Below are 57671 nucleotides of genomic sequence, written 5' to 3' on the forward strand. Positions count from 1 at the left end.
AGATTTCCCAATTAGTAAGACCCCTTGAAGACGACGAGGTTGATAGGTTCGGGGTGGAAGCACAGCAATGTGTGGAGCTGACGAATACTAATCGGTCGAGGGCTTATCCTACAACGTTTCCGAAGGAAACGTACTTCGGAAGCATAAACAATTAATACCCCACAAAGTGAAGCAAATGCTTTGGAGTTAAATCCGAGTACTTTGCGGGGACCCCGGTGTGAAACCGGAAAACTTAAGGAACTCAAACTTTCGCATCCAGTTTTCAAGGCGCAAATATACTTTTATGCCGGTGTAGCTCAGTTGGTAGAGCAACTGACTTGTAATCAGTAGGTCGTGGGTTCGACTCCTATCGCCGGCACCATTTACGAATGTTAATCCGATCATTTATGATCGGATTTTTTTGTTGTATCTTATATTTAGAATTTAGTTATGCCCTACAGGAGGTACATATGCCGAAGTTTAAAGTTACTAAGACGTCGAAGAGAGAAACTGACTTTATATTGTATGGAAATTCATTAGAGGGGCAAATCAAAAAAGGTATGGAGATTTATGTCCCCCTAAATAATTTTTTGCAATTGACCGGTGTTATCACGGAAATAAAACATGACAATCAGCAAGTCGTAATAGCAGTTGAATGTTCTGATATAAAAGAGGCAGATTTTTGGGAAACGTTGAATTTGAAAGACGAAGTACTATTAATTAAATAGTTGATGAAAGTATATTCGTTCATAAAAACAGCGGACGCTTGGCTAAGCGTGCCGCTGTTTTTATGTTACACTTCGATATTGGCTGCGATGCTATCCTCACGGCCATACTCACGGATTAGCGCTGCTACAGCTTGGTGATGCGGGTTAGGGCCATATGCCTCCAATGCGGCTTTATCTTCGAATCTGACGCGAAGGACCAGCTGGTAACCTTTGTTGTTATCCGAGAAATTAATGCCGGCATTTACTTCAATAACACCAGTCAGATGTTCTTTCAGCGCCTTGAAGCGATCTACGATCTCCTGGAGCTGTTCATTGGTTGTTTGCTCGCCGAATTTTACTAAAATAGTACGATCAATCATGTTGTAACCTCTCTTCTTCAAAATCTCTAACCTAATGCAATATAGCATGAAATGGGAACGTATTTCTAGTTTTTCATGAATAAAGTTCCTTAGGCGGCAGCCGCAGTCTTTGATTTGAGCTGGGAAGCATACGCCTTCAGGCGATCTCGCGATACCACCATCTTTTTCACGGCCGTGCGATTTGGCTTAAGTGCAACTGTCGGTCCCTCTATCTGATCAGGAATGTAATAGACAGAACCAATTTGCGGGAGGATCTCTGAAATTACTTCGAGCATATAACGATATACCTCTTGATCATCGGGCGTGGGGGATGGGTTAAGATGCAGTTGTTTATTCAAATACTCCGTTATCGCTCTTAGATCATTTGCAAGAGGTACCATCAGGTTTGTTCCTTCTTTCTGATCAACTAGGTAAGAATAGGCGCTGACACTGATTAGTTTCTCATTAATTTGATTTAATCGTTCTACACTTATTTCTTCAGGAGGATATTTAGCAATCTCATCATAATTAGACCATATTTGATAAATGGCGCTGCCAAGCATACCTTGCAAGCCTGATTTCATCTTCTTGGCCTTTTGATGCTCCTGATTCCAAAATATGAAGCCTCCGATTAGAATAATAAAAGCAATAAGCAAGGTTAGTTTACTCGAATTTATAATGGTGAACACTCCTTTTTCTTCCAATTCGGGTTACACAAAGAGTATATCATTATAGATTGTCCAAACCTAATAGATTGAAGTTTTACGTGCATGGTTCATAGACATATGTTAATCTTGTTTTTACTGGAAAAATGTTGAAGATGAAGTTGATCACTTCCCAAAGGAGCGGATGGGTATGAAATGGAGAGGGCTGCAGAGTATCTTGTTTATTGCAGCATTTGTAGTTTCTTTAATCCCGTTGCTTTACCTAATAGAAGAAGATAAGAATAATGCTTATCTTAGCGGATTAATGTTCCTAGCCATTGTTTTTTGCTTTCTGGGAGTAGGCAGTACGGTTACCTATTATATGATTAAACTTAGGGAACTGAAAAGGAGATGATCAACCTGGCTAATCATGTTTGCATCATTACGGGAGTATCCAGCGGACTTGGCGCGGAACTCGCTAAAAGGCTTTTAGAAAAAGGGAACACGGTTATTGGCCTATCCCGAACGGATAATGAGGAAATCGGTCGAAATACACTAGACGGAAAATACTTCTTTTACCCCGTTGATCTCACTCTAGTAGAGAGCCTTACAACTGTACTACAAGATCTTATTTCGGCTATCGATCAACATGATTTGAAATCAATAACTCTAATAAATAATGCGGCTTCAGTCACTCCGTTAAGAGACATACAATTTTGCACGGATGAGGAAATTCTGAAAAATATACAGCTTAACATTACAGCTCCGATGCTGCTTACGTCGGCTTTTATTCGGCTAACCTCAGATTGGCAAGTTGTAAGAAAGATCGTAAATATTTCATCCGGCTCCGGAAAGTACCCTGCACCAAACATGAGTCTCTATTGCTCAGCAAAAGCCGCGATAAATATGTTCTCCCGATGTATAGGTATGGAACAAAAGCAGGGTCAGCAGGTTAATGAAGTTCAGGTATACGCGGTTGATCCGGGAATGATGGATACACCGATGCAGCAGACAGCTCGTGAGTCGGATATGGCGTTAGCCGGTTATTTTGCCGCACAGAAGGCTGAAGGAAATTTAATAGACCCAGCTCGCGTTGCGAGACAAATCATTAGTCTAATAAGCACTTCTGTCTCCGTTAATGGTGGTCTATTTCAAGCATGTGAATTGGAGGAGTGATCAGATTGAGCAGCAAGAATAAGGTGAGGGACAGCTGGAACGAGTGGTCAGATACCTGGTATTTAAAATATAGAACAGAAAAGGCGATATCAAAAGTCATATCGGCTCCGGCATCCGCTTTTCATCCTACAACATACGGCATGATTAGAGAAGCCTTCCCAGATTTAACAGGAAAACGTGTGTTGGTTCCTTCGAGTGGAGATAATCATGCGGTGTTTGCGTTTCATCTACTGGGTGCAACAGTCACTTCCTGCGATATTTCGGATAAACAAATAGAAAACGCTTCCATCATTGCCAAGCATCATGGCTGGGATATCGAATTTATTTGTGAGGATACGATGACTTTATCCCAACTTCCAAGCGATGAGTATGATTTGGTCTACACGTCGAATGGGGTTCACGTTTGGATTTATGATTTAAAATCCATGTACAATAATGTCAGTAGAGTTCTGAAGAGCAGCGGAATCTATATCATGTACGATATTCATCCTTTCATGCGGCCCTTTGGAATCAAGGCAAAGGAAGCACTTACGATAAATAAGCCTTATCACCTAACGGGTCCTTTTGGAGAAGTGCCTACATTTAAATGGCGAATACAGGATATTTTGAATGCTGTAGTTAGCTCTAGTCTACATATCAAGCAAATTGAAGAGATGTATGCGGAGAATGGCTGTTTCTGGGTGGATGATTCAGAGAACGAAGGCGATAACTTAACCGCTGAAGAGGTGGAGAGCTATTCCAATTGGCGTGAAAATCCTTCAGCTGCACTTCCTCAATGGCTCTCGGTCAAAGCTGTTAAATATACAAAAGAATAGAGTTGATCAGTCATGCTAAAACCATTGTTTGGTGTATGGCCAACGGACAAACGGATTGCAGGAATTCATAGCATACCTGTTACCTCAGATGGTTCCATCGTTATGGTGTGGGACAAATACGAGCAAAACCTGACAACGGTCGGAGGCAGAGTTGAGGGAGACGAGGACCTCATTGCTGCGCTTGACCGCGAGACGGTAGAAGAAGCAGGCTTGTTATTAGAAGACGAGAGAATTCCTGTAGCAGCATGGTATTGGGAGAGCACCCATACGTATACGGTATTTGTAGTCGCCAAAGTGAAGCAATACGTTGAAATCCCGGATGGTTTTGAAACAACAGGAAGAGTAACGATGAACATAGAAACAGCCAAACAAATGATAATTAAAATGGAAGGCGAAGGGATGCGTACGGATTTGCTTAAGATCGTAGAGTTGAAGTTTTCGAATTTCTTCAATTGACCGCAACTTCTAGAAGCTAGGTTATACGTTTCCGCTCAGAAACCGCATGATTTGTTGTTTATGGTGGGTGTCATGTTCTGTAAATTCCTTAATGATATAAATTAGAGAATAATGAGCTCCAGTTCTAGGACAATCAGATACACCATTAACAGTTAATCGCCTATTTAACCTTTCAATGGTCATTTCATGAAGCAATTTTACTAATAGATGTCTTGTAGCTACTGTTTCATCGATAAGTTTCGATTTAGAGACACCTGATTGTATATAATCGGAAGCCCGTTTGTTGAAGGTATCATAATCAGGGAAACTTACTTCATTGCCGATTTGAACAGCGGGAAGTATTTCGGATATAAGGTATCTATCCCAATTAAAAAGATGCGCAATGATCTCGCTGATTGACCATTTGTTATCCGCAATTGGTGCAAACCATAACTTTTCATTCGTATTTTCCAATGAGCGGATCCAACTAGAGAAATAGTTAAATGAATGAAGAATCTCATTCTGCGTCATCTCCATACCTCCACTAATATTTTAGAAAAGCATATCACAATCCAGACAAAATGCAAACACTTGTTCTCGTTTTATTTCTGTGTTATGATTTGGATAATAAAGGTAAAGATTGATCCTGTATCGAATTACCAGATTGAATATCTATTATTGGAGGAGATCTGAGGATGAGTTTAAAAGTTGGACCGTATGATCTGCAGCAATCTGATATTTCAGGAGCGAAGTGGCTGGAGGTTCGCGCGGAAGAGCTGGTAATCGATAATGTCAGCCTGGCCAGAACTTCGATAAATAACGTAAATATGAATGCCATGAAGTTGAACGATGTTAATATGAGCGAAATTCAAATTACGGATGCAAACATGACGGGGGTAAGCATTAGGCTTGCGAATATGAGTCACGCCAGCATTGATCATGTCTATCTGATCGGCACCCAATTTACGAATGTCGTTCTGCCGAAGGAAGGCGAGCCGCAATACAAACCCGACGGTCAGTATGAACCAACAACTTTCAAGAACTGCAACCTTTCGACCACCCTTTTTAACAATTGTGATTTATCCAATGTTAATATCGACAATTGCAATATTGCCGGTCTCCGAATCAACGGAATTCTGATATCGGATCTGCTTAGGGATCAGTAAATCTATCATCCTGAACGGGAGGTCGGAACTCATGAGCGAGCAAGTCCTTGAAGATGAGCAGCGCAAATCCAGAGTTAAACTGGGCAAGACCATTCAGGTTCGATTAGTATCGGATCTGGCAAAGTCACAAGCTTATTACCGCGACTGTTTAGGGTTTTCCATTGACGATTGGGGACATGCGGAGCGTGACGAGGTTTGTTTTATCCTTCAACAGGCCGTTTCCGAAGAGGACGTTAAACCAAATGCCGTCTCTGCCAAGCGTAACAGCTATCCAACGGAATGGGACGGCCCAGATTATGGATGGGATACTTACATTCATATTGGCTGGGAAGAATTCGATGAATATGTGGAAGAGGTACGCGACAGAGGCGGGATTATCTGGATTGAACCTTTTACTGGCGAACATGGCGGCTGGGAATTTAAGAATGTCCATATTCATGATCTTGATCGTTACAATATTGTTCTTGGCGCAATGCGAAGAAAGGCGTAGCCTTATAATTCCATGATAAGAAAACAGGATGCTTGTGAATCCTATCTCGAATAAAATCAATGGTATCTTTATCCCAGTAAGCAATGTTCAAAATGCCCGCGACTGGTATTGCGATATTCTAGGTCTTCCTGCAGATGGCGAGATTTATTTCGGACATATTTATGTCTTGCCGTTGGAAGGGCCAAGCATTGTGTTGGACAGCAAAATTTACTCGACTGAAAACTTGTATACGGCACCGGCATTTCAATTTCATACGGCAGACATTGAACAGGCCTATGCTTTTATGCAGGAGAAGAAGGTTGAGCTGATTATGGAAATCCAGAATGGTCACTGGTTTAATTCTAATACCAAAAAAGGGGGTATACGATAATGAACTTTGGACAGCTGGTACCGATTCTTCGTATATTTGACGAGGCGAAAGCTAGGGAATTTTATTTGGACTTTCTAGGCTTCGACGTAGATTGGGAGCATCGCTTTGAATCCGATATGCCTATATATATGCAGATCTCAAAGGGGGGAATCAGACTACATCTTAGTGAACATCATGGAGACTGCAGCCCGGGCTCGGCTATTCGTATCGAAATGACCGGGATAAGGGAATTACATAAGGATTTATTGGATAAGAAATATAAATACGCAAGGCCCGGACTGGAAGAAACGCCGTGGAACACGCTGGAGTGCAGAATCGGCGACCCATTCGGGAACCGGATTGTCTTCAGTGAACCAACATTAGACAAGTAGGAGGAGCTGAACATAAGAATACTTCTAGGCATTGTACTGCTAATCGTATTCCTGCTGGTCACTTTCTTTGGACTTGGACCCGTGTTATTTGCGGATGGGAGCATGACGGAGAGAATGATTACATTAGGGATTGTCATCCTTATTTATGCTGTGATTGCGGTCGCTGCCTACTTCGTATTCCGGAAGAAGCGATAACTTGCTTAATCCGCCGTACAAGCTTACTCCAAAACCTGTCATATTTCTCCTTATTTCCCGCATACGAATAGTGAGTTGATGTAACGTGCTGGGAAAGGGGACCAGATGCGAATGGACTGGATCAATGACCAGATTATCCGATTGGCGCAATCTTCACTGCCTCCGGGGGCGGAACTCGTCATGATGGAGGATCCACCTAACGAATATGCGATTTATACCCAGGATTTAAGCGGGGATGGCGTACCGGAGCTAACGGTTGTGTATCGCTGGCAAGATGAGCTTTATGTCCATATTTTGCAATACCGCCATGTTGGTTGGACGATCGCGGCAGCCGCGAAAGGCGAAGGTTACGGTGTTGCGGAGCTGACCGCTTTTCCCGTAACGAGCCGGATGGTTAATAATCTTATTATTAATTGGCGGACTGCGGAAGAACAAACGAAACGAGCTGTCTACGAATGGAGTCCTGTAGGCTTCCGAAATATTGTACCCGATGATCGGTCTTTGGAGACTAGAGCGATATCTCTCTATCCGGGATCCGAAAAAACAACAAGCGGAACCAGATGGGGCTATATTAACGGAATTGGCACGATGGTAATACCCCCTCGCTTTGACCGTGCAGAGGATTTTCAGACGAATGGGCTTGCTATTGTAAGCGCGGATAATGGCAATGGCTTAATTAACACAACAGGAGCATATTTTGTCAGACCCGTTTATAGCTTTATTGCTCCTTTTTCGGAAGGAAGAGCGGTTGTTATTGACGACCAGGGCAAATACAAGCTGCTTAATGATTCAGGAGCTATTGTGACAAGCAATGGTTATTCCTATATGGCAGATATGCATGATGGAAGAGCGATGGTAAACAACCAGCTTGAAGGCGGCAAAACCGTCTACGGCTATATTGACCGGTCAGGTAAAGAGGTTATACCGCTTCGTTATGATGATGCTACCGATTTTTCCGATAGACATGCGGTCGTAAAAATAAAAGACAATGTTTATGCCTTAATTCGGCATGACGGTTCAAAGGAAGCGGAGTATCATTTTCCTTTTGTAGGAGTTCTGGGGGATGGATTATTGCCATTCCAACAGACGGCGAATGGGAAATATGGCTATATCAACGAAAAAGGCACGGTAAAAATTCAGCCGACCTATTCGATGGCGTTTCCGTTCCAGAATGGCCGGGCAATCGTTAATAATGCGGAGGATTTTGGCGCGGAATACGGCGTAATTGATACAAAAGGAAATCTTGTCATACAGACGATCTATAACGATATCATGGCGATTGGCCAGCAGCGATATGCAGTTGGGAAAGCGATTAATCCGGATCAATCGTTCCTTGGCTCGATGTATGCGATTTTCGATTCCGATGGCAAACGACTGACCGACTTTGTCTATACCGACGTGCAGCCCTATCGAAAAGGACTCGCTTCCGCCAGCAACGGGAACACGACCTTCTTCATTAACACCAGCGGTAATCCGGCCCCAGGGTATCCGCAGTTCCAGGGGAGCGGTACCTTGAAACTCGAGGATGATCTGATTCAAGTCAATATTGATCAGAGGATTAAATATGCCAACCGGAACGGACGAATCGTGTGGGAGCCTAACACGGTTATTCCGCTTCGCCTGCCTTATCTGGTCAGGGAGCATAAGTATAAGCCGAATAAGGATTATGTCGTCTATTATCCGGCTGTGGAAGGGATCGCCGATCATGCCGCGCAAGAGCGGTTGAACGAAACGCTTAAGGTCATGTCCCAGGTTAAGCCGATCCCTGGCGATGAACTGCTTGGCTATACGTACAGCGGGGATTTCGAAGTGACGTTGTTCAAGAAAAATCTGCTGGAGATTGAAATGACGGGGTATAATTACCCGGCCGGGGCAGCACATGGCATGCCAACGAAGGTCTATGCCCATATCGATGTGTCGAATGGCGATATGTATACGCTGAAGGACTTGTTCAAGCCGGGCAGTGACTATGTGAAAGTGCTGAGCGATATCGTAGGGGAACAGATCAAAACGGACCCTCAGTATGATTATGTTTTTCCGGATACGTATAAAGGCATCAAACCGAATCAACCGTTTTTCGTAACGCAGGATGCGCTGCATTTGTATTTTGAGCCTTATGAGATTGCGCCTTATGCTGCAGGTTTTCCCGAGTTCAGAATTCCTTACTCTCAGATTATGAACATCATTGATGTGAGAGGCGATTTCTGGCGTTCGTTTCATCCATGATGGCCGTTCACGAGTGCAAGGGCTACCCACAGTAAATGGTACATGTTAACGAATAGGTAGAGCAGGAACAGGATGACTGCCGAATAACGGATCCATAAGCGGGCACTTAGCTGAGGATAAATTAGCAAGAAAAGTACGGGAAACATCAGCTTAACGCCGTAATAAGCAATGAAGTGCCAATTATACAGCCAAGATACAAATGGATTCAACTCGGTTATAAGCTTTAATCTGATTCCGATATCGGTAAATACGGCATCGGTCAGACTGAAGAAAAGCAGCCATAGCAGCAGGCCTCTTATCGGCAAACGAAGGATGACAGACATTCCAGCACATCACATCCCATTAGTGGAAGAGTGTTATAGAATTATGATACATTTTGTATCTAAAATAAGCAAGCTGGCGCATGAAAGACTCCTTTTCCTGAAGGTGCTTTTATGCGCTGTTTTCGTTTTGGCGATTGCCCGGTTGTGCTGATATAATATAGTGGTAAAGCAAATGTGCCCGACTATATTCAGATGGAGCTGAAAGTCATGCAGAGCTCGTCATTATCTTCTTTTCATCCATCCCTTGCGGAATGGTTTGGGGCGTCGTTCGGCGAGCCGACCGACGTGCAAAAACAAGCTTGGAAAGCGATTACAGCAGGCGACAATACGCTGATTGCCGCTCCGACAGGCTCGGGCAAAACATTAGCGGCCGTTCTTCCATGTCTCGATGGGATTGCCCGAATGAAGCAGCAGCAGCGTCAGGCAGGCGTGAGGCTGCTCTATATTACGCCTCTTAAGGCGCTTAATAACGATATCCATGATCATTTGGTTGCTTTTATCGATCAGATTGATAAGCTTGCCGCTTCATCGGATACCAGCTGGCCGGGACTCCGAAGCGGCGTTCGGACAGGGGATACGACCAGCTCTGTTCGATCCGCTATGTATCGGAAACCGCCGGATATTCTGGTCACTACGCCGGAATCCATGTACATTCTTCTGACTTCCGAGAAAGGGAGGGAGATGCTGAAGACGGTTTCCTACGCGATTATTGATGAGATTCACGATCTTGCAGCGGATAAAAGAGGCTCGCACCTTTCCGTATCGCTTGAACGGTTGGAAGAGTTATGCGGAAGACGAATTCAACGAATCGGGGTATCGGCTACGCAGAAGCCGCTTGTGCGCGTGGCAAGATTTCTTGGCGGCTGGCAGGAACCGTCAGACAGTAGGCTGGATGAGAGACAAGCGACGGACAGTGAAGGATTCGTTCATCCGCTGGGATTAGTGCCGCGTCCGGTAACGATTGTAGAAAGCCATATGAGCAAAAAGCTTGAAATATCGTTAACGATGCCTGATCAATCGCAGCCCATGCAGACCCGCGATGCGGTATGGCTCCCGATTCTGGACAGGCTGTTTGCGCTGATGTCCGATTGCCGTTCGGTCATTATTTTCGTGAACAGCCGAAGGTTATGCGAGCGTCTATGCCTACGGCTGAATGATCATGCCGGCTACGAGATGGCGAGAGCCCATCACGGCAGTATTGCCAAGGAGCGGCGGCTTGAAGTAGAGAGGATGCTGAAGGCAGGCGAGCTGCGCTGCATTGTGGCTACCTCCTCGCTTGAGCTTGGCATTGACGTGGGGCATATCGAGCTGGTTATCCAGCTCGATTCCCCGATTGAAGCCGCATCCGGCATTCAGCGGATCGGCCGTGCGGGCCACGCCGTCGGCAGCGCCAGCCGCGGCGCGATGGTTGCCCGGCAGCGGGGCGTGCTGCCGGAGATGGCCGTGCTCGGCAAGTTAATTGCCGAGCGCGATATTGAGCCGATCCGGATCCCGCGGGATCGGCTGGATGTCCTGTCGCAGCAGACGATATCCATCGTTGCTGCGCAGGACATGGCGGTGGGCGATCTGCACAGGCTGATCGCCCGAAGCGACAGCTACCGAAGCTTTCCCGCTGGCAAGCTTCGGGGCATGCTGCAGGTACTGGCCGGGTTTTACCCGTTTATGCGGCCGCTCCTGGATTGGAACCGGGACACGGATCAACTCGTGAAACGGCGGAATACGATGATTGGCGCCTTGACCGGCGCGGGAACGATTCCGTCGAGCTCGGCGTATCCGGTACATCATGTGGACAGCCGGGTTCATCTTGGCGAGCTTGACGAAGAATTTGTTCAGGAGAGCCGCGTAGGGGACGTATTTCAGCTTGGAATGAACGGCTGGATGATACGTAGAATCGACAAGGACCGCGTCTATGTTTCCGAGGCGGGCAACCGCTTTAGCGAAATACCGTTTTGGCGTGCTGAAGGACTTGGGCGGACTTATTCGCTTGGCAAGAAAGTCGGGGCTTTTATCGCGGAGATTGAAGAGCGTCTTCAACGGGAAGACGAAAATCAGCTGATCAGCTGGCTGTCCGGGCAATATCAGATGGATGATTATACGGCACAGCAGCTACTGTCGCTAATCGGTTCCCAATTATCCAACTGTGAGCTTCCGACAGATAAACGCATCGTCCTTGAAACCTACCGGGATCTGATGAATCAGACGCATGTTATTATGCATAATCCGTTTGGCAGACGGCTTAATCGGACCTGGCTTCTGGCGATTGAGCGACAGTTCGAGCTGCTTCTGCCTTACCGGCTCTATGGCAATGCCAAAGACAACGGCATCGAATTCGTGCTGCCGGAATGGGATTCCTCCTGGCTGCAGACCATCTGGGGGGTTACGCCGGCTAACGTAGAGCCGCTGCTTACCGAAGCGATTACAGGCTCGCCTCTGCTCGCGATTGCCTTCCGTCATATTGCCGAAACCTCGCTGCTGTTATCCCGCAGCTTCGGCAGGACGCCGCTGTGGCAGAAGCGGCTGAGGAGCGAGGAGTTGCTTCGCTCCGCCTTGCCGTATGCCGAGCATTTTCCTTATTTGACGGAAGCGATGAAGGCATGCCTACACGAGTATTTATCTTTGGATGATCTTCGCGCCTTGTTAACTGACATTCAGAATGGAGAGATTGAGGTTGTGGTCAAGGAGACGGAATATCCGTCCCCGATGGCTACCCAATTCCTGGCCGATTACGTAAATATGCGGATTTACGAAGGTGACGGGCTGGATCCGGCCATTCAAATGCAGCTGATGAATGTAAGCAAGGAGATGGCAGGGCGTTTGTTCGGCGAGCAGGCTATCCGCAGCGCAATTCCCGAACAGGTACTGGAAGCGGAACGGCAAAGGCTGTCCGAGCCGGAGCTGGAGCTCCGCGAGTCTAGCGATATTATCCGTCTGTTGAAGCATCGAGGCGATATGGCTTCGGACGAGATCATTCAGCTGTCGGACACAAGGGCTCTGGAATGGGCGGAACAGCTCCAGCATACCGGGGAACTAGCCGTCTACAAGCCATCGCAAGATACGCCGGAAGAGGAGTACAGGTGGATTTGCCGCGATGAAATAGAAATCTACGAAGCTTTTCCGGAGTCGGATGAAGCTGCTTCCTTTATTATCCGCCGGTATGCCGACAACAGGATCGCTTTCACAGAGCTTGAGTTATGCGAGCGTTATCCGAAGCTGCCGCTTGTTGAAGCGAAGAGATTGATCGATAAACTGCGTGAGGAAGGCAGCCTCGATCAAGCGCCTTTTGCCGCTTCGCCGGAGGAGCGGATCTGGTCGAGCCGGCGCGCGGCGGAGCGCATGATCCGGCTGTCGATCGGGGAAGCCCGCAAGCAGGTGCAGCCGGCCTCTCCAATCCGCTGGTGCGCGCAGATTGCGCTTCGCCAACATGCGCTCCAAGGCGCGCAGCTTCGCGGCAGCGAAGGTCTCAAGCTTGTCATCGAGCGTCTGCAAGGCATTTTTCTGCCGCTATCGCATTGGGAGTCGGCTATCTTCCCGTCCCGCGTAACGGATTACCGGAAGGATGAGCTTGATCTGCTGTGCGCAACGGGAGAAGTAATCTGGATTGGCAAAAAGCAACCGGAGGAAAAGGAAGGGAAAGTAGCCTTCTTCCTTGCAAGCAGCCGTTCGATCTATGAGCCTTATCTGGCCGAGAGCAGAGAGAAAGCCGTTTCGCATCCGGAGCTGCTTGAGCTGTTGAAGCGGAGCGGGGCTAGCTTCCTTACCCGGCTGGCTAGAGACACCGGGAAGCTTCCGACGGAGGTTTTAACGGCTCTATTGGACCTCGCTTGGGAAGGTCATGCTTCCAATGACCAGTTTGCCCCCCTACGGTTATTAACGCTGAAGAAGGGCAAGGATTGGGCAAAAACCGGGTCGGGACTTGGCAGATGGTACTGGACAGGCAGTCTGGCTGAGTCTTCCGAGGATGCAGGGGAATCCGGCCATACATCTCCGGACACGGACCCTCCCGAGATGTATTGGATCCGCCATTTGCTGGATACGTACGGGATTGTTACCAAGGAGCTGGCTGCCTCGGTAACGCCTTACAGCTGGGATCGTCTTCAGCCGGTACTTCGAAAGCTCGAGGAATGGGGCACGTTGACGCGCGGTTTGTTTATCGACGGAGCGATAACGATGCAGTTTACGACGCCGGAGATCGCCGAGCTTATTCGAAAGCCGTTTCCTTCAGGAAACTCGGCAAAAGAATCGCTTACGCTGCTGTCGGCGGTGGATCCTGCTAATCCGTTTGGCCTGCTGATGGAGTGGCCGGGGGGTTACGATTGCTCCTTTGCCAGGAAACCCGGGCATTTCCTCGTTCTACGGGGAGATCAATGGCTGTACTGGATGGAAAACAACGGCAAACGGATCCATACGATGGAACAGCAGGAATCAGCTAATCAACCGTCGGCAGAGGAACTGAAGTGGATGTTTATGACGCTGCTGCGCCGCCAGCATCTCTCGAAGATTGTGGTGGAACGCTGGAACGGCGAAACGGTAGCGCTGACGGATGAAGGGAAGCTGCTGAAGGAGATTGGGGCGGAGAGCGATCAGAAATCGCTCGTATTATGGCAAAGCCAACTGAAATAGATGTGCTTTCGAATACAGGAAAGGGGATCTTCGCGTGCAGCACATGACGAAATATATTAGAAAATACGGCCTGTTGTTCACCTTCTGCGTCCTGCTCGTCAGCGTTGAGGCCTTGGCTGATCTGCTTCAGCCGACCATGATGTCGCATATCGTGGACGAAGGCGTTGCGACCAAAGAGATGGATAAGGTCCTCCATTTCGGTGGATACATGCTATTGATTACGCTAGGAGGCGCTATTGCGGCATCCGGCCGCAATATTGTCTCCAGCATGGTGTCCCAGCGCTTTGGGGCAGAGCTTCGCCAGGATTTGTTCGAGAAAATTCAAGGTTTAAGCTTCGAAAGCGTAGACCGTTTCGACCGTGCATCGCTGGTTACGCGGCTTACCAATGACGTGACGCAGGTCCAGAACTTCGTCAACGGCATGATGAGGATTTTTGTCAAGGCTCCGATGCTTTGCATCGGAGGGTTTATTATGGCCTTCCGATTAAATCCGTACTTATCCATCGTTCTTATGATTGTTATTCCAATCGTTGGTTTAATGATTGTGCTCAACATGAAGGTTGGTCTGCCGTTGTTCCTGAAGGTGCAAAATGCATTGGACCGGTTAAACGGCATTATGCGCGAATATCTGTCAGGCGTCAGAGTGGTCAAGGCCTTCAACCGGTTCGATCTCGAGGTCGATAAATTTAACGGCATTAACAAGCAATATGAGGCTCGGTCAACTTCCGCGCAGCGGGTAATGTCTGTGTTTGGCCCCGCTGTTACGCTTACGATGAACATCGGAATTGTGGCTGTTATATGGCTTGGCGGAATCCGGGTTAATAACGGACATACGCAGGTGGGCCATATTATCGCGTTCGTTAACTACATGACGCAGATTCTCTTCTCGCTGACGACGATGACAATGATCTTCAATATGTTCGTTCGCGCGAAGGCTTCAACAGGCCGTATAGTGCAGGTGCTTGCAGAGACTAATCCGATGACGGACTTGGCCCGGCAATCTGCCGTGAAAGAGCTGAAAGGCAAGGGTGCGATCGAATTTGACAATGTAAGCTTCTCTTATGAGGGTCCCGAAGGCGAGCCCGTTCTTAAATCGATCAGCTTCAGCTGCCAGCCCGGGGAGACCGTAGCCATAATCGGCTCAACCGGCTCGGGAAAAAGCACGCTGGTGAACTTGATCCCTCGTTTCTACGACGTCACGCAAGGGGAAGTCCGAATTAACGGCATCAATATTCGCGAGGTCGATACTCATGAGTTGAGAGAGAAGATTGCTATCGTTCCGCAGAAATCGGTGCTCTTCACCGGACCGGTAGTAGACAATATCCGGATCGGGAAAGAGGATGCGTCTATGGAGGAGGTCGTGGATGCGGCCAAAATGGCTTCGGCTCATTCGTTTGTTTCGGAACTGCCTGAGCAGTACCATACGATGATTGGCCAAGGCGGCGTGAATTTCTCCGGCGGACAGAAGCAGCGAATCTCGATTGCGAGGGCACTTATCCGGAAGCCGGATATTCTTATTCTCGACGATTGCACAAGCGCGCTCGACAGCGCGACGGAGGCATCTATCAAGCGCGCGATTGGCGAATACGCGAAGGATGTTACCTGTCTGCTCATTGCCCAGCGGATTTCCTCCGTAAAGGATGCGAGCACCATCATCGTAATGGACGACGGGGAAATCGTAGGCATGGGCAACCATGATCGCTTGATGCGGGATTGCAAGGTTTATCAGGAGATCTATCGCTCGCAGATCGGCAAGGAGGTGGACAACCATGCCTCAGCCTGACGGAACTAACTCAAGCAATGGCACGGCGCGTTCGGAGGTTAATGTGCCGATGGGAGGCCGTCCGGGCGGCCCCGGATTTGGCGGTCGCGGCGGACCCAAGCAAAAGCCCAAAAACTTCCGTGCGACTTTAATGCGCCTATGGGGTTATTTGAGCGGCGAACGCAAGCAGCTCGCCTTGGTATTCGGCTTTATCCTGATCGATTCCGCTATCATGCTTCTGGGACCTTATTTAATCGGGGTTGCCGTTAACGCGATGGTAGGAGGGGGAGGCGCGGTTGACTTCAGTCTGCTGCATCTTGTATTGTTTGCGCTTGTCGCTTCTTATTTGGCGGATGCCTCGCTGAGCTTCCTCCAGGGCTGGATGATGGCAGGAATCTCCCAGCGGATCGTCAGCCGGCTTCGGCGCACCTTATTCGAGAAGCTGCAGCGATTGCCGCTTGTTTATTTCGATACCCGCAGGCATGGCGAACTGATGAGCCGTCTGTCCAATGATATCGACAACGTCAGCACGTCCGTGTCGCAGACCTCGGCGCAGCTAATGACAGGCTCGATCGCATTGATCGGATCGCTGATCATGATGCTTGTGCTGAGTCCTCTTTTAACGCTGGCAAGCCTGATTACGGTACCGCTTGTGTTCCTGCTTGCCCGAACCATTACGAAACGAACCAGCGCTTTATTCAAAAACCAGCAAGCGCAGCTGGGACGATTAAACGGTCAAGTCGAAGAGACGATCACGGGTTTCCAGGTTGTCAAAGCCTTTAACTATGAAGCAACCTCGATTGCCGATTTCCGCAGAGACAATGACGAGTTGTGCAAAGTAAGCACCAAAGCGCAAATCTGGTCCGGTTTTATGATGCCGCTGCTCAGCGTAATTAACAATATCGGCTTTGCGGCAGTAGCGATCGTCGGCGGGGTTATGGCCGTGCACGGCATGATCACGGTGGGAATTATCGCAAGCTTCCTGAGTTATTCCCGGCAATTCGTCCGGCCAATGATGGACTTGGCGAATACGTATAACGTTCTTCAATCGGGGATTGCAGGAGCGGAGCGGGTATTCGAAGTGCTTGACCAGAAGGAAGAAGTAGAGGATGCTCCCAATGCTGTCGAGCTTGCTTCTCCCAAAGGCGAGGTTGTGTTTGAAAATGTACAGTTCGGCTACCGCAGCGACGTGCAAATACTGAAAGGCGTCAGCTTCAAGGCGGAAGCCGGCAGCAGCACGGCCTTAGTCGGACCAACCGGAGCGGGGAAAACAACCGTCATCAATTTGCTCAGCCGCTTTTACGACGTAACGGGAGGGCGGATCCTCATTGACGGGAGGGATATCCGGGACTATACGAGAGACAGCCTTCGACGGACCTTCGGCATCGTGCTCCAGGATACGTATCTATTTTCCGGCACGGTGAAGGAAAACCTGAAGTACGGCAAGCCGTTGGCAACCGACGAGGAAGTTCGGAGAGCGGCACGCATGGCGGGAGCCGACGGATTCATCAGGCGCCTGGCGCAGCAGTACAATACTCCGCTCACGGAGAATGGGGGCAACCTGAGCCAAGGGCAACGTCAGCTGCTTGCCATTGCAAGAGCTATTCTTGCGGAGCCTTCCATTCTTATTCTGGATGAGGCGACCAGCAGCATTGATACCCGGACCGAGCTCCGAATTCAAGAAGCAATGCTTCAGATGATGGAGGGACGCACCAGCTTTATCATCGCCCACCGGCTGTCTACGATTCAGAATGCCGATACGATTCTCGTCATCGACAAGGGAACGATTGCCGAGCAAGGCTCCCACGGCGAATTGATGAAGAAGGAAGGTCTTTATTACGGCATGCACCGGAATTTAACGGTATAGAGAAAGGACTGGACGGATTCTATCTGAATTCCGTTCAGTCCTTTTCTCTATTCCCGTCATTCTCTCATGACTATTCTATCATTTGTGCTCCCTAGCAAAAATTTGATATACTAGGGCCGTTGCTATACCGCTTCCACTTGTTGGTAGAATAAGGGTAGAGCATGGGAGGTTTATGGTGATTAATCAATGGGGAATCAAATCTGCCGCCGCCGTATTGGCTCTTGCCTTGTTAACGAGCGGTGTCTCCGAAGGAAAAGCCGAATCGGCTGCTGCCGTGACGGCAACGGCGACGTCCGCCGTTCCTGCCAAGACAACGATTCTATTAGACGATGTAGAACTGCCTTTCGATAGTCCGCCGATTATCGTACAAGGCGTTACTTTTGTTCCGTTCCGCACCATTGGCGAAGCGCTTGGGCTTCAGAAGGTCGTCTGGGACGAGAAGACGCAGACGGTTACGGCGGAAGGAAGCAAGCAAGGCAAAGCGGTTAAGCTGTCCATGAAGATCGGCAGCGGCATAGCCGTTGTAAACGGGACGAACGTAAAGTTGCCGGCCGCGCCGATGATGCGAAATAATCGCGTACTTATCCCGTTAAGCTTTTTCAGCACTCAATTCGGCGCTCAAGTCGGCTGGAGTCAGTCGGCCAATACCGTAACAATCAAATCGCCGCAAAAAGCGATGCATCTGCGTACTTTCTACGCGTTATCTTCATTCGCAGAGCGGGATCTGGTGAATTCGGCGAACTCCGTTGCTTATGGCTGGAGCCGAATCGACCGTGACGGCAATTTTACGCTCGAAGGCTCCGAATACCGGGTCCCAGAGCCCAGCGGCGACATTACGCCGCAATCGTTAATAAGCGATGTCGCGGACAAGTCGATCAAGCCCTACCTGATGGTCTATTCCCTCGATGGGCAAAACGAGCTCACGACAATGATGAGCAGCGAGACGCTTCGCGCCAAGTCGATCAGCGGCATTACAAAAGCCCTGTCGGATTACGGCTTTGGCGGCGTGGTTCTAGACTTTGAAGGGCTTGGCTTCCAAATGGACAAGGTTGAGCAGCAGAAGCTTCTAAATAACTACGTGAAGCAGTTGAAGGATGCGCTTCCGCAGGATGCTGCATTATCGCTTGTTGTGCATGCGCCAAACAGCGCATATCAAGGCTATGATTACAAGACGCTGGCAAGCCTTGCGGACGACCTTGTTCTTATGGCTTACAAATACAATCCTTCAGGAACGGCATCTCAAGTACCTAATCCCAATAATAAGGTGAACGAAGCAATCCAAATGGCTTTAAAAGCAGGCGTGCCCAAGTCCAAGCTTCTGCTTGGCATCGATCTGAGTGCGGAAACGCCGCAATCCATTGACGACAAGCTTGGTCTAGCCAAGCGTTACCAGTTGAAGGGTGCAGCTCTTTGGCGCTTGGGCTTATATAGTAAATATTCGCCTGATATGATTCCAGCCATTAATAAATCGGTTATAAAAGAATAGTCTTAAGGCCAACAGCGGCAGAATGGGGTGCCTATCCCGATCTGCCGCTGATTTTTTATGGAAGAGCCCGAACCCTATCCTATCCCTTTCATATTACTAGAGTAGCAGAGCGGAAAGGGGGGATCGCCATGGGAGTGATGTTCCCGATTGAAATTCCTGACATTCTGGAAGCCGCAAAAAAGAAAGGCAAGCTTGTTGTGCTTAAAACGGTTTCCGGTGAAGAAATTGTAGGACGCGTAGTAACGGTAAAAAAAGGAGTCGTTGTCCTTAAAGCGTTTAACGCGAAGATTTATGTGGCATTGAACAAAATCATTGCCGTAATTGTCCGCTAAGGGCAACAAAAAAACCGCGAAATCCGCGGTTTTTTAGGTTAGCAAGCTGGATACGGCAATATATCGTTAATATCGTTAAAGCTGTAATGGAAGGTAGCGAACTGCGTGGCGTACATATATTGCATGATGTAAACCTGGCCGCCTTGCACGTTGCAAATGACCCCGGATACGCCTTGACCGTTGCGGAGAGAGATTCCGACAGGACGGCCAATAAGCATCATTGCTTTTTGCTGAATGGACATTTGACCTTGCATAAACATAATCCAATCAACCTCCTGATTGACTTTAATGGTATAATGGTGGGTAGACGATTAGCAACGCGAGAGAATGGAGCTTGGAAGCATGAAGAGATTCAAGAAATTTTATATCGAAATTACGAGCATTTGTAACCTGGCGTGCTCCTTCTGTCCACCAACCGAACGCGCAAAAGGTTTTATTAGCATAGAAGATTTCACGGAGCGGCTTGATCAGATCAAACCGTTTACGGACTATATTTATTTTCATTTGAAGGGCGAGCCGCTGCTCCATCCCAAGATTGACCAGCTGCTGGATATCAGCCACGAGAAGGGCTTTAAGGTTAATATCACGACGAACGGTACGCTGCTTCAGAAAAATAAAGATAAACTGCTGTCCAAGCCTGCGCTCCGGCAGATGAACTTCTCGCTTCACAGCTTTGACGGGCATGCCGGCTCCAAGGATAAGGAAGGGTATATCAGCGGTGTATTATCTTTCGTTCGCGAGGCCATGGAACAGACGAACATGATTACTTCGTTCCGCTTGTGGAATTTGACGCAGGATAATATGACGAATGCGGAGAGACAGCGGAACCGCGAGATCTTGTCGATGATTGAGAACGAATTCGAATTGGATTATCTTATCGAAGAAAGGGTTATGCCCGGAAGCGGAGTCAAAATCGCAGATCGCGTTTATTTGAATCAAGACTATGAATTCGAATGGCCGGACCTGAAAGCGAAGGAGGACGACGGCAAAGGCTTCTGCTACGGAATGCGGAATCAAGCAGGCATCCTTATTGACGGTACCGTAGTGCCATGCTGCCTCGACGGCGAGGGTGTTATCAATCTTGGCAATATGAATGAGCAGCGGTTCTCGGACATTATCGAAGGCGAGCGCGCGACAAATCTCGTTGACGGCTTCTCGAGACGGGAAGCGGTTGAGGAGCTATGCCGCAAATGCGGCTACCGCCAGCGCTTCGGCAAATAAGGAAATAAGACATACGGACAGCCGTGAACGTTATACGTTTACGGCTGTTTTTCGTTAATTTTAGTAGACCGCGAATGAGATCATGGTGCGTAAGCAGCCTTCTGTCATCTCCTTCATCATCCTATGAAGGTAGATGCCTAAAGGTGCTTAGTGCCACAATTCTTTGAAATATCGCCGCGCACGCTGCGCGGAATAAATACCCGGCGCTCCCGAGCACAAATAAGCGATTGCGCATCCGATCAGCATATAGAGCCAGCCGTAGCCATGTAGGCCAAACAGCTCAAGGCCAAGAATAAAGCTGGCAAGAGGAGTATTGGTTGCCCCGCTGAAAATCGAGATTAAGCCGATTCCGGCAAGCAGGGGAACGGATACGGCAAGCAGCTTTGCAAGCGCGCTGCCAAGCGTTGAGCCAATCACAAATAACGGCGTAACCTCGCCGCCCTGGAACCCGGCTCCAAGAGTAATGGAAGTAAAGATCGTTTTCCACAAGAAGGCAAGCGGAGCTGCGGCTTCTTCGAAAGAATGCTGCAACAACGGTAGACCAAGGCCTAAATAACTCCGCGAGCCAACGAGATAGACCAACGCGATGATAATTAGACCGCCAACAAAGCTTTTGATCATGGGATTAGGCAGAAGCTTCGTAAACCAGGCCTTAAGCTTATGGGTTAACGTGACGAACAAGAGGGCAGCGAGCCCGAATAACACGGCAGCCGCGGCAATTTTGACTAGAAGCGTAACGCTTAGAGGAGGGATTGTTCCCATCGAATAATGAAGATGGTGTACGCCCCAGGCTAACGTCGTGTAATGGCCCACATAGCTGGCGAGTAAAACCGGCAGAATGGATTCGAACGGAATGGCGCCAAGCGCGGCTACCTCAAGGGCAAATATAGCACCGGCAGCGGGGGTGCCAAAGACCGAGCCAAATCCGCTGCTGATTCCGCATAGCAGAATGACTTTGCGCTCGGCGCCGATAAGCTTGAAGCGTTCGCTGATCATTTCCGCCAAGCTGCCGCCCATTTGAACCGCTGTGCCTTCCCGACCCGCAGAACCGCTGAACAGATGGGTAATAATCGTACCAAAAAGGACAAGCGGCGCCATGCGCAGAGGAACAGCGGTCTCTCCGCCATAGATCCGGTCAAGCAGCAGATTATTGCCTTTTGCCGCATCCTTTCCGTATTGCATATAAAGCCAACTGACCAGCGCTCCGCCTAGAGGGAGCAGCCATAGCAGCCACTTATGCGACATGGATGTTAACGTTGCCCATTCCAGGCTACTCAAGAATAGAGCGGATGCCGATCCGGTACAAATCCCGACGGCAGCCGCGATGGCCAGACGGACTAGGGATGTTTTCATAACATTTGCCATAAACCCAATAAGCTCCTAACTGAAAAAAATCGCTCTAACAATTATTTAATTACTATCGTACATTTTGAAAATTACGTCAATAACCGGCGGAAGTGGTACACTAGAAGCAGATAAGTAAATGCGAAAAGGAGTCAGCGCTGCAAATGTTGTTTACGACCTTGAATGAGCTCGACAATACCCTGTGGCCGCCTGCGAGGAAGCTGTACGAACAGTCCTTTCCGAAGGAAGGGCGAAAGCCCGATGCGATCATTAACGGGATGTTCCGGAAAATGCCGTGTTTTCTCCATACGCTTTCCGATGAGGGCCGTGTCGAAGCAATGGCGCTATCCGGTCTCACAGGAGAAGGGAAAATACTGCTTATCGATTATATCGCCGTTTCCGGTCAGCATAGGGGCGAGGGAATCGGTTCTCAACTGATCGAAGCCATTACGGAATGGGCGCAAAAGGTAAAGCAGCTTGACGGACTATTAATTGAAGTGGAATCGGAGCATACGCCAACAAACGAGCGGCGCATCCGGTTCTGGGAGCGGAACGGATTCACGATTACCGATTACGAGCATCCTTATATTTGGGTGCCGGAGCCTTACCGGGCGATGTACAAACAACTCAGTCAGGAAAATGCCTGGCTTGGAGACGGGAGCGGGAAAAAGCTGTTCCGTTACATAACGGCCTTTCACGAAAAGGCATATTCTAAGAAATGAGCAGGAGGAGATTACGCATGGAAAATCCGTTAAATAAAACATTAAACCGGAGATATATTTTACGGTTTCTGGAAGAGCTTCTTCAGATTCCAAGCCCAAGCGGCTATTGCATGAACATTATGAACCGACTCGAGGAGGAAGCGGCGAAGCTTGGTTATACCATGGAGCGTACGCCTAAGGGGAACGGAATGATCACGATTGCGGGCAGCGGCGATTCGGCCGATGCGATTGCCTATACCGCCCATGTCGATACGCTTGGCGCTATGGTCCGTTCCGTTAAACCAAACGGCATGCTGCGCATTACTCCCATCGGCGGCTACAACATGGAGACGATTGAAGGAGAATATTGCCTGATTCATACCAGGGACGGAAGGCAGTACGAGGGAACGGTCTTGTCTACCAAAACTTCCGTTCATGTCTATTCGGATGCGAGGGAATGGAAGCGGGACGAAGCCAACATGGAGATCCGAATCGACGAAAATACGTCCAGCAAGGCGGAAACGGAGTCTCTCGGCATTGCGGTAGGCGATATCGTGTCATGGGATCCGAGAGTGCGGATTACGCCGCAAGGCTGGGTGAAATCCCGGCATCTGGACGACAAAGCAAGCGTTGCGGCGTTGTTTGGTCTTCTGGAATGGATGAAGCGGGCCGATAAAAAGCCGGAGCGGACGCTCAAGCTTATTTTCTCCACTTACGAAGAGGTGGGGCACGGCAATTCCTATATGCCGGTCGACGTTACGGAACTTATTGCGGTTGATATGGGGGCGATTGGCGATGATTTGTCCACGACGGAGCGGGATGTATCGATCTGCGCCAAGGATTCTTCCGGACCGTACGATTACGAGATGACTTCGAAGCTAGTCGAGCTTGCGAAGCAGCATCAGCTGCCTTATGCCGTCGATATTTATCCGCATTATGGCTCCGATGCTTCTTCGGCGCTGCGGGGAGGAAGCAATATTCGCGCTGCATTAATCGGACCCGGCGTGCATGCGTCGCATGCGATGGAACGGACTCACTCCGATGCGATCGTAAATACCGCAGCTCTGTTGCTTGCGTATCTGGGATTATCCGTTTCCTAACGGATGATTTATTACTTCTTCGCGCTGCTGACAGCCGCGGTCATCTTGCTGGTGAACAATCCCCGCAGCGAGATGAACCGCTGGGCGGCTTTTTTCCTCGGCGCGGCCGCAATAGGCGGCTTAACGGATGTATTGATCCGGTTCGGATATAACGAATGGGCAAGCATCGAGCAGCTGCTGAACCATACGTTATCGCCTTACGGCATTCTTGTGTTTAGCATCGTTTATTCCGAGCTGGTAACGGTTAAAAGAGTGAGGCTCTATTTGAAGCTGGCTCTGCTTGTTTTTCCTGCGTGGATGATGCTGACGACGCCGCTAATGCCCGAAATCCGGCTGAATTACCGGTTCTTGCTAGGTTGGGCAGCCTTTTATTACATCGCTGCCTGCCTATTGCTTATCGTCTCCTTATTGAGGGAGACGAACCGCCGCAAGAGACGGAACCGTTTTATCGCAACTGTTATTATCGTGCCGACTATTCTGGCGGTGCTGCTCTTCATTAACATAGCGGCAGTTGTTGCTCCGGATTTGGAAGCATTCCGTTACGTGTCCTTGTTCATTATTTATTCGTTATCCGTAGCTTTGATTTGCACGTTTATTTACGGCGTGCTAGGCGTAAGGCTGCGCTTTGAGAAGGATCCGCTCGAAGGTACGATGAAGGCAGTCAGTTCAGGGGCAGTACAGCTTAACCATTCTATTAAAAACGAAATCGGTAAAATTGCCATCAGCTCGGATAACCTGAAACGGGAACTGGCAGACCGGTCGCCGGATTCGTTATCTCATCTTGCTATCATAACGTCAGCTTCGGAGCATATGCTGGGCATGGTGAACCGGATTCACAGCCAGATGCGGGATATCGTGCTTGTTGAGAAGCCTTTCAAGCTGGACGAGATGGTGCAAAGCTGTTTAGCTAAACATAAAGGGCTTCTGGAGCAGAAGGAAATCCATGTACAGGAAGATTATGACTGCCGGCCAACTGCGATTGGCGATCCTGTTCATATATCGGAGGCAATCGGCAACGTATTGATAAATGCGGCTGAAGCCGTGGAAACCGGCGGAACATTAGCGATACGCTTGGAACGAGAAAAAAAGTCCGTGCGGTTAACAATTAAAGACGATGGGAAAGGGATTCCGGCTGATCAACTGGAGCGGGTATTTGAACCTTTCTTCAGCACGAAAAACCGCTCGAGCAACTTTGGTCTAGGTCTGTCTTACGTCTACAATGTGATGAAAAAGAGCGGTGGCTCTGTTGACGTATTAAGCAGGGAGAGTGAAGGCACTACCGTTATTTTTCATTTCGCCGCTAAAAACATCCGCTTCGGATAACAGGAGGATCCTCTCATGGCAACGATTAAAATCTTTCTCGTCGAAGATGATCCCGACTGGATCCGGGCAATGACCGCTTATTTGAACAGCGAGCCCGATCTGGAGGTTGCGGGTTTCGCCACTTCTTCGCGAGAAGCGATTGAGCAGGCACGGCAGCTCGACTTCGATGTTGTCCTGCTGGATATCCAGCTGACGGACTACGAGGAAGAAGGCATTCATACCGCTATCGAGCTGAATGATATACATCCGGCGAAGATCATTATGCTGACGTCGATGAAGGATGAATCCATGATCATGCAGGCTTTTACGGCAGGTGCGGTTAATTACGTGGAGAAGACCAACTACAAGGAGCTCCCCCATGTGATAAGGAACGCGCATCAGCACCCACGGGCAATGGATGCTTTGCTCAAGGATTACGCCAGGTTGAAGCGGGAGGAGCAGCTCAAGCAGCTGACTGCCGCGGAGCGCGAGGTGTTTGAACTGATCGAGCAGGGTTATACGCAGCCGCAGATGGAGAAGAAGCTGTACAAGACGGAGAGCACCCTGAAGAATCAGGTGAACAAAATGCTGAAAAAACTGGGAGTAACAAGCCGTAAAGAAGCCGTGGAAAAGGTGCGGCGCAAAGGCTTGCTTCCCCCCAAATAAAGCTATATCGCAAGGACGCTGCTTTTAAAAACAGCGTCCTTTTTTTCTGCGAATAGCAGGGTTCTAAAAAAGTTAGAACTGCCGGCTTCCGGCCTCCCGTCCTAGAATGTAGGGGAAGGGAGCTGAATTGCCAATGAAACGAAAACCGATTTATGTGGAATTGAACATTCATACCGATATGGAAAAGCTGTGGACCTATACCCAGACCGCCGCGCTGCATGAGCAGTGGGATTTGCGGTTTTCAAGCATCACGTATCTGCCCCGCAACGCGGAGAGGAATACGCAGGCTTTTCTCTATGAGACGCGTATTGGATTTGGCCTTCGGATCAGCGGAACGGGTCGGACGAAATCATCTGCGCGCGAAGGGACTGGGACCAGGCTGTCTACGCTTGCCTTCGGTTCGGAGCAGCCGATCTCCTTAATCCGGCATGGAGCGGGATATTGGCAGTACCGCCCGAATGCGGACTCGATTACCTTCCTTACGAAATACGATTATGTCACCCGGTTCGGCCGGCTGGGCCAATGGTTTGACCGCCTTTTGTTCAGGCCTATATTCGGCTGGGCTACCGCTCTCAGCTTTGATGTTTTGCGGTTGTGGCTGGAGAAGCGGATCCCGCCGGCAGTTAGCCTGCAGCGTACGCTGATTCATTACTTGTGTACGGGATTATTAAGCCTCTTATGGCTGTATGAGGGTCTTGTACCGAAGTGGTTGTGCCCGGAAGCGGGGGAGCTAAGCATCATGCAAAGCATGAATATGTTTCCAGGATTTGAACTGCAGGCTCTGAAGTGGCTTGGAGCCGCGGAAATTCTGTTAGGATTGATGTTTCTGCCGTATCACCGGAAGAAATGGATTTACTATATTCAGTTAGCCGGATTATTGGTTCTTGCCGGAGGAGCCTTGGTCTGTGCACCTTCACTTCTCGCTCAGCCGTTTAATCCATTTGTGTTAAGCGCGGCTATGACAGGGCTATGCCTGACAGGCATGTGGACTGCCAGGGACTTGCCTGACGCCGCCAATTGCATCCGCAAGAAAGGGGAAATGAAGAAATGACGAGATCCATCTACGAACAAGCATTGGGAGAGGAGTTCAAGAAACTCCATCCTCGCATCCAAGAGCGATTCGGGTTCAGCAGCAAGGATCAAACCGCTTCAATCGGCCAAGGGGTCATGGACCGGATATGGTTCAACAAGTGGGCGGCTTTGCCGCTTGCCTTAGGAGCATCGCGGCATATTATGTTCCCTCAGGGTGGAAGCGGCATCCCGTTTACGATCGAAAATTATGCTTACCGGGACGGATTTGGACGCGAGACGGTGACCTGGATCCGCAAATTTCAGTTCAAACGGGCCATCCGGCATTTTGACGCAACGATGATTTATAGCGCCGAGAGAAAGGGAATCGTGGACTACCTGGGTAATAAGCAGCATTTGGCGGTGGATCTGGATATTACGGCTGCAAGCAATGGAGGAATAAGGATTCGTTCGGGGGATCAGAGGTTCTACGAAGGACTCATTCAGTTTACCTGGCCGGCGCAGCTTACGGGAACAGCCGATGTAACCGAGTGGTATGACGATGACCGGGAAAAGTTCCGGATTAGCGTGATCGTCAGCAGCCCCGTTTTGGGCACGGTTTTCCATTATGAAGGGAGCTTTGACGCAGAATTGATCCCCATTAGACACATCCCGGCCGATGCGAAGCCGCTAAGGGAAGAAGCTCGTGAGTGATGCCAAATATTAGCTTCGCATGAAACGACAAATTTTTCTAAACAAAGGAAGGAAAAAAAGACTATATGTCGAATGAATAAGGATTAAAGCTTCATGTATTCATGAGAAATAGAGGTTGAAGCATGCATAATTCGGTATTTTTCAAGAGCGTCATTAACTCAAACTCCATATTTGATTCAATGGGGCTTCTTGGCCATTTTTTAAAAGATACGATCGGCTGCGAGCAAATTTGTTTATTTCTAATGGAGGATTCACAGCGTCAGGAGCCGGCAGCGTATTCTTACAACATGCTGCAGGTGGATACTAACCAGCTTCAACAGCTTGCTGTACAGGCTGATTTTTTCGAGCGTATTCCAGATGGAAGACCACTGCGACTAGATGATACGACAGACGGAATCTCCCTTTCGGAGACGTCTTTCCACACGATATATCCCTTCCATATTAAACGTAACGCAACGTATGGCACACTCCTGCTCTGTTTTCAATCTCAGCGATCATTAACACCCGAAGAGCTTCAAATTTGCCGAATTAATAAACTGCATATGGACCAGCTCATCGACAAGATCTACTTCCGCAAGCAATTTCTGAAGGAACAGTCTTTCGAGAGCCTGTTTAATACGCTGCGGATGAAGGACAGCTTCACGGTGGACCATTGCTATAACGTCGCCTTTTATTCCTCATTGCTTGGGGAAAAGCTGGGCCTTTGCCCGGCTGAACTCGAGCTGTTGAAGCTGGCCGCACTTCTGCACGATATCGGCAAGCTGGCTATTCCGGATCATATTCTGATGAAGCCCGGCAGACTTACCGATGACGAGTTCGACGTTATACGCCAGCATCCGGCTATCGGTTACCAGCTTCTGAAGGATCTGCCGGAAGTAAAGGACATTCTGCCAATCGTAAGATGGCATCATGAGCGTATTGACGGAAGAGGCTACCCGGATGGTCTAAAGGGGGACGAAATCCCGCTGCTTGTCCGGATCGTGAGCCTGGCGGATGCTTTCGATGCGATGACTTCTACCCGGGTCTACCGAAGCTCCCTTCATGTGGAGGAAGTCAGAAAGCAGTTAATTACGAACGTTAATACGCAGTTTGACGAACAGCTCGTCACGCTGTTCCTTGAGATCATCGATGAGCAAATGACGATGAGAACCTTATCTACAGGTGAATGAAATCGGAAAGAGAGTTGGAGTATGTCATTGCGTGAAAAGATACTCATCGTAGACGATGAACCGCATAATGTACAAATTCTTCGTATATTTTTGAACTCCTTAAATTACAGCATACATACGGCAGAGTGCGGCTCTGAGGCATTACGGTTGTACGATGAGATTCGTCCGGATCTCATACTACTGGACGTGATGATGCCCGACATGTCCGGCTTTGACGTCTGCAAGCAATGGATGAGCCGAGAAGAATTTGATACACCCGTTATCTTTTTGTCTGCCAATGTGCAGAAGAAAGATATCTTGCAAGGCCTGCAGCTTGGCGCCTTTGACTATTTGACCAAGCCTTACGACCTTGATTTGCTTGAAATGAAGGTCAGCTATGCCCTGGGACAAAAGCAGAAGCTGGAGCGTTTGATGAGCGACAAAGAAAAACTGTCCGAAAGAGCGAATACAGACGCTTTAACCGGATTGTACAACCGGATGTATCTGAACGAGGTGCTCCTGGAATCATCGGTTAGCTTGGCAGATTACGGCGCGATGCTGATGATCGACATGGACAACTTCAAATATATTAACGATACGTTTGGCCATCTAGTAGGGGATCAAGTTCTGCAAGCAATTGCTTCCATTATTCAGAAGGCTATCTCGCCGGAGAATGATCTTGCCTTCCGCTTTGGCGGGGATGAATTCCTTGTATTGCTGCAGCAGGAACAGGGAGCAATGGAGACTGCGCAGGAAATTATCCGGACGGTAAACGAGCTTGCAATCGGATCACTGGTGGAACAAAGAGCGAAAGCTTCAGTCAGCATAGGAATTACAAAGAGCTCTGACCATTATTCCTTTGAACAAATCATTGGCTTTGCCGACCGGGCTTTGCTGCGGTCCAAACAAAGCGGCAAAAATCAGATCACGATCTATTAAACGGATGGATAGGTGAAAATTTATGATGGAATTAAAGAGCTTCAAGAAATTATTTCTGATGACGAAAGTAATTAATTCGCAATTTGAGCTATCCGATATTTTGCAAGTATTCGTAGACGCCATTGCAAGCGAGATTACGCAGGCGGATCTGGTCGGATTTTTCCTCAAGCAGCCTGACGGCACTTTTATCGGGTACAAGGGGAACAAGATGTCGATCGATATTACGGAGCTCCTGATTGATCCTCAGAAGGACCGCTTTGTCTGCGATATCCTGGAGAGAAGAGCAAGCGACTACATCGACGACACTAATCTTGACCCGCGGATTGACGACGATAAGAAGCTGCTAATGAAAATCAAATCGATTTTAGGTATTCCTGTTATCGTGAATGATATGGTCTTTGGCGTTGTATTTGTCCATGATTTCGGGAAGCCGATGAATCTGACCCGCGAACAGATTGAAGTAACGGAAGCGTTCGTCAATATGGTCAGTGTTGCGATTCATAATATCCAGATGTTCGAAAATACGAAAAATCTCGTGGACAAGCAGCAGCTGCTGCTGGATGCGACAAAAGCATTGTCCAAGTCGCTGTCTGTCCGCGAAGTATTAAAAACCTGTTTCCACTATATGAAACGGGCCACGGGTTCGGATGAAGTGGGGATCCACTTATATAACGAAAAGGACCGTACGATCGAGCCTTATCATATTTCCTCGGTTAGCGTTACGGAAGAGGAATGGAAGAATAGACACCGCGAAGATATCAAGCTGAGCATTGATAAAGACAAGCTGTTCTATGAGGTTGTGACGGAGAAAAAAGCGATAGCGATTTCGGATGTTTACGCGGATCCGCGCCCGGATCACCGGGCTTGCGAGATGTTTGGCATCAAAAGCCTGCTTCTCATCCCGCTTGTCGCAAAGGACCGCGTGTTTGGCGACGTAGTCATCCCAACCATGAATAAAAGCCGCGAATACGAGCCGGGCGAGATCGAATTCTGCCAGTCTATTGCGGATGTAACGGCTACTGCTCTGGCGAATGCCATCCATACCGAGCATCTGGATTATTCGGTAAATGTTCGTTCGATGGAGCTGCAGCAAGCAAACTTCAAGCTCGAAGGATTGGTGAAGGAGCTCGAGTACCTCAATGAGCTGAAAAGCGATTTTATCGCAACGCTTTCCCATGAGCTTCGAACTCCGATCACGGCCGTAAAAGGCACTGTTGATATTTTGCGCAAGGAAGTGCTGGGCAAGCTGAACGATTCCCAGCTCGATCTGCTGGAGACGGCGGGGAAATCGATCGAACGTTTGCTGAATCAGGTGAATGAGCTGCTTGATTTCGCCAAGATGGAGAATGGGAAATTTGAACTGACGTATTCGGAGTTCGATTTCGAAGAGTTGATCCGGGAAGCTACGCATATCGTAGACTCTCTGATCAATAAGAAGAAGCTTGAGCTTGCCGTTGAAATTCATGCAGGCGAGAACAGAACGATGCGGGCCGACCGCGAACGGATTTTGCAGATTCTGCTGAATCTCTTGTCTAATTCCATCAAGTTTACCCCGCAAAGAGGCAAGATTACGATTAAGGCTTACATGGAAGACAATGAGATGACGATCGAAGTGATTGATACGGGTATTGGAATTCCGGGGGAAAAGCAGAAAAATATTTTCACGAAGTTTTATCAGGTGAACAATCAAATTAATGGTACCGGCCTTGGCCTTGCCATATCGAGGCAGCTGATTGAAATGCACGGGGGCAAAATTTCGTTCGAATCGACGGAAGGGGAAGGCTCCGTATTCAAATTTACCGTTAAGAAATAAGAGAAAGAGATAAGAAGGAGAAAAAGATGAGAGCAATCGAAGCTGGATTAAGATTTTTGGTTAGTCAAGGGGTCAAATACATTTTCGGAGTCCCGGCGGGCTCTATCAACGCATTGTATGATTGCTTGCATGAACTTCCAGAATTAACATCCATTGTAGCCAAGCATGAGTCAAGTTCAGGTTATATGGCAGCAGCCTATACTAGAATTACGGGTATTCCAAGCGTTTGCGTGGGCTCCAGCGGTCCCGGCGCAACAAATTTGGTTACACCTGCCGCAAATGCATGGCGCGAGAAGCTTCCGGTTATTTTCCTGACAGGCGCAATCCCTACTACGAAATTCGGAAAAGGCGGGGGTCAGGAACTGAATGCTGATCCGATCTTCGCTTCCGTCACCAAGCTGAGCAAGACCGTTACCAATCCCGAGGATCTGCCGCGTGTTTTGGCCGAAGCTTACAACACCGCGATCAGCGGTATTCCCGGACCGGTACATATTACGATTCCGATCAACATGCAAATGACGGAGATTGGCGAGCCGGAAATGTTGACGGCGGTTAAGACACAACCCGTCCAGCCGAGCGCGGATGAGATCGAAGCCGCTGCGGCAGCCATCAAAAAAGCGGGGCGCCGAGGCGCGTTAATGCTTGGACACGGCTCCAAGGAATTTAAAGATACGATTCGGCGTTTCGCCGAGCTGACCGGTTGGCATGTTGCGACAACGCCACGCGGTAAAGGCGCTTTCCCGGAAAATCATCCGCTTGCCCTTGGCGTCTACGGATTGGCGAGCAATGATTCGGCGGTGGACTATCTTCGCGGCGATAACCATGATCTGTTAATGATTGTTGGCTCCGCTTTAGGCGAGTCGGCAACAAGCAGCTGGGATGAGCGGTTGGTTAACGGCAAACAGATCATTCACATCGATCATGATAAACGGGAATTAGGGAAAAATTTCGATACCGATTATCCGGTACACGGAGACATTGAGCTTGCGGTATGGCAGTTGATCGACCGATTGACCGCAGGCGTGCAGGAAGAGCAGCTCGAGGAGATCTCAAGCGCGTACAAGGAAGCGGCTGCCGCATTGGAAGCAGCTGGTCCGGGTACAGAGGACTGGAATACAAGATCTGCGATCCGACAGCTTAATCTTCTTGCGCCTGACAATGCCCGGTATTATGTAGATATCGGCGAATTTATGACCTACTCGATTAAAAATATCGTGATCCGCGAGAAGCAAGAGTTCGATATTAACATTAACTTCGGCGGAATGGGATCGGGAATTAGCGGTGCTCTCGGCGCTCAGCTTGCAGAGCCGGCTCGTCCGGTCATCAGTATTACCGGTGACGGCTGCTTCTTTATGCATGGCATGGAAGTGCTGACGGCCAAGGAATACAACCTCCCTATTGTATTTGTCGTCATTAACAACGCCCGTCTTGGCATGGTTTATCATGGCCACATGATGCAGTACAGACGCTGTTTGGAGGATTTCTCCCAACAGCGGACAAGCATCGCGGATGTTGCGAAAGCGCTTGGCGTCCGGTACGCACAGGCTGAATCCTTGGACGAGCTCCGTCCGGACCTTGCAACAGACTGGTTCGACCAATCGAAGGGACCTATCGTCATCGAGATTAATGTCGAGGGGAACGAAATCCCGCCGATGGGTGAGCGCGTTAAGTTTTTGCAGGGCGCAACTTATTAATTGAAACGAAAAGCTGCCTTCCGTTTTATTACGGAGGCGGCTTTTTTCAATTCTAAGAGTTTATAAGTTTTTTCTTATAACCATGGCTTAGAATTCTCCGGACTGAAACGCGCCTCCCCACCAAAGGACGGCGAAGCCGTTTCACCTTGGTCTGGCCGCAAATCGCATAAAAAGGGAAAAGCCGTGACACGTTAAAGGCAATGGAAGGGAGGCGTTCAGCAATGCGAAGGAAAGAAATTCCGTCCTTTTATTTCTATATGCTGCATGGATTGCTTGTTGCTGTAATTCTTGTCCTTGTCTTGTCTTTAGCGGAGCATCCCGCGGTATCAGCCGGTCAACGATTTGCGAAGCATGCAGCTATTATTGCCCATCGCGGTGCATCCGGTTACGCTCCCGAGCATACCCTTGCCGCTTTTCGCAGCGCCATTGAAGCGGGAGCGGATTACATCGAAATTGATCTTCAGCTTACGAAGGACGGTCAGATCGTTGCAATGCATGACAATTCGGTTAACCGTACCACGAACGCAAAAGGCAAGGTGGGGGCTATGACCCTGGAAGCGATTAAGCAGCTGGATGCCGGCTCCTGGTTTAATCAGCATCATCCGATGTACGCCAGAGAAGAGTATACGAAGCAGCAAGTGCCTTCTCTATCCGATATTTTTACCGCTTTTGGCCCGGAAACGCATTATATTCTGGAGATTAAAGATGCGCCTTATAATCCGGGAATTGAAGAAAAGCTGCTGGAGACCATCTACCAATACCGGCTTGAGAATCAAGTGATTATCCAGTCCTTTGACGCTAAGAGCTTAAAGAAAATCCATACGATGAACGACAGGATCGAATTGCTGCAGTTGATGTGGTACAACACGCCAGCTCGGATCAACAGCGTTTCGTTAAATAAGATCAAAAAATACGCAATAGGGATCAGCCCTAATTTTCCGAAAATCAATGCTGCCTATGTTCATAAGGTTCAAAAATCCGGTCTTCGCATTTACCCGTATACCGTTAATTATCAATTAAACATGGACCGGGCATTAAGCTGGGGAGTTGATGGGATATACACGGATTATCCGGACCGATTCCGCGAAGTGCTGCAGCAGAACAGCAGTTATGTTTACTTGCTTCGCCATACACTCGCACAGTGGCTGAACAACTGACCGAATTTATCAGCTATCGGCCGCTGCGGAGCTTTAACGTACGCCGGATCAGCATGGGCAAGGTCATGCTTCCGGCTGTTGCTGCTATAAACGAATGAAAGGGAATGATTAGGGCGTAGTAAGCTGCCGTACTGATGACGATATCGATAAGAATGAACTTTCTAACCTCCGCTATTGGAATAACCACGATAACAATCGATTGTTTATTTCCCATTTCTGCTTCCTCCAGCTCCGATAGTCTCTATTTCCCATCCTATTTCAGAGCATATTTGTCCCATTCGGGTTACCTGTTACATAACGGCATTCGTTCCAGGGCACATTGTAAATAACAATTTGGCTAAGAATGGAGGCTTTGTGCAGATGAGTGAAGCTGCTGCGTTACTGCGTACGTCCAAAAACCGTAAATTGCTGCTTAGCGCCGGATTCAGCTGGTTATTTGACGCCATGGATGTAGGGCTTGTCTCGTTTATCGCAGCGGCTTTAAGCGTCGATTGGAACCTCAATGCAGAGCAGATTGGTCTGCTTGCCGCTATAAACTCTACCGGAATGGCATTTGGCGCAGCGGTATCCGGATCGCTGGCTGACCGTTACGGCCGGAAAGCTGTTCTACTATGGACTTTGCTGCTGTTTTCCGTAGCTAGCGGATTATCTGCCTTGGCACCCAATTTAATGGTTCTGGCAATGCTGCGTTTTGTTGCGGGATTTGGTTTAGGCGGGGAGCTTCCGGTTGCATCCACGTTAGTATCCGAATCGGTGCCTGTTGAAGTAAGAGGCAGAGCGATTGTTCTGCTTGAAAGCTTCTGGGCAGGAGGATGGATTCTTGCTGCTCTTATCTCCTATTTCTTTATTCCGCATTTCGGATGGAGAATGGCACTCGTTATCGGCGCTATACCCGCGGTCTATGCGTTATTCCTAAGACGGGCAATCGAAGATTCCCCGCGCTATAAAGAGCAGGCCGACAGGAGAAGGCTTCCCTTTCGCGAGCGCATGGCCTCCCTGTGGTCGGGTCCCTACCAACGGGCTACCATAACGTTGTGGATTCTGTGGTTCACGGTTGTCTTTTCTTATTACGGGATGTTCCTGTGGCTGCCAACCGTTATGGTGTTGAAAGGCTTTACGCTCGTCAAGAGCTTTCAATACGTGCTTATTATTACATTAGCTCAATTACCGGGATATTTTACGGCTGCTTATTTAATTGAAAGGGTCGGCAGAAAAGCGGTGCTCGGTATTTATCTGCTTATGACGGCCGTGTGTGCCATTTGGTTCGGTAATGCCAGTACGGCCGGTATGCTTCTCACCGCGGGCATTTTCTTGTCGTTCTTCAATCTTGGGGCATGGGGAGCCATGTACGCTTATACGCCGGAGCTGTATCCTACAAGCGTTCGCTCGACTGGAGTAGGCTTTGCTGCAGCCTTCGGGAGGATTGGCGGAATTATCGGTCCGTATCTGGTAGGCTTGCTGATTGACAACGGCACAACGATTAATGCCGTATTCGTTGTTTTCTTTGTTGCTATTGTCATTGGAGCGCTAACGGTGATGCTGTTTGGCCGGGAAACAAAAGGTATGGATCCTGACCGCGCGTAATACGGTCCGCAGCAGGAGGCATGATCCTGTCCGGCAATAGGCAAGAAACGCAATAAAAGGGCTAAATACGGTTGTCTTATTTTTAAGACCTTCCGCATTTGGCCCTTTTATGCGATGATCTTCGGGATCATCTGTCCGATCCTGATCTGGACAGCGGGGCAAATCAAGCAGAGCGTATCGAATTAATTGGCTGCCGCGATTTTTTTCAGCTTGTCCCATTCCTCGGTATGGCTGCGCAATTGCTCTAACAAGGCTTCCATCCTTCTGATAAGCTGCGTTCTCTCCTCGGCATTCAGCTCCTGCAAAGTTAAAGCCGCTTCTTCGGGCAACGGGGTGAAGGAGGGCAGAGCAGCAAGCAGCTGATTGAGCTTCTTATCCATTGCCTCGTAAGGGCTGACCGTATAAGGCATAACCTCGGCTGCAGCTGTTGTTCCTGTCTCGGATACCTCGGCAGATTTAATCTTTTCCGCTTTTGGTGCTTTCGGTTCGGCCGGCTTTGCTTTCTCCGCCTTGTTGTGCTGCTGCACAGACCAGGTTTCCAGCAATCCGGGGCCCGATTTGTACAGGAGCTTGTCCTTTGTTGCGGCAGAGATGTCCTTGTCCTTGAATAGCTTGGCAATTTTCTTCACGTCTGTGGGCGGCATCTCGTCTCTTGCCATAATGAGGGCCAACGGATCCCGATGCTCCATCGGCAGGTCCTTCAGCGGCAGCAGCTGGTCCTCCGTGAGACGGTCTTTGCGAATTTCCGTGCCGCCAATGATAAGCTTTCGAACCGAATTGCCGAATTTAAGCAGCTCGCATTTGTTCTTTATGTACGATTCCGGTTTGCCGAATTTGCTGGCCAGGAATTTAACGGATCGGCTGAATTTCGGATCGGTCATCAGCTTGTTGAAAGCTTCAGCTTCTTCTATCGGAGAGAAGCCTTGACGCGTCAGGTTCTCGGCGATTTGCTCCAAATAGATCTCCTGCTCATCGGTCATGTTCGTCACGATACAAGGGATCGTAGCAAGTCCAAGGCGTTTGCAAGCCTTATAACGGCGGTTGCCGTAAATAATCTTATATCTACCGCCATCAATCGTTCTTACTTTAATGGGGGAGAGAAGCCCGATTTCTTCAATATTACGCATCAGCTCGACCAAAGCTTCTTCGTCGAACTGGTAGCGGGGCTGGTCCGTATCTTCGTCGATTTGGTTTAATGGGAGTTGTACAATATCCATCACTTATCTCCTATTCTATTGTTCTATCTTTTCTATTATACCTTAAACATTGCTCCTGTTGCTTTTAAGCTTTACACTATAACTGAAGTAAGCCATTAATGTTGGTTGGAGGAGCGATAAGACATGAATGTATTGTTTATCGGCGGTACCGGCTTGATCAGCCAGGCCGTATCCAAGCTTGCTGTACAGAACGGAATCAACCTCTATTTGTTCAACCGGGGAAACCGTGACGGATTTGTACCCGAAGGCGCGAAGATCATTACAGGGGATATTCGAGATCCCAAGTCCGCCGCGGCAGCGCTGGAAGACTATCAATTTGACGTCGTGGTAGATTGGATCGCTTTTACGCCGGAGCATGTTCAGACCGACATTGATTTGTTCCGGGGACGCACGAAGCAATATATCTTTATCAGCTCGGCCTCGGTTTATCAGAAGCCGCTGCAGCATTATATCATAACGGAGCATGCCACGCCGCTTGAAAATCCTTATTGGCAATATTCGAGAGATAAAATCGCCTGCGAACAGCTTCTTATGAAGGAACATGCCGCAACCGGCTTCCCGGTTACGATTGTCCGTCCTTCCTTTACGTATGGGGATACGATGATCCCGGCATCGCTTAACAGTTGGCCTCATCCTTTTTCAATTGTTGCTCGCATGCGCAAGGGTAAGCCGATTATTGTTCACGGCGACGGAACATCCCTATGGACGATGACACATAATTCGGACTTTGCAAAAGGTTTTGTGGGGTTGCTTGGGGAGCAGACTGCGATTGGCGAGGCGTATCATATTACATCAGATGAAGTGTTGTCCTGGAATCAGATTTACGAGGCGATTGGCGCAGCCGCCGGAGTTAAACCGAACCTGGTACATATTTCTTCGGACTTCCTGATCACCTATGATCCGGATTTGGAAGGCGGCTTGCTTGGCGATAAAGCGGTAAGCGCGGTATTTGACAACAGCAAAATCAAGAAGCTTGTACCGGATTTTGTCGCCACTGTTCCATTTGCGGAAGGGATTAAACGGACCATTGACTGGTTCGAGGCTCATCCGGAGAAATGTTCGGAGGATGAAGCCTGGAACGAGCAGATGGACCGCATTATTGCGGCGCATTCATCTGGAATGAACGTAGATAGGTAGAACTATTGCAAAATAAAAAGCGATGCAGGGATTATCCCTGTATCGCTTTTTTTCTAGGAAGCGAGATAAGAAGAGACGATCTTTTTCACGCGTTCCATGCCTTCCCACATATCGCCGGGACCGTCGTAGATCAATACATAAGCACCGTTAAATCCGGCGGAGGCGACGGTGTCCAGACAGCGGCGAAGCTCCGCTTCATCCGGAATCCCGTCAGCATCATATTGGGGTTTGACATGGACGGACACGCTGAGCGGAGTCGTAAGGGCAATCTCTTCATATTTCAATTGGCCTTTAAAGTTGCCGAAATCGGTAATCGTTGCTGCATATTCGCCCCATTGATCGAGCAGCTTTTTGGAGCTTGCGCCGGTAGAGGTGAGTGGTTTGAAGTTTTCCGTGATGACCTTCACGCCAAGCGTGCGGCCATATTCCGAAAGCTTGGACAATCTGACTGCGGAGAGAGTTATAGCCTCTTCATTCGTAGGAGGAGCTTCGCCTGCCACAACCCGGATCTGTTTCGCTCCGCTTAAGGAAGCAACTTCAATCCATTGGCGGATATAGGCCATATCAGCTTCTACGCGGGCTGGATCAGAGGAAGTGATATCGCCGTAATCAAGGAGCAAGGTATCAAAGGACAAACCAGCTGACGCAAATGCTTGCTTCACCTGTGCGAGATAATCCGGTTCGGTAGAAGGGAAATGGAAGTGGCAGACCTCTACGGCCCGATAACCGCGTTTGGCAGCTTCCGCGGGAAGCTCAAGAAGAGAATGCAGTAACGGCTGTTCTTGAACGGCCGTATCGAGAGTGCCGGTTTCCTCATTCCATACGGTCCAGCGGAGCGGTCCGAGATTGCGGTGCAGGCTCCAAGTACTTAACGACAAATATGACATATGTACAAATCCCACCTTATCGATTGTTTTCTCTCTGCCATTATACACCAGATTCCTTAACAATTAATTTATTCCTTTTAGGGATTGAACATCACTCAAATTTGAGTATAATAAGCTAGGGTATTCAAATTTGAGTACGGATAAATGACTACAGAAGGGAAGTTCTTATGGACGCGAAAAAAAGTAGTGTCAAATTAGTAATCGCAGGCCTCTTGCTTGGCCTCTTTATGTCGGCGCTCGATCAGACGATCGTATCGACGGCGATGGCCAAGATCATCGAGAAGCTGGGCGGAATGGACAAATTCGTCTGGGTTTATTCTGCTTACATGATCGCAATGGTAGTCGCAACGCCTATCTTCGGCAAGCTGTCCGATATGTACGGAAGGAAGAGGTTCTTTATTTCAGGCCTAATCTTTTTCCTGATCGGTTCCATTCTTTGCGGTACGGCAACAGACATGAATCAGTTAATTATCTACCGTGCTATTCAAGGTGTCGGCGGCGGCGCGATTATGCCAATTGTCTTCACCATTATCTTTGACTTGTTCCCGCCGGAGAAGCGCGGCAAGATGATGGGCCTGTTTGGAGCCGTGTTTGGCATTTCGAGCGTATTTGGTCCGATTATGGGCGGTGCCATTACCGATAATATCAGCTGGCGCTGGATTTTCTACATCAACGTTCCAATTGGCATCTTGTCCCTGATTTTTATCATGAGAGGCTATCAGGAATCGAAAAACCACCGGAAGCAAGTGATCGACTGGGCCGGTGCGGTTATTCTGATGGCAGCTGTCCTTCTTCTGATGTTTGGACTCGAACTTGGCGGTACCGATGGCTGGGCATGGGATTCGTTCAAAACAATCTCGCTTCTAGCCGGCGCGGGCATTCTAGCCGTTGTCTTCCTGTTTGTTGAGAAAATGGCGAAGGATCCGATTATTCCGCTGACCTTGTTCAAGAAGCAGCTGTTCACCAGCAGCATGATGATCAGTCTTCTATACGGCGGCATTATGATTGCTGTCGCTACTTATATTCCGCTGTTCATGCAAGGCGTATTTCATCTTTCGGCAACCAGCACAAGCACGGTTCTGACACCGATGATGCTTGGGGTCGTCGTCAGCGCGCAGATCGGCGGCCGGATTGCGAATAAAGTCCGTTTCCGCGACGTCATGATCGTATCTTCGATCGTACTGATGGTCGGAACGTATTTGCTTGGCTATGTGATGGATGCTTCCTCAAGCCGTGCACTGATTACCGTATTTATGGTTATCATTGGCCTCGGTATCGGCGTATCCTTCTCCTTGCTGAATATCTCGACATTGAACTCCGTTCCTCCGCAGTACAAAGGTTCGGCGTCGTCGTTGATCACATTCTTCCGCACGATCGGTTCCGCGCTTGGCATTACCGTGTTTGGCGCAATGCAAAAAACGCATTTCCAAAATTCGCTGCAGGACGTGCAAGGCATCAAGCCGGAAATGGCGGCACAGATCAAAGGCGGACAGGCGCTGCTTGATCCTGCGGTTCAAGCTAAAATGGGGCTGCCTGCAGATTTTGTAACGCTTCTGCTTGGCAAGCTGTCCGATTCCATTCTGTTTATTTTCCAATGGAATGTCATCCTGCCGGTATTGGCGTTTGTTTTCGCGATTCTGATGGGCCGCGCCCGTCTTGAACTTCCTCCAAAATCGAATCAGGCTCCAGCCAAAGACGATGCAGGCAAGCCGGAGCCTTCGTTCTCGGGGAGATAAGGATCATGTCAATGAAGCTGTTAATATTGGGGCTTCTAATGGAACGAGACAGACATCCTTACGATATTAGACAAACGATTAAGCAGCGGAATTGGAATGAATCTTTTCGGCTTCGTGACGGTTCCTTGTATTACGCGGTAGACCAGCTGCGGGATCACGGGCTGATTGAGACGGCGGAGATTGTGGCGGTTCCGGGCGATAACCGGCCCGACAAGACGATTTACCGGATTACGGAGTCAGGCAAAGAAGCATTCCATAAACTGCTTTATGAACAGCTCAGCCAGGTTTCTTATCCGCAGCATCCCGTTTTCCTCGCGTTGCCTTTCATTCGTCACGGCGATCAGGGGCAGACTGAGCAGCTGCTGCAGAAGCAGCTGGCCGCATGCGAAGAGCGTATTAAACGCATGGAAGCGGTATTAGATATAAAAGGGAGCTTTCTTCCGACCGGCTCCCGAATGATGATTAACGGAATCAAGAAATTCGGAGAGGCGGAGAAGGAGTGGCTGCTGGAACTGCTGGAGCTGGTAAGGAGCGGCAGCCTTCTTCAAGGTCCAAGCTGGACACCTGAGCAGATCGAGCAATATCTCAAGTCCCATCCCGGACCTCAAATGCCGGAAAAATAATACAAATAAAGCTAGTGAACCGCACAAGGGTGCGGTTCTTTTGTTTTTATTTTACTAATTTTCGCGGATAGGGTCAGATAGGGGCAACTTTTTCGTGCGTTTTTCGGTCAAAGCGATTCGAATGGACGGCATCCGTTCAAAATCCGCTTTTTCAGCCAAAGTTTGGCATGAAGCTCCGACAAAGAAACAAGTGAGCCGCGCAGGATATTTGACACGTTTTTCAAATCCTCCTATGTACAATCTAACCTATACCACAGCAGGTATGTCTGATTTACAAAAACGAGGGAAGAGGTGTAACGATGCGTACAAAAATCAATTCAAAAGTGCTCGTATATGTACTTTGTATAGCTTTGTTCATGACCTTGAGCACGCGTTTTTTACCTTCAAATAAAGTGTCTGCTGAAGTAACGCATGATTTATCGACTGCTCATTTATCCATCGCTGACGGCAATATCGTGGTAAGTGACGCTTTACAGCTGTTTACGCCGCAGCTGCCGGAGGCCGCTGAAATAAAGCCTGTAGAGAGGCAAGAAGCAGCGCTGGCGGAACCTGAGCCAAGTATAATCCCCGAAATACATAGCGCTGCCGCGCAACCCTCCGTGAAAGAACCGCCCATACTTACATACGCAGTAACCGCGTTTTACCTCAACGTCCGCGAGAAGCCGGATGCAGACTCCAATATTATTCAAGTACTTAAGCAAGGGGACACCATCGAGGTGGACCACGCAACGGATAACGGATGGCTGGCTCTGAAGGATCAAGGCTTTGTCCATGGACGTTACGCCGAGCAGATTGAAGGAAAAGCGGCTCCGGTTGCTGAAAAGTCTCCTGCGGTAGAAGTTTTGGCGAAAGCGAATACAATTGCGGAAGCTGCGCCGCCGCTTAACGATACGTTAGAGATCAGGCCCGTTAAAATATTATCAGTGTCTTCCGACCCTGAGAAGCCAACATCCGTTGTGGAATCGGACTCGGGACTGACGGAAGAACATATTGCGAAGCTGTTTGAGAAAACGGCTCTTGCGGATCACGGATTAGAGCAAGCTATTCTCGAAATCGAAGAGGAATACGGCATTAACGCATACTTTACGATTGCCGTGATGAAGCTGGAAAGCGGCAACGGCAAGAGTACGCTCGCCAAGAAGAAAAACAATTTGTTTGGCCTTAATGCATTAGACAGCGACAAATATAATAAAGCATTTGCCTTCGAAACGAAAGGTGACAGTGTCCGCAAGTTCGGCCAGCTGCTGGCAAAGAATTATATCGATAAAGGCTACACAACGATTGATAAAGTAGCGAGTAAGTATTGTCCGGCCAATCCGAAATGGTCAAGTCTGGTCATGAACATTATGAAACGAGATTATAAGAAGCTCTAAATAACATAACGGGGAACAGGAACCTTTTGGCCCAGGATTCAATAAGTTATATAGTCAAATGACTATATGACGGAGGTATTAAGATGGATAATCGTGGTTTTGTTCCTTTTGGAGGTGGCTTTGGAGGTGGCTTTGGCGGCGGATTCCGTCCACCATTCCGACCTTTCCCGCATCCTTTCTTTCCAGGTCGTTTCTTGTTCCCGTTCTTCTTTTTCTCGCCGTTCTTCTTCCCTTTCTTCCGGGAAGACGACCGCAACTATTATTTCGCTCATCACCAAGCGCAGGCAGGAGATACGATGGAGCAAATCGCCCATGCGTACAACATTCCAAATACGCTGCTAGAGGAAGCCAACCTGCATATCGGGAATCCAAAATCCCTCAAGCATGGCGAAACGGTTGTCATTCCGCGAATCTCCAATATGTATTGCCATAAAACATACATGGATCTTCCTGCAACGCAATCGCTTCAACAAAGTAATACCCAGCCAAACGGGCAGCCAAACATGGTGAGCCCTAGCATGACAAGTCCAAACATGGCAAGTCCAAACATGGCAAACCCAAACATGGTAAGCCCTAGTATGGTAAGTCCGAATATGGCAAATCCTCATATCCACGGAATATCCGTTAATGGCCCATATTAAGCTAGAAATAATAACGTCCGCTCCTTCCCCATAAAAAGGAAGCGGACGTTATTTGTTTTTAAGAAAGGATTAATTCTTTCATCTCCCACGGGCTGATCGGACTCATACGCACGAACCGGGAATGGAAGTGCATCAGCCTTTTGCCCCGGGTTGCGTGCAAAGTCTCTGCCTCCATCCTTACCTCGGACAACCAGGATTCCTCCTGGGGCAGTTCACGTCCGTCCTTCCGCCGGATAGAACGCCAATCCTGCTGCTGCGAAAGTAGCGCTTCCGACTGCTCTATGGGTAGTCCTTCCGTTAGCAGGCGGATCATCTCGGGCTCTTCATGGTGAATGGCTTCAATTAAGCCTTGACCAAGGAGAAATGGGGAAGAGTTCGCAAAATAATTCCGAAGCTTTCCCGCAGCCTTGTGAACCATTAGCTGATGCGGCAAATCCGGGTTCTCGGATTTATGGGTAGAGCTGTTCAGGAAATGTACGCAAAAATGCCCCGAAAAGCCATTCTCCGGTATTCCGTCTCCGCCGTGAGGCATCCCGTTCATGGAAGCCGCAATTTGCCTGCCATCCTTTTCCGCGATAATCGCTTTTCTGTCCCAGGTCCAGCCCTTGCTGTAGATCTGCTTCATAATTTCGGTATCTGCCTTCGTCACGGGTTGAACATCCGCATGATCATGTCCGGCTCTTCGTTGTACGCGGAACGATAACCCGGTCTCCATATCCTTGATTACAAAGTAGGCTTTTCTGGAAAAAAGCTTTTCCGCATCCTGCCAATCCAGTAATTGTCCGTAATGCTGCGCCCGCAATGCCTCGGCAGACTGCTGCAGCTTAGCCATTGCTTTGTCCGGCAGAACAAGCATTTTTGACTGCGTCTCATCCCATACGCGTCCGCTGATATCTACGCGAAAAGATGAAGCAGCGATACCTTCCCGGGTAATATAAAGATCGGAAAATCGCGGGATTTCATCGGATGCTTGCCACATCGGAGAATCAAGGGCATTTACGATATCCGGATCTTTTATTGTGTCATGGTCTTCGAATACGGCGGTAGGGCTTGATTTGACCATTAACTGCAAAGAGGAATGCCCGTTTATTTCTTCTTTCATCCCAGCAGACCTTGCATGGAGATTATTTTCCGGCAGCCAAGCAAGGGCTAATGCAAGCACGATCATTCTGCAAGCCTTAATACGTATAAATCGCTGAAAAAGCATATTTTCCTCCTGTTACTAAATAATTGAAGCTTCGGCGAACCATACTATCCTTGTCCATTATTATTCGCGGCTGAATGAGTGCTTATGTGACGATAGGAGAAGTGAAGAATGGGATTTAACGGAATCTGGATAGCTGGACTTGCTATCTTGCTGCAGCAGCCTGTACAACCCGTACAGCCCGAGCAGCCTTATATTGTGCCTGAACATCTGACCATTGAGTTCCGCGGACAACCGCTTGCCCAGATCAAGCGGGGGGATTACGATCTTCCGGGGACGTCCTTTTTGGATATCGGGAAGTTCGATAACCTGCTGTCAAAGCTTGAGAAAAAGATCAATATGCCTCCCGTTAACGCTTATATCGGCGATAGGGGGACGATCGTGCCGGAACAGTCTGGTTATCAACTGGACCGCGATCAATTTGCCACGCAATTTTACGGCTATTTCTTCAATAACAAGCCTTCGACCATAGAGGTACCCTTAACTCATGTGCACGCGAGGGTGGACAGCGAATTGCTTGCCAGCATTAAGGAAAAAGCGATCGGTAACTATGTCACTTATTACAACAGCAACAATAAGAACCGCTCCCATAACATTTCCTTGGCTGCAAAAGCGATTTCCAATACGGTTGTTTTCCCCGGCGAGACGTTTTCATTTAACCGTACCGTGGGGCCAAGAACGCCGGAGAAAGGATATTTGAGTGCGCCGATAATCGTCCGCGGGGAGCTCTCCGAGGGAGTGGGAGGCGGCATTTGCCAAGTATCCTCTACTTTGTTTAACGCCATTGACAGCGCCGGGCTCAAAATCATCCAGCGATACTCGCATAGCCGGCATGTGCCTTACGTGATGCCCGGGCGGGATGCTACGGTAAGCTGGGACGGACCGGATTTCGTATTCAAGAATCAATACAATCAGCCGGTGTTGATCCGTGCTTTTGCCGGAAGCGGGCGTGTCTTTGTGTCCGTTTATTCCTCTGAGCTTATTGAATACAAACACCGCCATATCCCAAGCATGTCGAAAAAGCTGCCCGAGGAAGTTGTTTTCAAAGCCCAACAGCATGATGTTAATGAAGGGAAGGGGATGCTTCCATGATCAAGAAATTAACGGCATTAATTATTGCTGCTGTTGCGGGCTCGTCATTGCTGGCATTGACTAGCGTGGCTGCAGAAGGGGAACGGGAAGCGCTGCAGGCTGCTTTTATCCGGACCAATAACTTATGGCTGGCGATTGACGAGGTTCAGAAGCCGCTGACCAAGGAGGAATATATTCGAAGTCCCCAATGGTCAAATGACGGAAAATGGATGACCTTCCTCCGTGATGAGAACAGGCCCGAAGTGTGGACCTATGAAGCTGCAACCGGCGGTATGAGAAGGCTGGGGGAAGGCAGCAATGCCAAATGGGCTCCCCATGACAATCGATTAGCCATCTTGTCGGGAAGAACGCTGAGCGTCATGTCGGCTGACAGGCCAAGCGACCATTCGCAGAACAATATTATGGACAATGCTGGGGAGTTCTCGTGGCTGCCTGACGGCAGCGGACTGCTTGTATCTACTGCGGCGGAGCTGCTGCCGGAAGGCGGCTGGGCACCGATTGAGCTGTATGTATTAAAGCCTGACGGTACGAGCGGGGTTTGGTCAAAGCAGCAATTTTACCGGCTGCCTGCCCAATCGGATGATTTTTTCGCGATTCAGACAAGCCCGTTCAAATGGTCGCCGGACGGAAAATGGATTGCGTTTATTGCCAAGCCAACCGCTTCCTTATCTTCCGATGCCAACACGTTAATCCTGCTGTCTTCGGATGGCCAGAACTTTGTGAAGGCGGGTCAGATGCTAGGTTATGCCAATTGGTTTCAATGGGCTCCGTCAAACGGTCAGCTCGCCTTTATTGAAGGTACGGGCAGAGAAGCGACATCAAACAAAAAACTGACTGTTCTCGAGGATATCCATACTTTGAAAAAGCGTGTGCTGACGCCTCGGGACTATGCCGACAACGACTTTACTTGGGACCGCGATGAAGCGATTATCGTGTCCCGGAGGAAAGAGGCGGCATGGTCGGGCGATGAAGAAGACAGAGCAATGCCTCTGCTGGCTAAGGTTAATCTTCGAACAGGGCAGAGCAAAAATGTGACGAAAGGCATCGACGGCTATGGCGATTATGCGCCAACAATCATGAAGAACGGGATGATTGCCTTTGTACAGTCCGGTCAAGGCTCCGCGGAGGTCAAGCTGATCAAACCGGGTGCAAGACGGTCCTTATCCTGGATTACGAAGCTGACCATTGCCGAAGATTATTACGGCAGAGCGAATTGGAGCGAAATGATTGGATATTTGAACAAGTGAACGAAGGAGCTCCAATGTTGGAGCTCCTTCATTCATTGCTTCATTGGTTTAACGGAACATCTAGCCTGTCGAAGGGCTGTTCGGAACATGGCCTTTTTGGTTGCGGTTCCGGTCCGTTGACCCCGCCACATTATTTTCAGCTTCTAGCGAGTTGAACTGCAGTGCATGCATTTTACCTTGGAAAGAGCGTCGTTTATTATGCGACATGTTTGTTATTCCTCCCTGCGATAGAATGGCGCCTACAACCTGTGGCGAAATTAGATTGCCCGCAGGCCGCTTCGAATATCGCGTGAAAAATCTTCTCTTTACACCATGACATGGATAGCCTAGTATTGAACCTGTCAACATTTTTGTAAACGTCTTCATAAGGAAGGGCATGATTGGCGTTCAGCAATGAAGGAAAGAGAAGGAGAGGTAGCAAATGGAGAACAGCAATAAATTCGCTTGGACCTGGAAAATCAAAGAAGAAATGCTTGAGGAATACGTAGCCATGCATCTGGCCCCTTGGCCTGAAATTATGGAAGAGCATTCGCGCGCAGGGATCCGGAATTATTCGATCTTTCAAAACGGCAACCAGTTTTTCTACTGCTTCGAATGCGATGATGTAGAGAAGGCGTTCGGCATAATCGCCGAGAGCGAGCCGTGCAACCGTTGGAATGCCATCACCTCGCAAATGGTGGAGGGCTCATTCGATTTCCGCGAAGCCGAACCAATTCGTCCGTTAAGAGAAGTCTTTTACTTGAAATAATACGTAATAATAAGTTGAATTTATCTAGGGCTGCTTGACGCGAATTGGCGTTTAGCTGTCCTTTTTTGTTAACTGGAAGAGAGCGGCTTTGCAGAAAGTCGAAAATCGTCGTATTATATAGACTAGGTGTCATTTTTATCGAGTTTTGAGAGGAGCATTTATACCATGAGCGAGTTGAGTCAATACGGTATCCAATTAACAGCACAAATCATACATGCTAAGCAATTCGAGAAAAAGATGAGAGGCTACAGCCAAGAGCAGGTGGATGAGTTCCTCGACGAGATTATCAAGGATTACAGCCGCATGCAGGAGCTGATCGTAAAGTTTGAAGCTGACCTGGCGAACATACATAAGGAATTGATGAAGGACAAGGAAGCCTTCGATTACTTCATGATCAAACGCCGTCTGGAAGACCTGGAGCAGCGCGTATTCGGGGAAAAGAGAGAAACGCTTCGCCCGCGCGTATTCTAATCGTTGCATGTTAAAAAGCCGCTTGGCTCTATGTCGGATAGAGCGGAAGCGGCTTTTTAGTTTCAGCAAGGTTTATTTGTTTCCTCTGCGCACCTTTAATTGCTTGCCTTTTATCGTCGTATTCTTCATCAGCTCAAGAACGAGCGATCCTTTGCCGTTCAGAATCTCGACATCGGTCACATGGTCGAGAATCGTTATGATTCCAATATCCTCAGCCGTTACCCCTTCAAGCTTCGCAATGGTCCCGACGAAGTCAACCGCCCTGAATTTCTTTTTCTTCCCGCCATTGAAGTTAAGCTTCATGATTTGCTTGTTTAATTGCTCGCGGCGGTCCTTTTTCAGCTCAACCCCAACGTTTATTTTGCGTTCGAAATCTTCGAGGCGGCGGCTAACCTCTTCCTCCGAAGGAGCTGGCACTCTAGGAATCGCGAAGCCGATGTAATCTTCAATCTCCGCCAGCCGTTTGCCGTCGTTAGGCGCAAGGAAGGTAATCGCCTTTCCGTTCTTGCCGGCGCGTCCGGTGCGTCCCGTACGGTGCACGTAGCTTTCTTTCTCTAACGGGATATCGTAGTTAATGACATGGGTGATATTCGTAATGTCGATCCCTCTTGCCGCAACATCCGTCGCAATCAAATAGCGGAATTGGCCTCTTCTGAACGCATTCATCACCTCGAAGCGTTCTTCCTGCTCCAGACCGCCGTGGATGCGATCGCATGGATAGTCGAGCTCGGCCATCGACCGGAACAGCTTGTCGACATTCTCCTGGGTCCGGCAGAAAATAATGCAGCTGTCCGGATTTTCCACAACAAGAACGTCCTGCAGCAAGGCCAGCTTGTCCGCTTCCTTTACTTCGATAAGGGAATGTTCAATGGTTGCCGTCGTTAATCCGCTTCCCTGTATCTCGATTTGCGCGGGGCTGTCCATATATCTTCGCGACAGCTTGGCGACATCCTCGGGGAAGGTCGCGGAAAACAGCATCGTTACCCGATCGCTAGGCAAGGCTTGAATAATCGATTGGACTTGTTCAATGAATCCCATATTCAGCATTTCGTCGGCTTCGTCAATGACCAGATAAGCCAGCTTGTCCAGCGCAAGCGTGCCGCGATCAATATGGTCAAGCACGCGTCCCGGCGTCCCGACAACCATATGCGTCCTTTGCTTCAGCTCAGCCTTTTGAATATGAAAAGGAGATTTCCCGTAAAGGGCCGTTGCTTTGATTCGTTTAAACCGGCCGATATTGGTAATGTCCTCCGTGACTTGAACCGCAAGCTCGCGGGTTGGCGTCAATATTAAAGCTTGCGGCTTATTCTCGTTCCATTCCACAAGCTCGCAGAGCGGAATGCCGTATGCGGCTGTTTTGCCGCTGCCGGTTTGCGATTTGACGACCAGATCCCTTTTCTCAAGCGCAATAGGGATAACTTTCGCTTGCACCTCCGTTGGAGTGTCAAAGCCCAAGCTGCTCAGAGCTGTCGTAATTTCCTTGCTTAATTCTTTAAATACCGTCATCTCAAACCTCTTCTGCATGATATTCGCCGTACTATGCCGTACATTTTAGCCTATACTTGTTCATTATACCCGGAATCGTACTTGATAGTGTTATAATCGTTAGAAGAATGAAAGGATGATAGCGATGAGCGTAATTAGACTAGAGAACGTGACGAAAAAATATGAAGACGCTATGATCTTTCGCGATATTTATTTTCGCCTGAGCCAAGGGGAGCGTGTTGGCCTGATTGGCCGGAATGGTGCGGGTAAGTCGACGGTATTCAGGCTTATTATGGGCAAGGAAGAGCCAACGTCCGGCAAGGTCGAGATCGATCCGCAAGTGAAGATCGGCTATTTCTCGCAATTCTCCGAACTAAGCGGCAGCTTATCCGTGCAGCAGGAGCTGGAGATGTGCTTTGAGCAAGTTGCCCTCATAGAACGAGAGCTTCAAGAGGTCGCGGAGAAGCTGGGATCGGTAACGGATGACGGCGAGATGGACAAGCTGCTGTCTAGACAGGCGGAATTGTTCGAGCAAATGGAGCATTTGGACGGCTGGAATGTGTCTGTCGAGATTAACACTGTGCTTACAAAGCTGGGATTTAACGATAATTCGCGTAATCAGCCGGTCGACGAGTTGTCCGGAGGCTGGAAAAACCGCGCGGCACTAGCGAAAATGCTCATTCAAACGCCGGATGTTGTCCTGCTCGACGAGCCTACGAACTATTTGGATATGGAAGGCATCGCTTGGCTGGAGCAGTGGCTGTTCCGGTTCAAGGGGGCCATGATTCTGGTTTCCCATGACCGGGAATTCATCGATAAAGTCGTTACAAAAACGATTGAGATCGAGAACTATCATTTTCAGGAATACGATGGCAATTACACCGATTATGTCCGCAAGAAGAAAATGCGCAAGAAGGAGCTGGACCGCCAGTTCGAGTGGGAAGAAGAGCTTCTCCTGATGGAAGCTGAAGCCATAGATAGCCGAAGCAGCAAAAAGACCTCGGAAGACCGTCTTTCTCGTAAACTAGCGGATAACAAGAAACGGATTGAGCCTCATCCCGTTAATGTGCTGATCACCGATATTTACGAGAAGCTGCGTTTTCCGGACAAATTATGCGAAGTGAAGCAAATCAGCCAAACTTATGACGGCAGACAGATTTTCGAGAATATCAGCTTTGACATTCAAAAGGAAGACCGCCTTGTGATCGTTGGCCCTAACGGGAGCGGGAAATCCACTCTCATTAAAGTGTTGACGGGGCAGGAGAAGCAGGAGTCCGGTGAAGTCGTCTGGGAGAGAGGGGTAAGCTACGCTTATTTCAACCGGATGTGGGAGGAGCTTGATCCGAAGGATACGGTCAGCCACGCGGTGAATACGTATGGGCTTGGCCTGGATGCGCCGAGGAAAAAGGTCAATAAGTTCCTGTCCATGCTGCAATTCTCGGAGAATGATCTGAGCAAGTTTATCGGCAACCTGTCGGGCGGGCAGAAGGCCCGCGTTGCGCTTGCCAAATGCCTGCTATCCGGTGCCGCCGTTATCATATTGGACGAGCCGACGAATCACCTTGATCTGACGAGTATTCAGGTGATGGAGCAGGCGTTAATTCATTTCCCGGGAGCGGTTATCACCGTCAGTCATGATCGATTCTTTATCGATAAAATCGGAACCAAGATGCTGACCTTCGATCCGGAGACCGGAGTAAGCGAGCAGAGCTTGTAGAGAAACGCAAAGGCAGGACAAAGCGCGTATGTGCTTATGTCCTGCCTTTTTAATTACGGGAAAAGTTCAAAGGTTTAAACAAACCGCAAAATATATTTTGTTTATACACGAAAAAGGCATAGACATACGAACATTCGTGCCCTTAGAATAGGAATGTATTTCCATTTCCATGATTCTCCAATTTAGGGAGGGGTCAATTCAAATGCAGGATACGATTCGCATTCATGAAGGCTGGACCAACGCCAGTCCAGAGGAAGTCGGTTTCGATAGAGGACAACTCCGGCGTCTCGACGATCATTATTCTTCCATAATCGGAAACGGTACGATTCAGGGCGCAAGTTACATCATCGCGAGAAAAGGAAAGGTATTCGCGCAGCGCTCGTTAGGGAGTTTGCGCCATGAAGACGGCAGCGCCGATCTTCTGCCCGATTCCATTCGGAAAATCTATTCGATCACGAAAGTATTTACGGCCGTTGCGATCCATCAGTTAGTTGACCGAGGGAAAATCTTTCTGACGGAATCCGTCAGCCGGATCCTGCCCGAATTCGATAACGATAAGCATCGCAACATTACGATCTTCCAGCTGCTCACCCATACCTCCGGCCTTCAGGGAGATCCCGGCTTTTACCTGGAGCCTTACGGTCTTCCGTGGTACGAATGGATGGCTCGTGAAGCGAAGAAAGCCTATCCGCATGTCAATTGGCTGCAGGTTGTGATCTCCGGTCCCATGCAGCGCATGCCGGGCAAGGAATGGATCTATTGCTCAAGCGGTTATGCCGTATTAGGCGAGATTATTGCCAGGGTATCCGGCAAGTCCTACGAACAGTACATACACGATGAGATACTGAGTCCGCTCGGCTTAACGAATACCTTCTTCAAGGTACCCGAGGATCAACGGAACGCTGTCTGCTGTACGAATGATTGGGAGAAAAAAGAAGTCTACGAGCCGCGCGAGCGGACGGCGGACATGCCAAACGTCGCAGGCAACGGTCTTTATTCGACGCTTGAGGACTTGTGGAAGTTCGGGCAGATGATGCTGGACGGCGGAACCGGCAACGGCAACCGCGTGTTGTCCAAACGTTCCGTCGAGCTGCAAACGGTGAATCATTTGCATGGCTTAACAAGCAGGGGCTGGGGCAATCTTCACACGGATTTCAAATACGGGCTAGGCTGGTCGGTGGATCATTTTGATCTGGCCAGCAAAGGAACCTTCTCTCATGAAGGCTACGGTCATTGCGGCTTGTATGTGGATCCTGTCGAGGAATTGGTATTTGCGTTCCTGGTTCCAAGTCATAAAGGCTTCACGAATGAATCGGTTGTTACCCCGCGGGCTATCGTCTGGTCGGGATTGGAATAATAATCAGCCTTTTAAAATGGAGGGATGCCCATGTCAACATCGGGTGTAAATACGGCAATACAACCGCAGGAGACCGGATTTGATCCGGATGCGCGGCTTCGGTTGGAGGAGCATTTTAAGTCGCTTATCGAAAGGAACCAGATTCAAAGCGCGGCTTATCTCCTCTCCGTAAATGGCAAGGTATTTGCGAAAGCCGCCTTTGGACAGCTCAAGTACACGGATCCCGATTCGGTCTACAAGGACGATACGATCCGCAAAATCGCGTCGGTAACCAAGCTGTTCACAGCGACGGCGATCTTCCAGCTGGTCGAGCAGGGCAAGCTGTTTCTCCGGCAGTCGGTCTCGGAATGGATCGGGGAATTCAAAAACGCCACATACGAAAAGATTCAAATCTGGCATCTGCTGACCCATACTTCGGGCCTTCAGGCGGATCCCGGCTACTTCCAGGAGCCTTATCCGAGAGGCTGGTGGGATATGCTTTTCGCCTTCGAGCCGGAGACGGAAGGGCCGGATGCCGTCAAGGATCCCGAGGAGCTGGAAAAGCAGCGCCGCAGCACGTGGATACGTTCTCTCTTGTCCGGTCAGCCATTATCGGCGCCGGGCGTAGAATGGAGCTATTCGTCAGCCGGATTTAATGTCCTGGGAGAGATTGTATCCCGCGCAAGCGGAATTTCGTTTGAGCAGTATGTGATGGAGAAGATCGTAAAACCGCTTGGCATGAACCGTACGTTCTTCGAAATTCCGGAGGAGCTGCTGGGCGAGGTATGCTGGATTAACGAGCATGAGGAGAACCGGGATACGAAGAAGCATGACCGCAAGTACAGTCCCCAAAGAGCCGGAGGCGGCATGAATTCCACCTTGCACGACTTGTACCGCTTTGGCCAGATGTTGCTTAACAACGGTACGCTTGACGGTGTCAAAATCTTATCCCGCAAGTCGGTAGAGAAGATGACCACGAATGTGCTGAACAGCGGGATTGAAGGCTTTTGCTGGGGTGGGCGAATCAAGAACTTTACTTACGGGCTTGGTGCTAGCCTGACCGGGCATGACGACTGGCTGCCCGTTGGCTCCTACGGCCATGAAGGGGCGGGACGCTGTAAATTTCTTGTCGATCCTCAGCATCAATCCGTAGTTGTATTTTTTGTGCCGTCCAACCTGGATTGGTGTCCGGAGTCGATTAGCGGCACGCAAAATATTATCGGCTCCGGCTGGCTGTGAAGCGGCTGACCGCCGTCATAGCCGCGATCGGCTTCGCTACCTACAAGGAGTGGGCGGCGTTCCGGTCGCATATGGCGGCTTCGCTGCTAGTTGGTCCCGTCATGTTCCTGGTTCAGGTGTTTATCTGGAAAGCCGTATACCAGGGACATGACACGTTAAACGGTCTGACTTATCAACAGATGTTAACCTATTATGGCGTCGCTAGCTTAATACATTACATTTCGTTTGATTTCGCGGACTGGAACTTGCAGATGCTAGTGCGCAGCGGGAAGTTTGTCACCTTCGCCCTAAGGCCGCTGCCGCATTGGCTGTTCGCGCTTGCCCAGAAGATCGGACACCGCTCGCTCGCGCTTTGGGTTGAAGTGCTGCCTGTTCTCCTTCTGTTTATCTTTGTCTTTGGCGTAAATCTGCAGCCCGCCGCTCCGGGCTGGGCGGTTCTTTCGATTGCTCTCAGCTTCCTGATGAACTTTATGGTCAATTATTGCGTTGGACTAACCGCCTTCTGGCTGATCCGGGCAGAAGGAATCCGGCGGGTGTTCCTGCTCCTAAAGGATATTTGCGCAGGGGTGTTTATCCCGCTGTCCTTCTTCCCGGAAGCGTTGCAGAAGATATTATTTTTCCTTCCTTTTCAGTTCATTACCTATTTGCCGACTAGAGTATACGGAGGGGACTATGAGCTTGCCGGCATTCATCTGTCGCTGGCGCAGGCTGTAGGCCTGCAAGCCGTCGCCATTGCGGTTACTGCGCTAACCATGACCTTTCTATACAACGCTGCCATGCGAAGATTTACGGGGGTGGGCGTATGAGGGAGACTTTGTTCGGCGCGGTCCTGCGAACCAAATTTGCGGAGCAAATGGCGTATCGCAGCCATTTCTTCATCAGCGTTGTAATGCTCGTTATCGGAGATCTGGTCGTTCCGCTCGTTACTTTGCTTGTGTACAAATCCGGCGCTTCTTTTCCCGGTTGGACGATGCACGAGGCGCTGCTTATTCAAGCGGTGTTTGCGTTGTCCAAAGGAATCGCATTTCCGTTCTTCTTCGGCATGGTAGGCACTACGCTAGGCCATGTCCGCGAAGGAACGTTTGACCTGCTGCTGCTCCGGCCTAGACCCGTTATGCTGATGGCGATGATCACGGGCTTCGATCCGGATGATTTCGGCAGATTGTTCAGCGGTACCGTTCTGTTCCTTTACGCCTTAAACGGGATGGAGCTGCCCGGCGGTTGGGCGTGGCTGCAATTCGGACTGCTGTTCCTGGCGTCAGTCACGATGTTATGCGCGGTATCCCTGTTCTTGTCCGGCATGTTGTTCCGCTGGGTCGGAAGCAGCCGGGTCTTTGATATTTTTGACGCGTTTACAAGCTTTGGCATGTATCCGGGAACCATCTTCTCGAAATCGCTGCAAAACGTATTAACTTATGTTCTTCCCGTAGGTTTGATCGCTTTTGTTCCTGCTGAAGCGCTGCTTGGCCGGACCAGCTGGGGAGGGTTATGGGCGCTGCTGCCGGCTGCCGGTTTCCTGCTGCTCGGGATGTTGTATTGGAACCGGATGCTGAAAGGTTATACAAGTGCTGGCGGCTAGAGGCGGAGACGAAGGGGAGAAGGATTAGCATGATTGAAGTGAGAAATCTGACGAAGACGTATATGTCCCATGAACGCGGCCATACGCTCCGCGAAGTGACGCGTAATTTGATTAAACGGCCGATGAAGGAAATCAAGGCCGTTCATGATTTGTCTTTTACCGTCCCGCAAGGGGAAATGCTGGCGTTTCTTGGCCCCAACGGCGCGGGGAAGTCAACGACGCTCAAGATCCTGACGGGTGTCCTTCACCCGACATCGGGCGAAGTAAAAGCGCTGGGGCTTGTTCCGTGGAAGCAGAGAAGACAGTATGTCGGCCGCATTGGCGCAGTCTTTGGGCAGAAGTCGCAGCTGCTCTGGGATATTCCTCCCGTCGATGCTTTTTATATGAACAAAGCGATATACGGCGTTCCCGAACGGCAGTATCAATCAACGTTAAATGAGCTTACCGAGCTGCTTGGAGTTGGAGATATCATCCGAAAGCCTACCCGCCAGCTGTCGTTAGGCGAGCGGATGAAATGCGAGTTTATTATGGCGATGCTGCACCGGCCGGAAATCGTGTTTCTCGACGAGCCCACGATTGGGCTGGATATGATTGCGAAGGAGAATATCCGCCATTTTATCCGGAGCATGAACAGCCAGGGAGTCACCTTTATATTAACGACGCATGACCTGGAAGATGTCGAGATGCTTGCGGAGCGGGTGATCGTCATCAACCATGGCGAGATTGTGGTGGATGATTCGCTTGGGGTATTAAGGAGCAGACTAGGGGACAAGAAGTCTGTCCGTCTGGCAACGGAAACCGTTGTTCCGGATATTCATATCCAGGGGATTACGGTTACGGAACGGAAAGGGCTTCTAGAGCTTGCGTTGGAGATTGATACGAGCGTATTGCCTTTGAAACGTTTTATCCGGGAGTTTAACGAGGTTTATGGCATTGTGGACATGGCGATTGACGTTATCCCGATAGAATCGATTATGAAGGAGCTGTATATGGCGGAAGCGGCCGTGGAGTCGGCTGCGACGAAGTCATAAGCAGGAAGGGCTGCCGTCGCCGGCAGCCCCTTTCTCATTATTTGCAAGTATTGTTGTTGCTGTTCTTCTTCGGAACCGATCCGGAATTGTCGGCAAGCTTATCGCCGAATTGGTCAAGGCGCGAAGGGCTTGCAGCCGGTCCGTCATTGTCGGGCTTGTTGTTGCGTCCTGTCATATTTTTCACCTCCAACCCTTCTAGATTGAGCGGGCTTTGACTAAATCATGCATTGTATAATGTAGGAAATAAAAAGCTAAGAAAAAATAGAAATCTACCGTTGACTTTGACGTTGCGTCAAGGTGTACATTGAGGTTGTCGGGAGGTGAACAGATATGGAATATACCGTACAGAAGCTGGGACAGCTCGCGGGCGTGAGCACAAGAACCTTGCGGTATTACGATGAACTTGGACTGTTAAAGCCGGCAAGAGTCCGTTCATCCGGATACCGGATTTACGGGCAGGCGGAGGTGGATCTGCTGCAGCAGATTTTATTTTTCCGCGAGCTTGGCTTGGGCCTTGAGCAAATCAGGCAAATCATTCAAGATCCTACCTTTGATAAGTCGACTGCGCTGAAGGAGCACCGCGAGCAGCTTCTCGACAGAAGGCGGCAGCTGGATGTCCTTATCCGGAATGTCGAGCAATCCATTGAGCATGCGGAAGGGAGAATAAACATGTCTGACAAACAAAAATTCGAAGGCTTCAAGCAGAAGCTTATTGATGAGAACGAGAAGATGTACGGCAAGGAAATCCGGGAAAAATACGGCGACGATACCGTTAATGCGTCCAACGCGAAGCTAAGCAATATGACGCAAGAGCAGTATGACGAAGTAACGAAGCTTGGGGAAGAGATCAAAGCAACCTTGGCGGAAGCCATCAAAACCGGTGATCCCTCGGGTGAGCTGGCGCAGAAAACGGCAGAGCTGCACAAACGCTGGCTGATGTTTTATTGGAAGGAGTACTCGAAAGAGGCTCATGCCGGCCTGTCCCAAATGTATGTGGATGATGAACGGTTCACCGCTTACTACGATGCCGACCAGCCTGGTGCGGCCGCATTCTTGAGGGATGCCATTCATATTTATACGGGCGTGAAGCAACCGTAGCCGTCGAACACTCATACTCTGTTCACCGCAGCCTTGCAGGCAACGGTCAAAACGTCGAATACTTCATTTTGTTCACCGCAGCCTTACAGGCTGCGG

The 57671-nt window shown here is 49.2% G+C and carries 57 protein-coding genes, 1 tRNA gene and 1 rRNA gene; 46 read left to right on the plus strand and 13 right to left on the minus strand.

The window, feature by feature from the left end; all coding sequences use genetic code 11:
* The 3 genes from WFJ73_RS10995 to WFJ73_RS11005 all read left to right on the plus strand — a co-directional run.
* Positions 1-111 (plus strand): 23S ribosomal RNA (locus tag WFJ73_RS10995); the annotation flags it as partial.
* Between the two features lie 174 nt (positions 112-285).
* Positions 286-361: transfer RNA gene (locus tag WFJ73_RS11000), tRNA-Thr, on the plus strand.
* A gap of 88 nt (positions 362-449) precedes the next feature.
* The gene (locus WFJ73_RS11005) at positions 450-707 is read left to right on the plus strand and encodes a hypothetical protein (protein ID WP_336773100.1); all 258 of its coding nucleotides are present in this window, start codon (positions 450-452) and stop codon (positions 705-707) included.
* A 65-nt stretch (positions 708-772) separates the two neighbouring features.
* On the opposite strand, the gene WFJ73_RS11010 is transcribed toward WFJ73_RS11005, so the two are convergent.
* Together WFJ73_RS11010 and WFJ73_RS11015 are read right to left on the minus strand one after the other, a co-directional pair.
* Positions 773-1066 carry a Dabb family protein gene (locus tag WFJ73_RS11010; RefSeq protein WP_336773101.1) on the minus strand — a complete coding sequence of 98 codons (294 nt, stop codon included), beginning with the start codon at positions 1064-1066 and terminating at the stop codon, positions 773-775.
* A gap of 89 nt (positions 1067-1155) precedes the next feature.
* Positions 1156-1629 (minus strand): hypothetical protein, encoded by a 474-nt coding sequence (locus WFJ73_RS11015; RefSeq protein ID WP_336773102.1) that lies wholly within the window; start codon positions 1627-1629, stop codon positions 1156-1158.
* Between the two features lie 471 nt (positions 1630-2100).
* Here WFJ73_RS11015 and WFJ73_RS11020 point away from each other — a divergent pair, with 471 nt between their 5' ends.
* From WFJ73_RS11020 to WFJ73_RS11030, 3 genes are read left to right on the plus strand one after another with little or no spacing between them, the layout of a single operon-like run.
* Positions 2101-2865 (plus strand): SDR family NAD(P)-dependent oxidoreductase, encoded by a 765-nt coding sequence (locus WFJ73_RS11020; RefSeq protein ID WP_336773103.1) that lies wholly within the window; start codon positions 2101-2103, stop codon positions 2863-2865.
* Complete coding sequence (locus tag WFJ73_RS11025; protein ID WP_336773104.1) at positions 2862-3680, plus strand: class I SAM-dependent methyltransferase; 819 nt, start codon at positions 2862-2864, stop codon at positions 3678-3680. The genes WFJ73_RS11020 and WFJ73_RS11025 overlap by 4 nt, the downstream gene beginning before the upstream one ends.
* Positions 3681-3692: 12 nt before the next feature.
* Positions 3693-4136, plus strand: a complete 444-nt coding sequence (locus WFJ73_RS11030) for an NUDIX hydrolase (protein WP_336773105.1) — start codon at positions 3693-3695, stop codon at positions 4134-4136.
* Between the two features lie 21 nt (positions 4137-4157).
* Here the strand turns inward: WFJ73_RS11030 and WFJ73_RS11035 are convergent, their stop codons facing one another.
* Entirely contained in the window at positions 4158-4646 is a 489-nt protein-coding gene (locus WFJ73_RS11035; RefSeq protein WP_336773106.1) for a DinB family protein, read from the minus strand.
* Between the two features lie 164 nt (positions 4647-4810).
* Between WFJ73_RS11035 and WFJ73_RS11040 the strand changes: the two genes are divergently transcribed.
* The 6 genes from WFJ73_RS11040 to WFJ73_RS11060 all read left to right on the plus strand — a co-directional run bounded on the left by WFJ73_RS11040 (position 4811) and on the right by WFJ73_RS11060 (position 8933).
* Positions 4811-5281, plus strand: coding sequence for a pentapeptide repeat-containing protein (locus WFJ73_RS11040; RefSeq protein ID WP_336773107.1), 471 nt, complete (start codon positions 4811-4813; stop codon positions 5279-5281).
* A gap of 31 nt (positions 5282-5312) precedes the next feature.
* Entirely contained in the window at positions 5313-5771 is a 459-nt protein-coding gene (locus tag WFJ73_RS11045; protein WP_336773108.1) for a VOC family protein, read from the plus strand.
* A 34-nt stretch (positions 5772-5805) separates the two neighbouring features.
* Positions 5806-6141 (plus strand): VOC family protein, encoded by a 336-nt coding sequence (locus WFJ73_RS11050; protein WP_336773109.1) that lies wholly within the window; start codon positions 5806-5808, stop codon positions 6139-6141.
* On the plus strand, positions 6141-6512 hold the full coding sequence (locus WFJ73_RS11055) for a glyoxalase superfamily protein (RefSeq protein WP_336773110.1): 372 nt from the start codon (positions 6141-6143) through the stop codon (positions 6510-6512). Before WFJ73_RS11050 ends, WFJ73_RS11055 begins: the two co-directional genes overlap by 1 nt.
* A 54-nt stretch (positions 6513-6566) precedes the next feature.
* On the plus strand, positions 6567-6707 hold the full coding sequence (locus tag WFJ73_RS33370; RefSeq protein WP_442955945.1) for a DUF6954 family protein: 141 nt from the start codon (positions 6567-6569) through the stop codon (positions 6705-6707).
* 111 nt (positions 6708-6818) lie between these two features.
* On the plus strand, positions 6819-8933 hold the full coding sequence (locus WFJ73_RS11060) for a WG repeat-containing protein (protein ID WP_336773111.1): 2115 nt from the start codon (positions 6819-6821) through the stop codon (positions 8931-8933).
* On the opposite strand, the gene WFJ73_RS11065 is transcribed toward WFJ73_RS11060, so the two are convergent.
* Positions 8924-9256, minus strand: a complete 333-nt coding sequence (locus WFJ73_RS11065) for a DUF5658 family protein (protein ID WP_336773112.1) — start codon at positions 9254-9256, stop codon at positions 8924-8926. The genes WFJ73_RS11060 and WFJ73_RS11065 overlap by 10 nt on opposite strands.
* A gap of 207 nt (positions 9257-9463) precedes the next feature.
* Between WFJ73_RS11065 and WFJ73_RS11070 the strand changes: the two genes are divergently transcribed.
* The 5 genes from WFJ73_RS11070 (at position 9464) to WFJ73_RS11090 (ending at position 19323) form a co-directional block, all read left to right on the plus strand.
* A complete protein-coding gene (locus tag WFJ73_RS11070; protein WP_336773113.1) occupies positions 9464-13876 on the plus strand; it encodes a DEAD/DEAH box helicase in 4413 nt (1470 codons plus the stop codon).
* A gap of 34 nt (positions 13877-13910) precedes the next feature.
* Positions 13911-15659, plus strand: coding sequence for an ABC transporter ATP-binding protein (locus WFJ73_RS11075; RefSeq protein WP_336773114.1), 1749 nt, complete (start codon positions 13911-13913; stop codon positions 15657-15659).
* Between the two features lie 49 nt (positions 15660-15708).
* The gene (locus tag WFJ73_RS11080) at positions 15709-17505 is read left to right on the plus strand and encodes an ABC transporter ATP-binding protein (RefSeq protein ID WP_442955946.1); all 1797 of its coding nucleotides are present in this window, start codon (positions 15709-15711) and stop codon (positions 17503-17505) included.
* A gap of 172 nt (positions 17506-17677) precedes the next feature.
* Positions 17678-18991: a stalk domain-containing protein gene (locus tag WFJ73_RS11085; protein ID WP_336773116.1), complete on the plus strand. Its 1314-nt coding sequence runs from the start codon at positions 17678-17680 to the stop codon at positions 18989-18991.
* Between the two features lie 128 nt (positions 18992-19119).
* Positions 19120-19323: a hypothetical protein gene (locus WFJ73_RS11090; protein WP_336773117.1), complete on the plus strand. Its 204-nt coding sequence runs from the start codon at positions 19120-19122 to the stop codon at positions 19321-19323.
* Positions 19324-19361: 38 nt separating this feature from the next.
* Here the strand turns inward: WFJ73_RS11090 and WFJ73_RS11095 are convergent, their stop codons facing one another.
* Positions 19362-19565 (minus strand): hypothetical protein, encoded by a 204-nt coding sequence (locus WFJ73_RS11095; protein WP_127496730.1) that lies wholly within the window; start codon positions 19563-19565, stop codon positions 19362-19364.
* A 100-nt stretch (positions 19566-19665) separates the two neighbouring features.
* Here WFJ73_RS11095 and WFJ73_RS11100 point away from each other — a divergent pair, with 100 nt between their 5' ends.
* Positions 19666-20544, plus strand: a complete 879-nt coding sequence (locus WFJ73_RS11100; protein ID WP_336773118.1) for a radical SAM/SPASM domain-containing protein — start codon at positions 19666-19668, stop codon at positions 20542-20544.
* Between the two features lie 147 nt (positions 20545-20691).
* Here WFJ73_RS11100 and WFJ73_RS11105 read toward each other — a convergent pair whose 3' ends face one another.
* Positions 20692-21909, minus strand: a complete 1218-nt coding sequence (locus WFJ73_RS11105; protein ID WP_336773119.1) for a chloride channel protein — start codon at positions 21907-21909, stop codon at positions 20692-20694.
* Positions 21910-22052: 143 nt separating this feature from the next.
* Here WFJ73_RS11105 and WFJ73_RS11110 point away from each other — a divergent pair, with 143 nt between their 5' ends.
* From WFJ73_RS11110 to WFJ73_RS11160, 11 genes are all read left to right on the plus strand, one after another.
* On the plus strand, positions 22053-22610 hold the full coding sequence (locus tag WFJ73_RS11110) for a GNAT family N-acetyltransferase (RefSeq protein WP_336773120.1): 558 nt from the start codon (positions 22053-22055) through the stop codon (positions 22608-22610).
* A gap of 17 nt (positions 22611-22627) precedes the next feature.
* Positions 22628-23689: a M42 family metallopeptidase gene (locus WFJ73_RS11115; RefSeq protein ID WP_336773121.1), complete on the plus strand. Its 1062-nt coding sequence runs from the start codon at positions 22628-22630 to the stop codon at positions 23687-23689.
* 3 nt (positions 23690-23692) lie between these two features.
* Positions 23693-25012 (plus strand): sensor histidine kinase, encoded by a 1320-nt coding sequence (locus tag WFJ73_RS11120; protein ID WP_336773122.1) that lies wholly within the window; start codon positions 23693-23695, stop codon positions 25010-25012.
* A gap of 15 nt (positions 25013-25027) precedes the next feature.
* Positions 25028-25657, plus strand: coding sequence for a response regulator transcription factor (locus WFJ73_RS11125; RefSeq protein ID WP_336773123.1), 630 nt, complete (start codon positions 25028-25030; stop codon positions 25655-25657).
* 133 nt (positions 25658-25790) lie between these two features.
* Positions 25791-26708 (plus strand): DoxX-like family protein, encoded by a 918-nt coding sequence (locus tag WFJ73_RS11130; protein WP_336773124.1) that lies wholly within the window; start codon positions 25791-25793, stop codon positions 26706-26708.
* Positions 26705-27379: a DUF4166 domain-containing protein gene (locus WFJ73_RS11135; RefSeq protein ID WP_336773125.1), complete on the plus strand. Its 675-nt coding sequence runs from the start codon at positions 26705-26707 to the stop codon at positions 27377-27379. Before WFJ73_RS11130 ends, WFJ73_RS11135 begins: the two co-directional genes overlap by 4 nt.
* Positions 27380-27501: 122 nt before the next feature.
* Complete coding sequence (locus tag WFJ73_RS11140; RefSeq protein ID WP_336773126.1) at positions 27502-28548, plus strand: HD-GYP domain-containing protein; 1047 nt, start codon at positions 27502-27504, stop codon at positions 28546-28548.
* Between the two features lie 21 nt (positions 28549-28569).
* The gene (locus WFJ73_RS11145) at positions 28570-29466 is read left to right on the plus strand and encodes a GGDEF domain-containing response regulator (protein WP_336773127.1); all 897 of its coding nucleotides are present in this window, start codon (positions 28570-28572) and stop codon (positions 29464-29466) included.
* A gap of 22 nt (positions 29467-29488) precedes the next feature.
* Complete coding sequence (locus WFJ73_RS11150) at positions 29489-31279, plus strand: GAF domain-containing sensor histidine kinase (RefSeq protein ID WP_336773128.1); 1791 nt, start codon at positions 29489-29491, stop codon at positions 31277-31279.
* Between the two features lie 26 nt (positions 31280-31305).
* The gene (locus WFJ73_RS11155; RefSeq protein ID WP_336773129.1) at positions 31306-32973 is read left to right on the plus strand and encodes a thiamine pyrophosphate-binding protein; all 1668 of its coding nucleotides are present in this window, start codon (positions 31306-31308) and stop codon (positions 32971-32973) included.
* A 221-nt stretch (positions 32974-33194) separates the two neighbouring features.
* A complete protein-coding gene (locus tag WFJ73_RS11160) occupies positions 33195-34130 on the plus strand; it encodes a glycerophosphodiester phosphodiesterase (protein WP_336773130.1) in 936 nt (311 codons plus the stop codon).
* Between the two features lie 13 nt (positions 34131-34143).
* On the opposite strand, the gene WFJ73_RS11165 is transcribed toward WFJ73_RS11160, so the two are convergent.
* Entirely contained in the window at positions 34144-34344 is a 201-nt protein-coding gene (locus tag WFJ73_RS11165) for a hypothetical protein (RefSeq protein ID WP_127496672.1), read from the minus strand.
* A gap of 146 nt (positions 34345-34490) precedes the next feature.
* On the opposite strand from WFJ73_RS11165, the gene WFJ73_RS11170 reads away from it, so the two are divergent.
* Complete coding sequence (locus WFJ73_RS11170) at positions 34491-35714, plus strand: MFS transporter (RefSeq protein WP_336773131.1); 1224 nt, start codon at positions 34491-34493, stop codon at positions 35712-35714.
* A gap of 182 nt (positions 35715-35896) precedes the next feature.
* Here the strand turns inward: WFJ73_RS11170 and WFJ73_RS11175 are convergent, their stop codons facing one another.
* Positions 35897-36931, minus strand: a complete 1035-nt coding sequence (locus WFJ73_RS11175; protein WP_336773132.1) for a ParB/RepB/Spo0J family partition protein — start codon at positions 36929-36931, stop codon at positions 35897-35899.
* Between the two features lie 123 nt (positions 36932-37054).
* On the opposite strand from WFJ73_RS11175, the gene WFJ73_RS11180 reads away from it, so the two are divergent.
* Positions 37055-38068: an SDR family oxidoreductase gene (locus WFJ73_RS11180; protein WP_336773133.1), complete on the plus strand. Its 1014-nt coding sequence runs from the start codon at positions 37055-37057 to the stop codon at positions 38066-38068.
* 53 nt (positions 38069-38121) lie between these two features.
* On the opposite strand, the gene WFJ73_RS11185 is transcribed toward WFJ73_RS11180, so the two are convergent.
* Positions 38122-38955: a sugar phosphate isomerase/epimerase family protein gene (locus WFJ73_RS11185; RefSeq protein ID WP_336773134.1), complete on the minus strand. Its 834-nt coding sequence runs from the start codon at positions 38953-38955 to the stop codon at positions 38122-38124.
* Positions 38956-39122: 167 nt separating this feature from the next.
* Here WFJ73_RS11185 and WFJ73_RS11190 point away from each other — a divergent pair, with 167 nt between their 5' ends.
* The 4 genes from WFJ73_RS11190 (at position 39123) to WFJ73_RS11205 (ending at position 43328) form a co-directional block, all read left to right on the plus strand.
* Complete coding sequence (locus WFJ73_RS11190; protein WP_336773135.1) at positions 39123-40691, plus strand: MDR family MFS transporter; 1569 nt, start codon at positions 39123-39125, stop codon at positions 40689-40691.
* Positions 40692-40696: 5 nt separating this feature from the next.
* Positions 40697-41314, plus strand: coding sequence for a PadR family transcriptional regulator (locus tag WFJ73_RS11195; RefSeq protein WP_336773136.1), 618 nt, complete (start codon positions 40697-40699; stop codon positions 41312-41314).
* 299 nt (positions 41315-41613) lie between these two features.
* On the plus strand, positions 41614-42687 hold the full coding sequence (locus WFJ73_RS11200; RefSeq protein ID WP_336773137.1) for a glucosaminidase domain-containing protein: 1074 nt from the start codon (positions 41614-41616) through the stop codon (positions 42685-42687).
* 83 nt (positions 42688-42770) lie between these two features.
* Entirely contained in the window at positions 42771-43328 is a 558-nt protein-coding gene (locus tag WFJ73_RS11205) for a LysM peptidoglycan-binding domain-containing protein (protein ID WP_336773138.1), read from the plus strand.
* Between the two features lie 58 nt (positions 43329-43386).
* On the opposite strand, the gene WFJ73_RS11210 is transcribed toward WFJ73_RS11205, so the two are convergent.
* Entirely contained in the window at positions 43387-44535 is a 1149-nt protein-coding gene (locus tag WFJ73_RS11210; protein ID WP_336773139.1) for a hypothetical protein, read from the minus strand.
* Positions 44536-44643: 108 nt separating this feature from the next.
* Between WFJ73_RS11210 and WFJ73_RS11215 the strand changes: the two genes are divergently transcribed.
* Both WFJ73_RS11215 and WFJ73_RS11220 read left to right on the plus strand, forming a co-directional pair.
* On the plus strand, positions 44644-45624 hold the full coding sequence (locus tag WFJ73_RS11215; RefSeq protein ID WP_336773140.1) for a VanW family protein: 981 nt from the start codon (positions 44644-44646) through the stop codon (positions 45622-45624).
* Complete coding sequence (locus WFJ73_RS11220) at positions 45621-46871, plus strand: TolB family protein (RefSeq protein WP_336773141.1); 1251 nt, start codon at positions 45621-45623, stop codon at positions 46869-46871. The genes WFJ73_RS11215 and WFJ73_RS11220 overlap by 4 nt, the downstream gene beginning before the upstream one ends.
* 60 nt (positions 46872-46931) lie before the next feature.
* On the opposite strand, the gene WFJ73_RS11225 is transcribed toward WFJ73_RS11220, so the two are convergent.
* Entirely contained in the window at positions 46932-47078 is a 147-nt protein-coding gene (locus tag WFJ73_RS11225) for a hypothetical protein (RefSeq protein ID WP_165930719.1), read from the minus strand.
* A gap of 214 nt (positions 47079-47292) precedes the next feature.
* Between WFJ73_RS11225 and WFJ73_RS11230 the strand changes: the two genes are divergently transcribed.
* A complete protein-coding gene (locus tag WFJ73_RS11230; protein ID WP_201008103.1) occupies positions 47293-47619 on the plus strand; it encodes an L-rhamnose mutarotase in 327 nt (108 codons plus the stop codon).
* Between the two features lie 165 nt (positions 47620-47784).
* A complete protein-coding gene (locus tag WFJ73_RS11235) occupies positions 47785-48090 on the plus strand; it encodes a DivIVA domain-containing protein (RefSeq protein ID WP_015844352.1) in 306 nt (101 codons plus the stop codon).
* Positions 48091-48162: 72 nt separating this feature from the next.
* Here the strand turns inward: WFJ73_RS11235 and WFJ73_RS11240 are convergent, their stop codons facing one another.
* Positions 48163-49596, minus strand: a complete 1434-nt coding sequence (locus WFJ73_RS11240; RefSeq protein WP_336773142.1) for a DEAD/DEAH box helicase — start codon at positions 49594-49596, stop codon at positions 48163-48165.
* Between the two features lie 124 nt (positions 49597-49720).
* On the opposite strand from WFJ73_RS11240, the gene WFJ73_RS11245 reads away from it, so the two are divergent.
* The 6 genes from WFJ73_RS11245 (at position 49721) to WFJ73_RS11270 (ending at position 56477) form a co-directional block, all read left to right on the plus strand.
* Positions 49721-51292 (plus strand): ABC-F family ATP-binding cassette domain-containing protein, encoded by a 1572-nt coding sequence (locus WFJ73_RS11245; RefSeq protein WP_336773143.1) that lies wholly within the window; start codon positions 49721-49723, stop codon positions 51290-51292.
* A 202-nt stretch (positions 51293-51494) separates the two neighbouring features.
* Positions 51495-52649 (plus strand): serine hydrolase domain-containing protein, encoded by a 1155-nt coding sequence (locus WFJ73_RS11250; RefSeq protein WP_336773144.1) that lies wholly within the window; start codon positions 51495-51497, stop codon positions 52647-52649.
* Between the two features lie 30 nt (positions 52650-52679).
* A complete protein-coding gene (locus tag WFJ73_RS11255) occupies positions 52680-53867 on the plus strand; it encodes a serine hydrolase domain-containing protein (protein ID WP_336773145.1) in 1188 nt (395 codons plus the stop codon).
* On the plus strand, positions 53864-54673 hold the full coding sequence (locus tag WFJ73_RS11260) for an ABC transporter permease (RefSeq protein WP_336773146.1): 810 nt from the start codon (positions 53864-53866) through the stop codon (positions 54671-54673). Before WFJ73_RS11255 ends, WFJ73_RS11260 begins: the two co-directional genes overlap by 4 nt.
* Positions 54670-55446: an ABC transporter permease gene (locus WFJ73_RS11265; protein ID WP_336773147.1), complete on the plus strand. Its 777-nt coding sequence runs from the start codon at positions 54670-54672 to the stop codon at positions 55444-55446. Before WFJ73_RS11260 ends, WFJ73_RS11265 begins: the two co-directional genes overlap by 4 nt.
* A gap of 29 nt (positions 55447-55475) precedes the next feature.
* Positions 55476-56477 (plus strand): ABC transporter ATP-binding protein, encoded by a 1002-nt coding sequence (locus WFJ73_RS11270; RefSeq protein ID WP_336773148.1) that lies wholly within the window; start codon positions 55476-55478, stop codon positions 56475-56477.
* A gap of 37 nt (positions 56478-56514) precedes the next feature.
* Here the strand turns inward: WFJ73_RS11270 and WFJ73_RS11275 are convergent, their stop codons facing one another.
* Positions 56515-56652, minus strand: coding sequence for a hypothetical protein (locus tag WFJ73_RS11275; RefSeq protein WP_164775555.1), 138 nt, complete (start codon positions 56650-56652; stop codon positions 56515-56517).
* A gap of 155 nt (positions 56653-56807) precedes the next feature.
* On the opposite strand from WFJ73_RS11275, the gene WFJ73_RS11280 reads away from it, so the two are divergent.
* Entirely contained in the window at positions 56808-57575 is a 768-nt protein-coding gene (locus WFJ73_RS11280; RefSeq protein WP_336773149.1) for a MerR family transcriptional regulator, read from the plus strand.
* Positions 57576-57671: the final 96 nt, after the last annotated feature.

The sequence above is a fragment of the Paenibacillus sp. MMO-58 genome (assembly GCF_037146255.1).
Taxonomy (GTDB): domain Bacteria; phylum Bacillota; class Bacilli; order Paenibacillales; family Paenibacillaceae; genus Pristimantibacillus.

Coding starts and splice junctions, on each gene's coding strand:
- WFJ73_RS11205 (WP_336773138.1), top strand. CDS start 42,771: ATGGATAATCGTGGTTTTGTTCCTTTTGGAGGTGGCTTTGGAGGTGGC.
- WFJ73_RS11170 (WP_336773131.1), top strand. CDS start 34,491: ATGAGTGAAGCTGCTGCGTTACTGCGTACGTCCAAAAACCGTAAATTG.
- WFJ73_RS11280 (WP_336773149.1), top strand. CDS start 56,808: ATGGAATATACCGTACAGAAGCTGGGACAGCTCGCGGGCGTGAGCACA.
- WFJ73_RS11200 (WP_336773137.1), top strand. CDS start 41,614: ATGCGTACAAAAATCAATTCAAAAGTGCTCGTATATGTACTTTGTATA.
- WFJ73_RS11165 (WP_127496672.1), bottom strand. CDS start 34,344: ATGGGAAATAAACAATCGATTGTTATCGTGGTTATTCCAATAGCGGAG.
- WFJ73_RS11035 (WP_336773106.1), bottom strand. CDS start 4,646: ATGACGCAGAATGAGATTCTTCATTCATTTAACTATTTCTCTAGTTGG.
- WFJ73_RS11160 (WP_336773130.1), top strand. CDS start 33,195: ATGCGAAGGAAAGAAATTCCGTCCTTTTATTTCTATATGCTGCATGGA.
- WFJ73_RS11155 (WP_336773129.1), top strand. CDS start 31,306: ATGAGAGCAATCGAAGCTGGATTAAGATTTTTGGTTAGTCAAGGGGTC.
- WFJ73_RS11210 (WP_336773139.1), bottom strand. CDS start 44,535: ATGCTTTTTCAGCGATTTATACGTATTAAGGCTTGCAGAATGATCGTG.
- WFJ73_RS11270 (WP_336773148.1), top strand. CDS start 55,476: ATGATTGAAGTGAGAAATCTGACGAAGACGTATATGTCCCATGAACGC.
- WFJ73_RS11215 (WP_336773140.1), top strand. CDS start 44,644: ATGGGATTTAACGGAATCTGGATAGCTGGACTTGCTATCTTGCTGCAG.
- WFJ73_RS11080 (WP_442955946.1), top strand. CDS start 15,709: ATGGGAGGCCGTCCGGGCGGCCCCGGATTTGGCGGTCGCGGCGGACCC.
- WFJ73_RS11265 (WP_336773147.1), top strand. CDS start 54,670: ATGAGGGAGACTTTGTTCGGCGCGGTCCTGCGAACCAAATTTGCGGAG.
- WFJ73_RS11190 (WP_336773135.1), top strand. CDS start 39,123: ATGGACGCGAAAAAAAGTAGTGTCAAATTAGTAATCGCAGGCCTCTTG.
- WFJ73_RS11020 (WP_336773103.1), top strand. CDS start 2,101: ATGATCAACCTGGCTAATCATGTTTGCATCATTACGGGAGTATCCAGC.
- WFJ73_RS11235 (WP_015844352.1), top strand. CDS start 47,785: ATGAGCGAGTTGAGTCAATACGGTATCCAATTAACAGCACAAATCATA.
- WFJ73_RS11110 (WP_336773120.1), top strand. CDS start 22,053: ATGTTGTTTACGACCTTGAATGAGCTCGACAATACCCTGTGGCCGCCT.
- WFJ73_RS11150 (WP_336773128.1), top strand. CDS start 29,489: ATGATGGAATTAAAGAGCTTCAAGAAATTATTTCTGATGACGAAAGTA.
- WFJ73_RS11275 (WP_164775555.1), bottom strand. CDS start 56,652: ATGACAGGACGCAACAACAAGCCCGACAATGACGGACCGGCTGCAAGC.
- WFJ73_RS11095 (WP_127496730.1), bottom strand. CDS start 19,565: ATGTCCATTCAGCAAAAAGCAATGATGCTTATTGGCCGTCCTGTCGGA.
- WFJ73_RS11005 (WP_336773100.1), top strand. CDS start 450: ATGCCGAAGTTTAAAGTTACTAAGACGTCGAAGAGAGAAACTGACTTT.
- WFJ73_RS11030 (WP_336773105.1), top strand. CDS start 3,693: ATGCTAAAACCATTGTTTGGTGTATGGCCAACGGACAAACGGATTGCA.
- WFJ73_RS11175 (WP_336773132.1), bottom strand. CDS start 36,931: ATGGATATTGTACAACTCCCATTAAACCAAATCGACGAAGATACGGAC.
- WFJ73_RS11195 (WP_336773136.1), top strand. CDS start 40,697: ATGTCAATGAAGCTGTTAATATTGGGGCTTCTAATGGAACGAGACAGA.
- WFJ73_RS11045 (WP_336773108.1), top strand. CDS start 5,313: ATGAGCGAGCAAGTCCTTGAAGATGAGCAGCGCAAATCCAGAGTTAAA.
- WFJ73_RS11255 (WP_336773145.1), top strand. CDS start 52,680: ATGTCAACATCGGGTGTAAATACGGCAATACAACCGCAGGAGACCGGA.
- WFJ73_RS11185 (WP_336773134.1), bottom strand. CDS start 38,955: ATGTCATATTTGTCGTTAAGTACTTGGAGCCTGCACCGCAATCTCGGA.
- WFJ73_RS11180 (WP_336773133.1), top strand. CDS start 37,055: ATGAATGTATTGTTTATCGGCGGTACCGGCTTGATCAGCCAGGCCGTA.
- WFJ73_RS11140 (WP_336773126.1), top strand. CDS start 27,502: ATGCATAATTCGGTATTTTTCAAGAGCGTCATTAACTCAAACTCCATA.
- WFJ73_RS11125 (WP_336773123.1), top strand. CDS start 25,028: ATGGCAACGATTAAAATCTTTCTCGTCGAAGATGATCCCGACTGGATC.
- WFJ73_RS11065 (WP_336773112.1), bottom strand. CDS start 9,256: ATGTCTGTCATCCTTCGTTTGCCGATAAGAGGCCTGCTGCTATGGCTG.
- WFJ73_RS11010 (WP_336773101.1), bottom strand. CDS start 1,066: ATGATTGATCGTACTATTTTAGTAAAATTCGGCGAGCAAACAACCAAT.
- WFJ73_RS11115 (WP_336773121.1), top strand. CDS start 22,628: ATGGAAAATCCGTTAAATAAAACATTAAACCGGAGATATATTTTACGG.
- WFJ73_RS11220 (WP_336773141.1), top strand. CDS start 45,621: ATGATCAAGAAATTAACGGCATTAATTATTGCTGCTGTTGCGGGCTCG.
- WFJ73_RS11230 (WP_201008103.1), top strand. CDS start 47,293: ATGGAGAACAGCAATAAATTCGCTTGGACCTGGAAAATCAAAGAAGAA.
- WFJ73_RS11145 (WP_336773127.1), top strand. CDS start 28,570: ATGTCATTGCGTGAAAAGATACTCATCGTAGACGATGAACCGCATAAT.
- WFJ73_RS11090 (WP_336773117.1), top strand. CDS start 19,120: ATGGGAGTGATGTTCCCGATTGAAATTCCTGACATTCTGGAAGCCGCA.
- WFJ73_RS11130 (WP_336773124.1), top strand. CDS start 25,791: ATGAAACGAAAACCGATTTATGTGGAATTGAACATTCATACCGATATG.
- WFJ73_RS11245 (WP_336773143.1), top strand. CDS start 49,721: ATGAGCGTAATTAGACTAGAGAACGTGACGAAAAAATATGAAGACGCT.
- WFJ73_RS11250 (WP_336773144.1), top strand. CDS start 51,495: ATGCAGGATACGATTCGCATTCATGAAGGCTGGACCAACGCCAGTCCA.
- WFJ73_RS11060 (WP_336773111.1), top strand. CDS start 6,819: ATGGACTGGATCAATGACCAGATTATCCGATTGGCGCAATCTTCACTG.
- WFJ73_RS11100 (WP_336773118.1), top strand. CDS start 19,666: ATGAAGAGATTCAAGAAATTTTATATCGAAATTACGAGCATTTGTAAC.
- WFJ73_RS11120 (WP_336773122.1), top strand. CDS start 23,693: ATGATTTATTACTTCTTCGCGCTGCTGACAGCCGCGGTCATCTTGCTG.
- WFJ73_RS11070 (WP_336773113.1), top strand. CDS start 9,464: ATGCAGAGCTCGTCATTATCTTCTTTTCATCCATCCCTTGCGGAATGG.
- WFJ73_RS11240 (WP_336773142.1), bottom strand. CDS start 49,596: ATGACGGTATTTAAAGAATTAAGCAAGGAAATTACGACAGCTCTGAGC.
- WFJ73_RS11135 (WP_336773125.1), top strand. CDS start 26,705: ATGACGAGATCCATCTACGAACAAGCATTGGGAGAGGAGTTCAAGAAA.
- WFJ73_RS11055 (WP_336773110.1), top strand. CDS start 6,141: ATGAACTTTGGACAGCTGGTACCGATTCTTCGTATATTTGACGAGGCG.
- WFJ73_RS11040 (WP_336773107.1), top strand. CDS start 4,811: ATGAGTTTAAAAGTTGGACCGTATGATCTGCAGCAATCTGATATTTCA.
- WFJ73_RS11225 (WP_165930719.1), bottom strand. CDS start 47,078: ATGTCGCATAATAAACGACGCTCTTTCCAAGGTAAAATGCATGCACTG.
- WFJ73_RS11015 (WP_336773102.1), bottom strand. CDS start 1,629: ATGAAATCAGGCTTGCAAGGTATGCTTGGCAGCGCCATTTATCAAATA.
- WFJ73_RS11105 (WP_336773119.1), bottom strand. CDS start 21,909: ATGGCAAATGTTATGAAAACATCCCTAGTCCGTCTGGCCATCGCGGCT.
- WFJ73_RS11085 (WP_336773116.1), top strand. CDS start 17,678: ATGGTGATTAATCAATGGGGAATCAAATCTGCCGCCGCCGTATTGGCT.